The 57,671-nt window shown below is 60.9% G+C and carries 49 protein-coding genes (1 of these 49 running past the window's edge); 27 read left to right on the top strand and 22 right to left on the bottom strand.

Features of this window, described 5'->3' with window-relative positions; translation table 11 throughout:
• Positions 1–567 carry the 3' portion of a GlxA family transcriptional regulator gene (locus AD665_RS00500; RefSeq protein WP_024776561.1) on the top strand. It extends 375 nt beyond the left edge of the window, so the window shows 567 of its 942 coding nt (coding positions 376–942); its start codon lies off the left edge, out of view; its stop codon occupies positions 565–567.
• A 117-nt stretch (positions 568–684) separates the two neighbouring features.
• Here AD665_RS00500 and AD665_RS00495 read toward each other — a convergent pair whose 3' ends face one another.
• From AD665_RS00495 to AD665_RS00475, 6 genes are all read right to left on the bottom strand, one after another.
• Positions 685–1,101 (bottom strand): DUF3010 family protein, encoded by a 417-nt coding sequence (locus AD665_RS00495; protein WP_024776562.1) that lies wholly within the window; start codon positions 1,099–1,101, stop codon positions 685–687.
• Positions 1,102–1,179: 78 nt separating this feature from the next.
• On the bottom strand, positions 1,180–1,302 hold the full coding sequence (locus AD665_RS27980) for a hypothetical protein (RefSeq protein WP_275077654.1): 123 nt from the start codon (positions 1,300–1,302) through the stop codon (positions 1,180–1,182).
• A gap of 9 nt (positions 1,303–1,311) precedes the next feature.
• Entirely contained in the window at positions 1,312–1,533 is a 222-nt protein-coding gene (locus tag AD665_RS00490; RefSeq protein WP_147460424.1) for a hypothetical protein, read from the bottom strand.
• 362 nt (positions 1,534–1,895) lie between these two features.
• Positions 1,896–2,219, bottom strand: coding sequence for a helix-turn-helix domain-containing protein (locus AD665_RS00485; protein WP_053190528.1), 324 nt, complete (start codon positions 2,217–2,219; stop codon positions 1,896–1,898).
• Positions 2,203–2,415, bottom strand: a complete 213-nt coding sequence (locus tag AD665_RS00480) for a type II toxin-antitoxin system RelE family toxin (protein ID WP_122319480.1) — start codon at positions 2,413–2,415, stop codon at positions 2,203–2,205. The genes AD665_RS00485 and AD665_RS00480 overlap by 17 nt, the downstream gene beginning before the upstream one ends.
• Positions 2,416–2,550: 135 nt before the next feature.
• Positions 2,551–2,952, bottom strand: a complete 402-nt coding sequence (locus tag AD665_RS00475) for a lysozyme inhibitor LprI family protein (protein ID WP_024776565.1) — start codon at positions 2,950–2,952, stop codon at positions 2,551–2,553.
• 234 nt (positions 2,953–3,186) lie between these two features.
• Between AD665_RS00475 and AD665_RS00470 the strand changes: the two genes are divergently transcribed.
• The 10 genes from AD665_RS00470 (at position 3,187) to AD665_RS00425 (ending at position 19,518) form a co-directional block, all read left to right on the top strand.
• Positions 3,187–4,164 (top strand): dipeptidase, encoded by a 978-nt coding sequence (locus tag AD665_RS00470; protein WP_024776566.1) that lies wholly within the window; start codon positions 3,187–3,189, stop codon positions 4,162–4,164.
• A gap of 80 nt (positions 4,165–4,244) precedes the next feature.
• The gene (locus tag AD665_RS00465) at positions 4,245–4,775 is read left to right on the top strand and encodes a DUF5943 domain-containing protein (RefSeq protein ID WP_024776567.1); all 531 of its coding nucleotides are present in this window, start codon (positions 4,245–4,247) and stop codon (positions 4,773–4,775) included.
• Positions 4,776–4,790: 15 nt separating this feature from the next.
• On the top strand, positions 4,791–6,851 hold the full coding sequence (dgcA, locus tag AD665_RS00460; protein WP_024776568.1) for a dimethylglycine demethylation protein DgcA: 2,061 nt from the start codon (positions 4,791–4,793) through the stop codon (positions 6,849–6,851).
• A gap of 169 nt (positions 6,852–7,020) precedes the next feature.
• Positions 7,021–8,970 carry a dimethylglycine demethylation protein DgcB gene (gene dgcB / locus AD665_RS00455; RefSeq protein ID WP_024776569.1) on the top strand — a complete coding sequence of 650 codons (1,950 nt, stop codon included), beginning with the start codon at positions 7,021–7,023 and terminating at the stop codon, positions 8,968–8,970.
• The gene (gene etfA, locus AD665_RS00450; protein WP_024776570.1) at positions 8,970–10,190 is read left to right on the top strand and encodes an electron transfer flavoprotein subunit alpha; all 1,221 of its coding nucleotides are present in this window, start codon (positions 8,970–8,972) and stop codon (positions 10,188–10,190) included. The genes dgcB and etfA overlap by 1 nt, the downstream gene beginning before the upstream one ends.
• Before the next feature lie 15 nt (positions 10,191–10,205).
• Positions 10,206–10,976 carry an electron transfer flavoprotein subunit beta gene (etfB, locus tag AD665_RS00445; RefSeq protein WP_024776571.1) on the top strand — a complete coding sequence of 257 codons (771 nt, stop codon included), beginning with the start codon at positions 10,206–10,208 and terminating at the stop codon, positions 10,974–10,976.
• A 197-nt stretch (positions 10,977–11,173) separates the two neighbouring features.
• A complete protein-coding gene (locus AD665_RS00440; protein ID WP_024776572.1) occupies positions 11,174–11,740 on the top strand; it encodes a GNAT family N-acetyltransferase in 567 nt (188 codons plus the stop codon).
• A 1,045-nt stretch (positions 11,741–12,785) separates the two neighbouring features.
• Positions 12,786–16,238 (top strand): GMC oxidoreductase, encoded by a 3,453-nt coding sequence (locus tag AD665_RS00435; RefSeq protein WP_053190526.1) that lies wholly within the window; start codon positions 12,786–12,788, stop codon positions 16,236–16,238.
• A 133-nt stretch (positions 16,239–16,371) separates the two neighbouring features.
• Positions 16,372–18,240, top strand: coding sequence for a c-type cytochrome (locus tag AD665_RS00430; RefSeq protein WP_053191286.1), 1,869 nt, complete (start codon positions 16,372–16,374; stop codon positions 18,238–18,240).
• A gap of 27 nt (positions 18,241–18,267) precedes the next feature.
• Positions 18,268–19,518 carry a metallophosphoesterase family protein gene (locus AD665_RS00425; RefSeq protein WP_053190523.1) on the top strand — a complete coding sequence of 417 codons (1,251 nt, stop codon included), beginning with the start codon at positions 18,268–18,270 and terminating at the stop codon, positions 19,516–19,518.
• 233 nt (positions 19,519–19,751) lie between these two features.
• On the opposite strand, the gene gbcA is transcribed toward AD665_RS00425, so the two are convergent.
• Positions 19,752–21,047: a glycine-betaine demethylase subunit GbcA gene (gene gbcA, locus AD665_RS00420; protein ID WP_024779451.1), complete on the bottom strand. Its 1,296-nt coding sequence runs from the start codon at positions 21,045–21,047 to the stop codon at positions 19,752–19,754.
• Between the two features lie 283 nt (positions 21,048–21,330).
• On the opposite strand from gbcA, the gene gbcB reads away from it, so the two are divergent.
• A complete protein-coding gene (gbcB, locus tag AD665_RS00415) occupies positions 21,331–22,431 on the top strand; it encodes a glycine-betaine demethylase subunit GbcB (protein WP_024779450.1) in 1,101 nt (366 codons plus the stop codon).
• A 75-nt stretch (positions 22,432–22,506) separates the two neighbouring features.
• On the opposite strand, the gene AD665_RS00410 is transcribed toward gbcB, so the two are convergent.
• A complete protein-coding gene (locus AD665_RS00410; protein ID WP_024779449.1) occupies positions 22,507–23,547 on the bottom strand; it encodes a threonine aldolase family protein in 1,041 nt (346 codons plus the stop codon).
• A gap of 188 nt (positions 23,548–23,735) precedes the next feature.
• Here AD665_RS00410 and AD665_RS00405 point away from each other — a divergent pair, with 188 nt between their 5' ends.
• The 8 genes from AD665_RS00405 to fdhA all read left to right on the top strand — a co-directional run bounded on the left by AD665_RS00405 (position 23,736) and on the right by fdhA (position 33,786).
• The gene (locus AD665_RS00405) at positions 23,736–24,440 is read left to right on the top strand and encodes a TraX family protein (protein ID WP_080996544.1); all 705 of its coding nucleotides are present in this window, start codon (positions 23,736–23,738) and stop codon (positions 24,438–24,440) included.
• Between the two features lie 280 nt (positions 24,441–24,720).
• Positions 24,721–25,974 (top strand): serine hydroxymethyltransferase, encoded by a 1,254-nt coding sequence (glyA, locus tag AD665_RS00400; protein ID WP_024779447.1) that lies wholly within the window; start codon positions 24,721–24,723, stop codon positions 25,972–25,974.
• A gap of 21 nt (positions 25,975–25,995) precedes the next feature.
• Positions 25,996–27,246: a sarcosine oxidase subunit beta family protein gene (locus tag AD665_RS00395; RefSeq protein ID WP_024779446.1), complete on the top strand. Its 1,251-nt coding sequence runs from the start codon at positions 25,996–25,998 to the stop codon at positions 27,244–27,246.
• Positions 27,247–27,260: 14 nt separating this feature from the next.
• Positions 27,261–27,590 carry a sarcosine oxidase subunit delta gene (locus AD665_RS00390; RefSeq protein WP_024779445.1) on the top strand — a complete coding sequence of 110 codons (330 nt, stop codon included), beginning with the start codon at positions 27,261–27,263 and terminating at the stop codon, positions 27,588–27,590.
• Positions 27,587–30,604, top strand: coding sequence for a sarcosine oxidase subunit alpha (locus AD665_RS00385; protein ID WP_024779444.1), 3,018 nt, complete (start codon positions 27,587–27,589; stop codon positions 30,602–30,604). Before AD665_RS00390 ends, AD665_RS00385 begins: the two co-directional genes overlap by 4 nt.
• A gap of 159 nt (positions 30,605–30,763) precedes the next feature.
• On the top strand, positions 30,764–31,396 hold the full coding sequence (locus AD665_RS00380) for a sarcosine oxidase subunit gamma (RefSeq protein WP_024779443.1): 633 nt from the start codon (positions 30,764–30,766) through the stop codon (positions 31,394–31,396).
• A gap of 160 nt (positions 31,397–31,556) precedes the next feature.
• Positions 31,557–32,414: a formyltetrahydrofolate deformylase gene (gene purU / locus AD665_RS00375; protein ID WP_024779442.1), complete on the top strand. Its 858-nt coding sequence runs from the start codon at positions 31,557–31,559 to the stop codon at positions 32,412–32,414.
• Positions 32,415–32,586: 172 nt separating this feature from the next.
• On the top strand, positions 32,587–33,786 hold the full coding sequence (fdhA, locus tag AD665_RS00370) for a formaldehyde dehydrogenase, glutathione-independent (RefSeq protein WP_041022259.1): 1,200 nt from the start codon (positions 32,587–32,589) through the stop codon (positions 33,784–33,786).
• 471 nt (positions 33,787–34,257) lie between these two features.
• Here the strand turns inward: fdhA and AD665_RS00365 are convergent, their stop codons facing one another.
• Entirely contained in the window at positions 34,258–34,833 is a 576-nt protein-coding gene (locus AD665_RS00365; RefSeq protein WP_024779440.1) for a hypothetical protein, read from the bottom strand.
• A gap of 84 nt (positions 34,834–34,917) precedes the next feature.
• Complete coding sequence (locus tag AD665_RS00360) at positions 34,918–35,331, bottom strand: hypothetical protein (protein WP_024779439.1); 414 nt, start codon at positions 35,329–35,331, stop codon at positions 34,918–34,920.
• 286 nt (positions 35,332–35,617) lie between these two features.
• Here AD665_RS00360 and AD665_RS00355 point away from each other — a divergent pair, with 286 nt between their 5' ends.
• A complete protein-coding gene (locus tag AD665_RS00355) occupies positions 35,618–36,196 on the top strand; it encodes a DUF2780 domain-containing protein (protein ID WP_024779438.1) in 579 nt (192 codons plus the stop codon).
• Here AD665_RS00355 and AD665_RS00350 read toward each other — a convergent pair whose 3' ends face one another.
• A complete protein-coding gene (locus AD665_RS00350; RefSeq protein ID WP_053190519.1) occupies positions 36,197–37,084 on the bottom strand; it encodes an acyltransferase in 888 nt (295 codons plus the stop codon).
• A gap of 183 nt (positions 37,085–37,267) precedes the next feature.
• On the opposite strand from AD665_RS00350, the gene rloA2 reads away from it, so the two are divergent.
• From rloA2 to creD, 4 genes are all read left to right on the top strand, one after another.
• The gene (gene rloA2, locus AD665_RS00345; RefSeq protein ID WP_024779436.1) at positions 37,268–37,774 is read left to right on the top strand and encodes a retropepsin-like aspartic peptidase RloA2; all 507 of its coding nucleotides are present in this window, start codon (positions 37,268–37,270) and stop codon (positions 37,772–37,774) included.
• A gap of 69 nt (positions 37,775–37,843) precedes the next feature.
• Positions 37,844–38,530 carry a two-component system response regulator CreB gene (gene creB, locus AD665_RS00340; RefSeq protein WP_053190517.1) on the top strand — a complete coding sequence of 229 codons (687 nt, stop codon included), beginning with the start codon at positions 37,844–37,846 and terminating at the stop codon, positions 38,528–38,530.
• Positions 38,530–39,948, top strand: coding sequence for a two-component system sensor histidine kinase CreC (creC, locus tag AD665_RS00335; RefSeq protein WP_053190514.1), 1,419 nt, complete (start codon positions 38,530–38,532; stop codon positions 39,946–39,948). Before creB ends, creC begins: the two co-directional genes overlap by 1 nt.
• Positions 39,949–40,088: 140 nt before the next feature.
• Positions 40,089–41,462, top strand: coding sequence for a cell envelope integrity protein CreD (gene creD, locus AD665_RS00330; RefSeq protein ID WP_053190512.1), 1,374 nt, complete (start codon positions 40,089–40,091; stop codon positions 41,460–41,462).
• A 183-nt stretch (positions 41,463–41,645) separates the two neighbouring features.
• On the opposite strand, the gene AD665_RS00325 is transcribed toward creD, so the two are convergent.
• From AD665_RS00325 to AD665_RS00285, 9 genes are all read right to left on the bottom strand, one after another.
• The gene (locus tag AD665_RS00325; protein WP_053190510.1) at positions 41,646–42,275 is read right to left on the bottom strand and encodes a glutathione S-transferase; all 630 of its coding nucleotides are present in this window, start codon (positions 42,273–42,275) and stop codon (positions 41,646–41,648) included.
• A 100-nt stretch (positions 42,276–42,375) separates the two neighbouring features.
• Positions 42,376–43,677, bottom strand: a complete 1,302-nt coding sequence (locus tag AD665_RS00320) for an MFS transporter (protein ID WP_053190507.1) — start codon at positions 43,675–43,677, stop codon at positions 42,376–42,378.
• A 196-nt stretch (positions 43,678–43,873) separates the two neighbouring features.
• Positions 43,874–44,053 (bottom strand): hypothetical protein, encoded by a 180-nt coding sequence (locus AD665_RS00315; protein WP_053190505.1) that lies wholly within the window; start codon positions 44,051–44,053, stop codon positions 43,874–43,876.
• Positions 44,050–45,180, bottom strand: a complete 1,131-nt coding sequence (locus AD665_RS00310; protein WP_024779429.1) for a PepSY-associated TM helix domain-containing protein — start codon at positions 45,178–45,180, stop codon at positions 44,050–44,052. Before AD665_RS00310 ends, AD665_RS00315 begins: the two co-directional genes overlap by 4 nt.
• Positions 45,181–45,283: 103 nt before the next feature.
• Positions 45,284–47,722, bottom strand: coding sequence for a TonB-dependent siderophore receptor (locus AD665_RS00305; RefSeq protein ID WP_053190503.1), 2,439 nt, complete (start codon positions 47,720–47,722; stop codon positions 45,284–45,286).
• 234 nt (positions 47,723–47,956) lie between these two features.
• Positions 47,957–48,940, bottom strand: coding sequence for a FecR domain-containing protein (locus AD665_RS00300; RefSeq protein WP_024779427.1), 984 nt, complete (start codon positions 48,938–48,940; stop codon positions 47,957–47,959).
• Complete coding sequence (locus tag AD665_RS00295) at positions 48,937–49,455, bottom strand: RNA polymerase sigma factor (RefSeq protein ID WP_053190502.1); 519 nt, start codon at positions 49,453–49,455, stop codon at positions 48,937–48,939. The genes AD665_RS00300 and AD665_RS00295 overlap by 4 nt, the downstream gene beginning before the upstream one ends.
• A 241-nt stretch (positions 49,456–49,696) precedes the next feature.
• A complete protein-coding gene (locus tag AD665_RS00290; RefSeq protein WP_024779425.1) occupies positions 49,697–50,404 on the bottom strand; it encodes a 3'-5' exonuclease in 708 nt (235 codons plus the stop codon).
• Positions 50,401–52,341 (bottom strand): putative nucleotidyltransferase substrate binding domain-containing protein, encoded by a 1,941-nt coding sequence (locus AD665_RS00285; RefSeq protein ID WP_024779424.1) that lies wholly within the window; start codon positions 52,339–52,341, stop codon positions 50,401–50,403. The genes AD665_RS00290 and AD665_RS00285 overlap by 4 nt, the downstream gene beginning before the upstream one ends.
• 252 nt (positions 52,342–52,593) lie before the next feature.
• Between AD665_RS00285 and AD665_RS00280 the strand changes: the two genes are divergently transcribed.
• A complete protein-coding gene (locus AD665_RS00280) occupies positions 52,594–53,040 on the top strand; it encodes a response regulator (protein ID WP_024779423.1) in 447 nt (148 codons plus the stop codon).
• Between the two features lie 106 nt (positions 53,041–53,146).
• Here the strand turns inward: AD665_RS00280 and AD665_RS00275 are convergent, their stop codons facing one another.
• A complete protein-coding gene (locus AD665_RS00275; RefSeq protein WP_053190500.1) occupies positions 53,147–55,324 on the bottom strand; it encodes a malate synthase G in 2,178 nt (725 codons plus the stop codon).
• Positions 55,325–55,892: 568 nt separating this feature from the next.
• Here AD665_RS00275 and AD665_RS00270 point away from each other — a divergent pair.
• Positions 55,893–56,411: a glycine cleavage system transcriptional repressor gene (locus tag AD665_RS00270; RefSeq protein WP_024779421.1), complete on the top strand. Its 519-nt coding sequence runs from the start codon at positions 55,893–55,895 to the stop codon at positions 56,409–56,411.
• 217 nt (positions 56,412–56,628) lie between these two features.
• Here the strand turns inward: AD665_RS00270 and rarD are convergent, their stop codons facing one another.
• Positions 56,629–57,516: an EamA family transporter RarD gene (gene rarD, locus AD665_RS00265; protein ID WP_024779420.1), complete on the bottom strand. Its 888-nt coding sequence runs from the start codon at positions 57,514–57,516 to the stop codon at positions 56,629–56,631.
• Positions 57,517–57,671: the final 155 nt, after the last annotated feature.

Genomic DNA, 57,671 nt, shown 5'->3' with positions numbered 1-57,671 from the left:
TGGGAAGCCATCGAGGCGTTCAAGGAGTCTTATCCTCAGCTCAGCGTGACCCAGGAGCTCTTCGAAATAGACCGCCGCCGCATCACCTGTGCCGGCGGCACGGCCTCCATCGATCTCATGCTGGACCTGATCGGCCAGGCCCATGGCGCGGACCTGGCGATTCAGGTCAGCGAACAGTTCGTGCTTGGCCGCATCCGCCCGCGCAAGGATCACCAGCGCATGGAAATCGCCAGCCGCTACGGCATCCGCAACAAGAAGCTGGTGCATGTCATCGGTGAGATGGAAACCCACAGCGAGCCGCCCCTGAGTACCCTTGAGCTGGCCGAATCCATCGGGGTTACCCGTCGCCAGCTCGAACGTCTGTTCCGCTTGCACCTGAACGACACCCCCAGCAACTTCTACTTGCGCTTGCGCCTGGAAAAGGCCCGGCAACTGCTGCGCCAGACCGACATGAGCGTATTGGAAGTGAGCATCGCCTGCGGGTTCGAGTCACCGTCATATTTCACCCGCAGCTATCGGGCGAGGTTCGAACGCTGCCCTCGGGAGGATCGGCGCAAGGTGGTCTGAGGGCCGAACACAGGCCCTGTGGGAGCGAGCCTGCTCGCGATGACGGTGGCAAATCCAACATGGATACCTACTGATCCACCGCCTTCGCGAGCAGGCTCGCTCCCACAGAAAACCTGCTTATTGCTTCATCAACGCCGCACACGCCGTCTTGTAAGCCTCATGCTGATATTTGTTCAGCGTTGCCGGCAAGGCGAAATCATGTTTCTTGTGTTGCGCGTTGATTGTCTGCGGTGACAGCAGCGTCACGTCGCAACCTTCCAGCAGTTGGAAGACGCCTTCGATCTTGAACGTTGTCGGGCCGCCAGCAAACTCGCCTTTCTTGCTGCGTTTCTTGATGGCGATGCGTTCGATCGCGTTCTCGGCGACGAACGCCTGTATCCGGGCAGCGAAAGCCTTGACGTTGGCGGCTTCGTCATCATCGTCCAGGGCGATTTTCCGGGTGTTCAGCGCGACGTGGCTCAATGCCTGTTGATCCAGCGAAGCGACGGCGATGATCGCTTCGCTGCCTTTGATTTCGATGCCGCAGATAATCATTCGAGCCTTCGGAGTGGGGAGGTATGAGGTCCAAGTCTATCCATATCGGAGCCGGGGGACGTGGTGATTTTTATTGCCTCAGTCCAGGGACTTGCGCAAATCCAGCATGATTTTGTCGAAGTAGTCGACTCGGATAACGCCGAAGCGGGGGTACTCGAAGTCCAGGATCACATACCGGACGATGACCGGTGAGTCCCTCAAAGGGTGAAGTTATCCCGTCCCTGGATGGAGAAACTGCCCGTGGATAACGCTTCCGGCGGGTCCGAAAGTGAAACTACCGAGGTAGGTTTCTTCCTCGTGATTGAAAATCACCGAGACCGAGCCGTTGTCGGCGTTGTTGGTCAGGAAGCGTGTCTGGCCATTCTCCGCCGACATTGTCCAGTAAGTGACGTGCACCTTCCGCTCTCCGATCACCAGGGTCTCGTTGGTCACTTCTGGGCTGAACACCATTTTGACCCCGCGAATAACCCGTTCGGCGGCCGTGTCCGGCACCTGGACGGCGGAAGCGTCAGGCGTAGCTGTCGGTCCGTCGTGTAGTAGTCGTAGGCAAAATTGATCATGTTGGATTGGAAGGGGGCACCATCCTCCAACTGGGCGACAACACTGCCGGATGATGGGGTTGCCGGGCCTGAGGCAAAGTATGTTGAGTCAGCATGATCAGCTCCTGGCGATTAGGCCGAAGTAACGGGAACCCTGTCACGTGCTGATCCTAGGCTTCTCTGTTTGGCCCGCCTACTGTCAGAGTTGACAGTTGGCGGCTAGTGGACTGTGTAGCTGGTTCGGGGACTCGGCCACTAGAGTTCAAGTTGATCGGCATGGATACCAAAGGCCGCGGCGATTTTTTCGCGAGTGGCCCGGCGGGGTTTTGCAACGGACTCCTGCTGAGCAAAGGCCGGTTGCGAAATGCCCAGACGCTTGGCGACGTCGTCCTGGGTCAGATTCAGATGTTCGCGCCAGGCACGGATGGGGGTTGCGCCGTTGACGATGCGGCTGACCACCTCATGGGGGATTAGCTCTGGCTCCAGTTTTTGTGCAACGTATTGTGAGTACGGAATCACCACAAATGCCGGATTTCCCTCGGCATCGTTGATGATCTGAATATCAGTAGGTACGTTCATCGCGTTTCTTGACCTCTTGAATGCTGACGACTTTGATCGCCCCGTCCCAATCGAACATGACTCGATAGCTCCCAACTCGAAGGCGGTAAGCGTAGCCATGGCCGACAAGCGCTTTGACATTCACCACATCAGGCATTTCAACGAGAGCCGAGATGGCGTCCCGGACCTGAACCTGATGGGGAGAATGCAATTTCAGAAGCTGCTTAACGGCTTTTCGGGTCTAGTAGATTGTGTTCCTGAAAGAACATAAGTCTTTTATAAGGCTTGCGAATCCTGACTTATATTTTTTCCGACGCGAATGCATGAACGGTGTCTGGATATTGCCCCGTCATCACTCCTGCCCAATTGACTCCAAAAACTCCGACCTATCGTCGCTCACCTGCGCCATGCAGTCGTTTTCGGCGATCTTGTACGCTTCGCTGCCCGGTTTGGCCGGGAAGGCGGCGATGGCGCAGTCGGCGTCGCGCTGTTTTTGCCATAGTTGCTGGGCGGCCTTGATCTTGGCGGTGATGTCGTTGAGTTGGGCCTTGTCGCTGCCGTAGCGGGTCTGCAGACGTTCGTTGAGGCTCTGCAGGTTTTCGCTCAGCAGCTGTTCGGCGGCCGTCTTGCCATAGGCCGAGCAGGCCAGGGTCTGGACGTCGTTTTCGACGGCGTCGCAGGGGTTCTGTTCGGTGTCTTCGGTCGCGTGGGCGACGGTGCTGATCAGTGCCAAAGCCAGGAGGATTGATTTCATTGCGTTGCCGTTCGAGTCCAGTGAAAACCAGTGATGCAGCGGATTCTGGCGCAAGCGCCGGGCAAAGAACAGACGGCGAGGGAGGGCCTCGCGCAGCCCTTTGTCGCGGATTGACGCTTTCGGCAATTCCCCTGTCGTTTTTGCACCGGGTCGCCACGGCCCTCAGGCATATGCTGGCCCCAAAGCGCCGGCAGACGATTCGGCGCATGAAATCCGATAAAAGGGGACTGCCTGATGAGCCCAGCCGAATTGCACGCCGACAGCATCGTTATCGACGGGCTGATCATTGCCAAATGGAACCGCGACCTGTTCGAAGACATGCGTAAAGGCGGCCTGACCGCTGCCAACTGCACCGTGTCGGTATGGGAAGGCTTCCAGGCCACCATCAACAACATCGCCGCCAGCCAGAAACTGATCCGCGAAAACAGCGACCTGGTGATCCCGGTGAAAACCACCGCCGACATCCGCCTCGCCAAGGAGCAGGGCAAGACCGGCATCATCTTCGGCTTCCAGAACGCCCACGCTTTCGAAGACCAGCTCGGTTACGTCGAGATCTTCAAGCAGCTTGGCGTCGGTGTGGTGCAGATGTGCTACAACACCCAGAACCTGGTCGGCACCGGTTGCTACGAGCGCGACGGCGGCCTGTCGGGCTTCGGTCGTGAAATCGTCGCCGAGATGAACCGCGTCGGCATCATGTGCGACCTGTCCCACGTCGGTTCCAAGACTTCCGAAGAGGTCATCCTCGAATCGAAGAAGCCGGTCTGCTATTCCCACTGCCTGCCGTCCGGCCTGAAAGAGCACCCGCGCAATAAGTCCGATGAAGAGCTGAAGTTCATCGCCGATCACGGCGGCTTCGTCGGCGTGACCATGTTCGCGCCGTTCCTGGCCAAGGGTATCGATTCGACCATCGACGACTACGCCGAAGCCATCGAATACACCATGAACATCGTCGGTGAAGACGCCATCGGCATCGGTACCGACTTCACCCAGGGCCATGACCAGGCGTTCTTCGAGATGCTGACTCACGACAAGGGCTACGCCCGTCGTCTGACCAGCTTCGGGAAGATCATCAACCCCCTGGGCATCCGCACCGTGGGCGAGTTCCCGAACCTCACCGAGACGCTGCTCAAGCGCGGCCATTCCGAGCGGGTGGTACGCAAGATCATGGGTGAGAACTGGGTCAACGTTTTGAAAGACGTCTGGGGCGAATAAACGCCGCTGCTGCACTGAATCCTTTACCTGCGGCCATCCGCGCCGCGGGCAACATCACGAATTTCCGGAGTCAAGTTTCAATGGCCAAAATCGCCCCTCAACTGCCTATCGAAGTCGACAGCGAAACCGGTGTCTGGACCTCCGACGCCCTGCCGATGCTCTATGTACCGCGTCACTTCTTCGTCAACAACCACATGGGCATCGAGGAAGTGCTGGGCGCCGACGCCTACGCCGAGATCCTCTACAAGGCCGGCTATAAATCCGCCTGGCACTGGTGTGAAAAAGAAGCCGAATGCCACGGCCTGGAAGGCGTCGCGGTGTTCGAACACTACATGAAGCGCCTGTCGCAACGTGGTTGGGGCCTGTTCAAGATCCAGGACATCGACCTCGACAAAGGCACCTGCAGCGTCAAGCTCGAACACTCGGCATTCGTCTATGTGTACGGCAAGGTCGGGCGCAAGGTCGACTACATGTTCACCGGCTGGTTCGCCGGTGCCATGGACCAGATCCTCGCTGCTCGCGGCAGTTCGATCCGTACCGTGGCCGAACAGGTCTACGGTGGTTCCGAAGAAGGCCACGATGACGGCCTGTTCATCGTCAAGCCGTTGTAAGTCGAGGATTGCGCCATGGCTTTTGAAGCAATGTTCCAGCCGATCCAGATCGGCAAGCTGACCATCCGCAACCGCGTGCTCAGCACCGCGCATGCCGAGGTCTATGCCACTGACGGCGGGATGACCACCGACCGGTACGTGAAGTATTACGAAGAGAAGGCCAAGGGCGGCATCGGCCTGGCAATCTGTGGTGGCTCGTCGGTGGTTGCCATCGACAGCCCGCAGGAATGGTGGAGCTCGGTAAACCTGTCCACCGATCGCATCATCCCGCACTTCCAGAACCTGGCCGACGCCATGCACAAGCATGGCGCCAAGATCATGATCCAGATTACTCACATGGGTCGTCGTTCGCGCTGGGACGGCTTCAACTGGCCGACCCTGATGTCGCCGTCCGGTGTCCGTGAGCCGGTGCACCGCGCCACGTGCAAGACCATCGAACCGGAAGAAATCTGGCGGGTGATCGGCAACTACGCCCAGGCTGCGCGCCGGGCCAAGGCCGGTGGCCTGGACGGCGTTGAGCTGTCCGCCGTGCACCAGCACATGATCGACCAGTTCTGGAGTCCGCGGGTCAACAAGCGTACCGACGAATGGGGCGGCAGCTTCGAAGGCCGGATGAAGTTTGGCCTGGAAGTGCTCAAGGCCGTGCGCGCCGAAGTGGGCGACGACTTCTGCGTGGGCATGCGCATCTGCGGTGACGAGTTCCACCCGGACGGCCTGTCCCACGAGGACATGAAGCAGATCGCCAAGTACTACGACGACACCGGCATGCTGGACTTCATCGGTGTCGTGGGTTCGGGTTGCGACACTCACAACACCCTGGCCAACGTCATCCCGAACATGAGTTATCCACCGGAGCCGTTCCTGCACCTGGCCGCCGGCATCAAGGAAGTGGTCAAGGTTCCGGTGCTGCACGCGCAGAACATCAAGGACCCGAACCAGGCCACGCGGATCCTGGAGGGCGGTTATGTCGACATGGTCGGCATGACCCGTGCCCACATCGCCGACCCGCACCTGATCGCCAAGATCAAGATGGGCCAGGTCGACCAGATCAAGCAGTGCGTCGGCGCCAACTACTGCATCGATCGTCAGTACCAAGGCCTGGACGTACTGTGCATCCAGAACGCCGCGACCTCCCGTGAATACATGGGAGTGCCGCACATCATCGAGAAATCCACCGGGCCGAAACGCAAGGTGGTGGTGGTCGGTGCCGGCCCTGCCGGGATGGAAGCCGCTCGTGTGGCGGCTGAACGTGGCCACGACGTGACCCTGTTCGAGAAGAAGGAATTCATCGGTGGGCAGATCACCACCGCTTCGAAAGCCCCACAACGGGACCAGATCGCCGGTATCACCCGCTGGTTCCAACTGGAGCTCGCGCGACTGAAAGTCGATCTGCGCCTGGGCGTGGCGGCTGACGCGGCAACCATCATGGACTTGCGTCCGGACGTGGTAGTACTCGCTGTCGGCGGGCATCCGTTCCTGGAGCAGAACGAACACTGGGGTGCCGCCGAAGGGCTGGTGGTCAGCAGCTGGGACGTGCTCGACGGCAAGGTTGCGCCGGGCAAGAACGTGCTGGTCTACGACACCATTTGCGAGTTTACCGGCATGTCCGTGGCCGACTTCCTCGCCGACAAGGGCAGCCAGGTCGAGATCGTCACCGACGACATCAAACCGGGCGTGGCCATCGGCGGGACTTCGTTCCCAACCTACTACCGCAGCATGTACCCCAAAGAAGTGATCATGACCGGGGACATGATGCTGGAGAAGGTCTACCGCGAAGGCGACAAGCTGGTGGCGGTGCTGGAGAACGAATACACCGGTGCCAAGGAAGAACGCGTGGTGGACCAGGTGGTGGTGGAGAATGGCGTGCGGCCGGACGAGGAGATCTACTACGCCCTCAAGGAAGGCTCGCGCAACAAGGGTCAGATCGACGTCGAGGCCCTGTTCGCGATCAAGCCTCAACCATGCCTGGAGCAGAGCGGCGACGGCTACCTGCTGTTCCGCATCGGTGACTGTGTGGCGCAGCGTAATACCCACGCCGCCATCTATGACGCCCTGCGGCTGTGCAAGGATTTCTAACGGCTTGTGGATAACCCAGTGGGAGCAAGGCTTGCCCGCGATAGCAGCGATACGGAGCATCTGACTGACCGAGTCAATCCCATCGCAGGCAAGCCTTGCTCCCACAGGAATCGAGCAAGACATCCAGGTTTCTGTGCCTGCAAGACCTGAGGTCTTTGGGAGCTTCACCATGCTGAACACCCTTCTTCCCATCCTGCTGTTCGCCGCTTTGGGCCTCGCGGTCCTTGGCGCCTTGCGGCGGGTGAACATGTGGCGCCGGGGGCGACCGTCCAAGGTCAACCTGATCGGCGGCCTCTTTGCCATGCCCAAGCGCTACATGGTGGATTTGCACCACGTGGTGGCGCGGGACAAATACATTGCCAACACCCACGTTGCCACGGCCGGTGGTGCGGTGGCGTCGCTTGTGCTGGCAATCCTGGTGCACGGTTTCGGCCTGCATAACCGTATCCTTGGCTATGCACTGCTGTTGATGTCGGCGGTGATGTTCGTCGGTGCGATCTTTGTCTACCTGCGTCGGCGCAATCCGCCGGCGCGCCTGTCGAAAGGCCCGTGGATGCGCCTGCCGAAAAGCCTGTTGGCGTTCTCGGCATCGTTCTTCCTGGTGACCCTGCCGGTGGCCGGTATTCTCCCGGAAAACTTCGGTGGTTGGCTGTTGGCGGCGATCCTGGGCGTCGGCGTGCTGTGGGGTGTGTCGGAGCTGTTGTTCGGCATGACCTGGGGCGGGCCGATGAAGCACGCCTTTGCCGGTGCCCTGCACCTGGCCTGGCACCGTCGTGCCGAGCGCTTTGGCGGTGGTCGCTCCACTGGCCTGAAGCCATTGGACCTGAACGATCCCACTGCGCCGTTGGGCGTGGAGAAACCCAAGGATTTCACCTGGAACCAGTTGCTCGGTTTCGACGCCTGCGTGCAGTGCGGCAAGTGTGAAGCAGCCTGCCCGGCGTTCGCCGCCGGCCAGCCGCTGAACCCGAAGAAGCTCATCCAGGATATGGTCGTCGGCCTGGCTGGCGGCACCGATGCGAAGTTCGCCGGCAGCCCGTATCCGGGCAAACCGGTGGGCGAGCACGGCGGCAATCCGCACCAGCCGATCGTCAACGGCCTTGTGGACGCCGAGACGCTGTGGTCCTGCACCACCTGCCGTGCCTGCGTCGAGGAATGCCCGATGATGATCGAGCACGTCGACGCTATCGTCGACATGCGCCGGCACCTGACCCTGGAAAAAGGCGCCACGCCGAACAAGGGCGCCGAGGTGCTGGAGAATCTCATCGCCACTGATAACCCTGGGGGCTTCGCCCCGGGCGGGCGGATGAACTGGGCGGCGGACCTCAACCTGAACCTGCTCAGCGAGAAGAAATCCACCGACGTGTTGTTCTGGGTCGGTGACGGTGCCTTCGACATGCGTAACCAGCGCACCCTGCGCGCCTTCGTCAAAGTGCTGAAGGCCGCGGACATCGATTTCGCCGTGCTCGGTCTTGAGGAGCGCGACAGCGGCGACGTGGCCCGGCGTCTCGGTGACGAAGCGACGTTCCAGCTGTTGGCCAAGCGCAATATCCAGACCCTGGCCAAATACAATTTCAAGCGCATCGTGACTTGCGATCCTCACAGTTTCCACGTGCTGAAAAATGAATACGGCGCCTTCGATGGCAACTACCTGGTGCAGCACCACAGCACCTACCTGGCGGAAATCATCGACGCCGGTGCCCTCAGCCTCGGCCAGCACAAGGGTGACAGCGTGACGTATCACGACCCGTGCTACCTGGGTCGCTACAACGGCGAATACGAGGCGCCGCGCCAGGTGCTGCGTGCCCTGGGCATAGAGGTCAAGGAAATGCAGCGTTCCGGTTTCCGTTCGCGTTGCTGCGGCGGTGGCGGCGGTGCGCCGATCACCGACATCCCGGGCAAGCAGCGGATCCCTGACATGCGTATGGAAGACATCCGCGAAACCGGCGCCGAGCTGGTGGCCGTGGGTTGTCCACAATGCACTGCGATGCTCGAGGGTGTAGTCGAGCCTCGGCCGATGATCAAGGACATCGCCGAGCTGGTGGCTGATGCCCTGCTCGAAGATGCAGCGCCGAGCAAGCCTGCGGCCTCGGCCAAACGTGAACCTGCGGAGGTGCATTAATGAGCGACATCATCCGCCGCGACCCTCGCGCCGAGTGGATCGCCCGCAACCGCCTGCACCCGCTGCACGCGGCCATGCAACCGGTACAGCACAGCTGGATGGGGCCTAACGGCATCATTCGCAAGAATGTCCATGGCGTCGGCTTTATCGGCCCCAACGGTATCAAGCGTATCGATCGCAGTGGCGCCCAGCAGGGCGGCACGGCCAAGCGCAGCGCCGCGACCGAAGTGCAACTGCCGCTGCATCAAGTGCTGCAACCGGCGTTCCACATCTGTGTGGTGCCGGACATGGTGGGCGGACGCCTCAGCAGTCACGATCGCGATCTGCTGGGCCTGGCTCATCAGTTGGCCGGGACGGAGGGTGCCGTGCTGGCAGTGGTCTTTGGTGAGCATAAGGAAAGCGCGTTCGCCACAGCCGGCGTGGATCGTCTGTTGGTGCTGGACGGCGAGGAGTTCAGCGGTTACGCACCAGAACAACGTGTGCAGGGCCTGCGGGCTGTGGATAACCAGTTCAACCCGCGACATTGGTTGCTGCCCGACAGCCGCAGCGGTGGCGCTGAACTGGGCCGGCGCTTTGCCGCGGCCCTGGGCGAGCGTCCGGCTACCCGCGTCTGGCAGGTCAAGGGCGAGGAGTGCATCGGTCGCGCCGGTGCGGGCCTGCAAGACTTGGCCCGGCCTTTGGCCCGGTTGATCCTGGCCGCCGCCGAATGTGCCGAACCGGTCAGCGAAACCCGCCACGAGGCGTTGCCGGTGGAGTTATCCACAGGCGTGGCTCGTAGCCTGTCGCGCATCGAGGATCTGGGGGCGGTGGCGGTGGATCCGGGTGCGATCCCTATGGCCGAAGCCGAATTCATTTTCTCGGGCGGCAACGGGGTCAAGGACTGGGCGCTGTTCCATCAGACGGCTGCGGCCCTGGGTGCTACCGAAGGCGCTTCGCGGGTGGCGGTGGACGATGGTTTCATGGCCCGGGACCGTCAGGTCGGCGCCAGTGGCACCTGGGTCACCGCGCGGGTCTATGTGGCCGTGGGGATTTCCGGTGCGATCCAGCACCTGCAAGGCATCGGTGCCTGCGACAAGGTGGTGGCGATCAACCTCGATCCGGGCTGCGACATGATCAAGCGGGCAGACCTGTCGGTGATCGGCGACAGCGCGGCGATTCTTCAAGCCTTGATCGCGGCGGTAGAGGCTTACCGCAACGAGGCCAAGCGTGATGCGGCTTAAGTTAAGGATTCAACCATGACGACTCAAGTGATCAGCCTCGTCTCCATCGGCGCCCACCCTACCTCCGGTCGGCCAAGGCGTGCTGACCAGGACGCCCGGGCCGTGGAGCTGGGCTTGCAACTGGCCGGAAGCGACCTGCAAGTACTGCATGCCGGCGACGTGGCCGAACCAGCCCTGCGCGCTTACCTGGGGATGGGTCTGGACGAACTTCGCGTGCTGGAAAACCCGGCAGGGGCCGACGCGCTACCGGCCCTGACCGACTACCTGCGCGACGCGGGGCCCCAGGTGGTGCTCACCGGTAGCCAGGCGGAAACCGGCGAAGGTTCGGGAATGCTGCCGTTCCTGCTGGCAGAAAACCTGGGCTGGCCATTGGTGGTGGGGCTGGCCCAGGTGGAGTCCATCGATAATGGCGTGGCGCTGGTGTTGCAGGCATTGCCCCGTGGTCAACGACGCCGGCTGAAGGTGCGTCTGCCGTTTCTCGCTACTGTGGATAACGCGGCGCCAAAACCTCGTCAGAGTGCCTACGGTCCGGCCCGACGTGGCGTCTTGCATGCCGAAGAAGTCGAAGTGATCGACGACGACTTGCTCGCAGCGGCGACGCTGCAACCGGCCAAACCGCGGCCCAAACGCCTGAAAGTGATCAAGGCCAAGAGCGGCGCCGACCGCATGAAAGCCGCCACGGCCAAGGCCAGCGGCGGAGGTGGGCAAGTGCTTAAGGGCGTGAGCCCGGAGGCCGGTGCCGAGGCGATTCTCAAGCTGTTGGTGGAGGAAGGGGTAGTTCGTTAACCCCACATCCCCGCAAAACCCTATGTGCGAGCGAGCCTGCTCGCGATGGCTGGGTGTCAGGTGACAGGGTTGTCGCCTGATACGCCGCTATCGCGAGCAGGCTCGCTCACAAGGGATTCGGGTTTACCCACAATCTCCCCTGTGCGCCTCTGTGGATAACCCCGAAAGGCGTCTGATAGCTATTGGAACCCTCTTTCATGGACATCGTATTTCGTCCCGCTTCACCCGCGGATACGCCCGAGATCGCTCGCTTGTTCCAGATTTCCTCCGAAGGTGCTTCTGACTACATCTGGAGCCAGCTGGCGGAGCCTGGACAGGATCTGGTAGAAGTGGGCGCAGCTCGCTACGCTCGGGAGGATGTTGATTTCTCCTACCAGAACTGCGTCATTGCAGAGGCTGACGGTCGGGTTATCGGGATGATGCATTGCTACGTGATGCATCATGACCCGCTGGCGACGCCCGTCACGGATCCGGTCCTGGCGCCTTACGCCGATATGGAAATTCCCGATACGCTCTATATATCGAGCCTGGCCCTGCACGAAGGTTGGCGTAACAAGGGGCTGGGCGTGCGTTTTCTCGACCTGGCACAACAGCGGGCCGATCGATTGAAGCTCAAGGGGCTGAGCCTGATTGACTACGCAGCGAACACCGGTGCCCGGCGCTTCTATGAGCGCCATGGCTTTGGCATCGTTAAAACCTGTCAGATCGTCCCGCATCCAATGATTAAGGTAACGGGAGACGCGTATCTCATGCATCGGCCCTGAACTGTTGCATGACCAGATTCCGTGGAGGAGTGAGCAGGTACCTCCCGCGGAATAGTTGCTTACCCACAGTTACTGTATACCTACTTGTGGATAACCTGTTCGCTCCTTGCTATACCCCTTGCCAATCAAGCCATCCAAGGCTTCGTTCAAATAATGATCAGCCAACTCACGGTTTTTATTGGCTTTTTCTGATCGGCGAAGACAGAGTGTGATCCACAGTTGCCCCCAATACTTGTTGGCGCTTTTGTGGATAAGATGTTCGCTCTCCTCTACAAGCCAAGCGGTACGGGCGTTTGGCTTGATTGGTCATTAAATGATCAAATCACCTGAGCAATTGGAAAACATCCCATAGAACCTTGATTTACAGGGCCTGCCAGCGCTTTTCCACAGATTCGTCAAAATTACCCCCAAACGCTGTTGGCGCTTCTGTGGATAAGGTGTTCGCTCCCCGTCGCAGGCCATATGGATCAGGCATCTGCGGTCTTTGATCATAAAATGACCGATGTGCTGGAAAATCCCTCTATGGGGATAAATTCCGGTTCATTCTGGGGTTTTCCAAGAAATTGCTCATTCCTCGGTGGACTTGTCCCCATTAGCTGTGGGTTGTCATGTGGATAACTTGTTGGCGAAAGGCTGCGACGCCCGCCGGGTATAGTTCGAATCGCGATAGATCAAATTTCATACAGTTCTAAGGAACTGCCTTGACGCATACCTGTCGCGTGTCTTCACTCCAAACGACAAGGACACCAGCGTTTTTATCCACATCCGGTTCAGGGAGAGCACAGGATGGATAGCCGACCCCCTCACGCGTACCTCCCCTCCTCGGTGAATCGCGTTCCGACGCCTCCCACGTTGTTGCCCAGACGCATTCGTCGCCACGCCGCCAATCAGCGTGTGCGCCAATAGCCTTCATGCACGCCTGGTTTCACCCGCAATACCGTTGATTGCCGCGGGTACCCTTGCGGGGCCATGGCCAGGCGTTTTTGTACGCCTTCGATTTACAGGCAACCGAAGAGTTGCCCTTTCTGCCTGAGAGGACTTGGACATGACACGGATCTCGACCCCCATCAGTGATATCAAGGAACACTACGACGTTATCGTCATCGGCTCCGGTTACGGTGGTGGCATCGCCGCTTCAAGACTATCCCGGGCCGGACGCAAGGTGTGCCTGCTGGAGCGGGGCCGAGAGATGCAACCCGGCGAATACCCCAACACCATGCTGGCGGCCACCGAGGAGTTGCAGGTACATGACCCGGACGGCCACATCGGCTCGCGCACCGGCATGTTCGACTTGCACGTCAATGCCCAGCAGAACGTGGTGGTGGGCTGTGGCCTGGGCGGTACTTCGCTGATCAACGCCAATGTCTCCCTGGAACCGGAGTCCGGTGTATTCGAAGATCCACGCTGGCCGTTGGAAGTGCGTGAACACCGCGACACATTGCTCAAGGACGGTTACGCCCGGGCCAGGGAAATGCTCAAGCCCAATGCCTATCCGTCATCGGAGCCGAAGCTGCCCAAGCTCGAAGCCCACCGCAAGTCGGCCGACTACCTCAAGCAAACTGCGCATTTCTATCGGCCGCCGATCAACGTTACGTTCGACAAGTTGCCCAACAACCTCAACCACGTCGGCGTCGAACAGTTGCCGTGCAACGGCTGTGGCGACTGCGTCTCCGGTTGTAACAACAAGGCCAAGAACACCACGCTGATGAATTACCTGCCGGATGCCTGGAACCACGGCGCGGAAATTTTCTGCCAGGCCGAGGTCCGGCACCTGGAGCGCGACGGTGACGGCTGGATCGTACACTTCCAGTACCTGGACAGCGGCCGCGAACTGTTCTCGGCACCGACGCTGTTCGTGCGGGCCGACATCGTGGTGGTGTCCGCCGGAACTCTGGGTTCCACCGAGATCATGCTGCGTTCCCGGGACAAGGGGCTGTCGCTGTCCAGTCAACTGGGCGAGAACATGAGCGGCAACGGCGACATCCTCGGGTTCGGCCACAACTGCGACCAGACCATCAACGGCATCGGTTTCGGCGCCCATTCGGCCAAGGAACTGGAACCGGTGGGGCCGTGTATCACCTCGATCATCGACATGCGCACCGAGGGTGACTGGCGCAGCCGCATGGTCATCGAGGAAGGCTCGATCCCTGGCGCTCTTGGTCGGCCGATGGTGCCGAGCATGGCGGCGTTCGCCGAGATGATTGGCGTGCCCACCGATAAGGGGTTCGGTGCCAGCCTGAAATACAAGGGACGGGAAGCCGAAAGCTTCCTGCGCGGCCCGTATTACGGCGCGCTGCACAACATGCAGACTTATCTGATCATGAGCCACGACAACGGCAAGGGCCGTATGGTACTCGACAGCAAGGACCAGTTGCGCATCGACTGGCCCGGTGTCGGTGAGCAGGAAAACGTCACCCTCGGCAATGAACGCCTGCACCAGAGCACCAAGGCGCTGGGCGGGATCTGGGTCGAGAACCCGATCTGGACCAAGTTGCTCAAGCACAGCATCGTCTCGGTTCATCCGCTGGGCGGCTGCGTGATGGGTGAGGACGCGACGCAAGGCGTGGTCAACCACAAGGGCCAGGTGTTCAGCGGCACCAGCGGCACGGATGTCTACCCTGGCCTGTACGTGGCCGACGGTGCAGTGATTCCGACCTCACTGGCAGTCAACCCGCTGCTGACGATTTCGGCGGTGAGCGAACGCAACATGGGGCTGTTGGCGGCCGATCGTGGCTGGCATATCGACTATACGCTGCCTTCGGCCCCGAAAAAGTCGGTGGCGGCGCCAACCCTCGGCGTGCAGTTCACCGAAACCATGAAGGGCTATTTCTCTACCGCCTTCACCCAGGCCCAAGGCACGGATCTCACGCTTTACGAAGCGGCGGCGAAACGCGGAAGAACCGACAACTCGACCATCGAGTTCACCCTGACCATTACCGCCGACGACCTCAATCGGATGATCAAGGAGCCGGAGCACGCTGCGACACTGGTGGGCACTCTGGACGCCCCCTTGCTCTCGCCGCAGCCGCTGGTTGCCAGCAACGGCGTCTTCAATCTGTTCGAGCAATACCAGGAGCAGGTGGGCGTGCGGCACATGAACTACGACATGAAGCTGACCGCCGAGGACGGCAGCGACTATTACTTCAGTGCCTTCAAGACCGTGCCCGAGGACAATGGCGTGCTGAACATCTGGCATGACACCAGCACCCTCTATGTCACCCTCTATCGCGGGCCGGACAAGACCGGCGCGGTACTCGGCTCGGGGGTGATGCACATCCTGCCGGCGGACTTTGCCAAGCAGATGACCACCATGAAGGTGCTCAACGCCCGCAACGAACGCGAGCGGGTCGAAGCCCTGGCGCGGTTCGGCAAGTTCTTTGCCGGCATCCTGTGGGAGAGCTACGGCGGGGTGTTCGCCGGCGATATCTACTTCAACCCGGATGCGCCACCGCGGATCAAGCGGCCGCTGGACGCGCCGGCACCGACCGTGCATTTCTTCGAGACCGAAGACAACGTCCAGCTGCGCCTGACCCGTTATCAGGCGGGCAGCAAAGGTCCGGTGATGCTGGTTCACGGGCTGGGCGTGGGCTCGAACATCTTTTCCACCGATACCATTCACACCAACCTGCTGGAGTACCTGTGCAAGCACGAATACGACGTCTGGCTGCTGGACTTGCGAGTGAGCATCCTGCTGCCCGCCAGCAAGCATGAATGGAACGGCGACCAGGTGGCCCAGTACGACTTCAAGGCGGCCATCGAACAGATCCAGCAGGCGACCCTCGCCCGCGACGTGCAGTGTGTGGTGCATTGCTACGGTGCCACGACCTTCTTCATGTCGATGCTGGCGGGGCTGCAAGGGGTGCGCTCGGTAGTCTGCTCGCAGATTGCCGCCGATACGGTGGTCGCCACCGCCACCGGTCTGAAGGCCGGCCTGCACCTGCCGGGCATGCTCGACGCCATCGGCATCAAGTCCCTTACCGCCTACGCCGACACCAAGGAGAACTGGTTCAACAAGCTCTACGACAAAGCGCTCAATGGTTATGCCCGGATCGAGGCCCAGGGCTACTGCACCAACCCGGTCTGTCATCGCATCACCTTCATGTATGCGTCGCTGTACCGCCACGACACCCTCAACGAAACCCTGCACGACAACCTGCATGAACTGTTCGGCGAGTCGAACATGCACACCTTCGAGCACCTGGCGCTGATCGTGCGCAAGGGGCATCTGGTGGACTTCAAGGGCAACGACGTCTATATGCCGCATTTCGATCGGCTGAAATTGCCGATCTGCTTCATCAGCGGTGCCGACAACCAGTGCTACTTGCCGCAGAGCACCCTCAAGACCTATGAGCGACTGTGCGACATGCATGGCCCGCAACTGTTCAGCCGCCACGAAATACCGGGCTACGGCCATATCGACTGCATGTTCGGCAAGGATGCGGTGGTGGATGTGTATCCGATCATCCTCCAGCACCTGGAGAAGACTGCGCTGGGTTAGAACCGCGTCGACTTCTTCGCGAGCAGGCTCGCTCCCACAGGAGACCGCATGCCCATGTGGGAGCGAGCCTGCTCGCGAAATCGATCGGTAGGGCGCTGCACCTCGTGGATAGGCTTAAGGAAAAAGGATGCCCATGAACACTTACATCCGCTGGTACCAACGCATCATCTGGGTCGGGATTGTCATGAACATGTTCTTCGCGATTCCGGCGCTGTTCGCGCCGGCATTGCTGACGTCCATGCTTGGCCTGCCGCCCGTGCTGTCCGATCCCTGGCTGGAAAACACCGGCATGTTGCTGGTGGGGATCAGCCTGTTCTATATGCCGTCGGGGTTCAATGCGCCACGCTTCGTGGTGAATTCGTGGCTGTGCGTGCTCTCGCGGCTGGTGGCGGTGGTGTTCTGGATCTACCTGATCAACACCAACAACCAGGGCTCGTTGTTCGTGCCGATGCTGATGGGTGACCTGAGCATGTTCCTGATACTGGGCGTGCTGCTGTACCTGGGCAGCACGGTTGCCCATCGCCCGCTGGCCTTGCTCTGTACGGGGTGCCGGGAGTGGCGTGAAGGCTGGACACGGCACTGGCACAGTCCGCGCTTCAGGACCGGTGTGCTGGTCGTGGTGCTGGTACTGGGCTTCATCGGTTACCAGACCTGGTACCAGATGATCCGCGAGGTACCACAGCCGGACTTCGCTTCCGACGAAGACCATTACAAATACGCTGCCATCGGCCTTGGCATAGAAGCACGGATTCCTTACTACCTGTTCGCCGTGTTGCCGCAGATGTGCCCGGAAAAGATGCCCAAGCCGGGTGGCTACGAAGTATTCGGTTTCCTCTATGAAAACGGTAAGGACCTGCCCATCGGCATGGCCAAGCGACAACTGGGCTACCCCACCGTGGAGCCGAACTGCGCCCTGTGCCATACCGGCTCATACCGGGCCAACGCCACCGACGTAGCGGTTCCGGTCGCAACCGCGCCGGCCAATACCTTGCAACTGCAAGCCTTCCAGTGGTTTGCCTACGATTGTGCCAGCGACCCGAAATTCACCCCCGATGCGATCATGGCCGCGATCAACGGCAAGTTCCAACTGGGCTTTTTCGAGAAGCTGTACAACCGCTACCTGATCATCCCGATGGCCAAGAGCGCGCTGCTCAAGCAGAAGCAGGCCTACGCCTGGCAGAAACTGCGCCCGGCCCAGGGCCCCGGGCGGACCGACACCTTCAATCCGACCAAAATGGTGGTGTTCGGCTTCCCGGACGACTCGACCATCGGCACTGTGGACCTGCCGCAGGTCTGGAACCAGAAGCCTCGCGAGTCGATGTACCTGCACTGGGACGGCAATAACAACAACATTCACGAGCGCAACTACGCCGCCGCCATGGCTGTTGGCGCGACGCCGGAGTCGGTGCTGCCGCCCAGCTTCAACCGGGTGACCAACTGGTTGCTGGGGCACAAGGCGCCGGCCTGGCCGTTCGCCCTGGATCAGGCGAAGGTGGCCCAGGGCAAACCGATCTGGGAGAAAAACTGCGCCGGTTGCCACGACTTCGGCCGCACCGACACGGGCCAGGTCACTACCAACATCGACCAGTTGGGCACCGATCCCCATCGCCTGAATTCCTTCACCACCGGGTTGGTGACGGCGTTCCACGGCTTCAAGAAGCCGCCATTCGATTTCAACGCTTACCGCAAGACCCAAAGCTACAGCAACACCCCCACCGACGGCGTCTGGTTGCGTGCGCCGTATCTGCACAACGGCTCGGTGCCGACCTTGTGGGACCTGTTGCTGCCGCCGGAGCAGCGTCCGCAGGTGTTCTACACCGGCTCCGATATCTACGATCCGCAGAAGGTCGGCTTTATCACCAGCGGCGGGCAGATGAAGGCGTCGGCGGATTTCAAATACGACACCCGGCTGGAGGGCAACCACAACGGCGGTCACCTGTATGGCACGCAGCTGTCGGACACTGACAAGCGAGCCCTGATCGAGTTCATGAAGACCCTGTAGCCCAGGGCACTGCGAAGGAGCGTCCACATGTCATTACTGCATCATTGGGAACATGAGTTCGACAAGGTCAAGGTCCGCCTGCATGGGTTGGTCACGCGGCTGGAGATGTCCTGGAAAAAGCTCGTCAACGATCTGGAGCCCGAGGAGTTCCAGGCCATCGTCAAGCTGTTGCAACGGGGCCACGACCAGGCCCGGCACGTGATCGAACATGGCGACCTGCCGGACGACGAGCCGGCCGTGCCGTGGGAGCTGGCCCACGGCCTGTCGATCCTGAAGATCGGCAACGCCAAGCCCTTGCCGCAAAGCGAAGACGAATTGCCGACCCGGGTGCTCAAGGACGGCACTTTGCTGGGCTGTCGCAAATGGGAATTGCTGGACCTGTTGTGGAGCGAGGCGCTGCTCAAGTGGATCGAGAACCTGCGCCATCATGCGCCGTTCGCCACCAACCCCGCGTTGGTGAAAATGGACAGCGACGTGGTGCTGGCCATTGCTGGCGACTGGGGTACCGGACCGTTCGATAGCCACGCTCCAGCCGTGGCGGTGGCCAATCAGATGCAACTGGCCGAGGCCGATTTCACCATTCACCTGGGGGACGTCTACTACGCCGGCACGCATTCCCAGGAAGACGTCGACATGGTCGGCTGGCCCCAGGGCAAGCACGGTTCGTTCACCCTCAATTCCAATCATGAGATGTACAGCGGCGCCCATGGCTACTTCAAGGAGCTGGCCAAGCGCTTTCCGGTGCAGCAGGGCACCAGTTACTTTGCCTTGTACAACGACGACTGGCTGGTGGTCGGCCTCGACAGCGCCTACGCCTCGGATGCCATGAACCTGTACATGGACGGCACACTCAACGTTCAACAGATCGACTGGATGAAAAGCCTGCCCAAGCGCAAGAAACTGATGGTGCTCAGTCATCACCAGGGGTTCGACATTTCCGGGCACAACAAGACCGCGCTGTACCAGCCGGTGTGCGATGCGCTGGGGCGTGAACCGGATTACTGGTATTGGGGGCATTTGCACAACGGGATCTGCTACGCCACCCAAGGCGGGTTGCACGCACGCTGCGCCGGGCACGGTGCGATTCCCTATGGCACCACCAGCGAGCTGAACGGGCATCCGCGGGTGTTGTGGTCGGAGACGAAACTGGCGGGGGACGAGGTGTATCCGGAGCGGGTGCTGAACGGGTATGTGAAGGTGCGGCTGGTGGGCGAGAACATCGAAGAGACGTTCTACGGGGAGGATGGCTCGGTGCGGTGGTCTTCGGTGACGGGCTGATAGTCAGGCCGCTATCGCGAGCAGGCTCGCTCCCACAGTGAATTTGTGGTGTATACGATATTTATGCATGACGCGGGACCTGTGGGAGCCAGGCTTGCCCGCGAAGACGGTGGTACAAACAACATTGATGCGAGTTGATCCACCGCTATCGCGAGCAGGCTCGCTCCCACAGGGGATCTTTGGCGGACCGAAGATCGAATGTGGAAGCGAGCCTGCTCGCGATGCCGTTGCTCTTAGGCCTGGACCTTGATGCCCTTGAGGTACGGAGCAGGCTCGGCGCCCAGGTTGTTCAGCATGCGACCGCTGTACCAGTCCACGAAGTTCACCACGCCGAACTCATAGGTCTTGGAGTATGGGCCAGGCTGGTAGGCGGTGGAGTTGATGCCGCGCTGGTTTTCTTCGGCCAGGCGACGGTCCTGGTCGTTGGTAGCGTCCCAGACTTCGCGCATGCGCGCCACGTCGTAGTCCACGCCTTCGACCGCGTCCTTGTGCACGATCCACTTGGTGGTGACCATGGTTTCCTGGGCGCTGATCGGCCACACGGTGAACACGATGATGTGGTCGCCCATGCAGTGGTTCCATGAGTGCGGCAGGTGCAGGATACGCATCGAGCCCAGGTCCGGGTTCTTGATGCGACCCATCAACTTGGCGCAGCCCTGCTTGCCATCCATGGTCATCGACACAGTGCCTTTGAGCAGCGGCATGCGCACGATGCGGTTACGCAGGCCGAAGCTGGCGTGTGCGTAAGGGATCTTCTCCGCTTCCCAGGCAGCAGCGGAAGCGGCCACGTGGTCCTTGAACGCCTGGTCTGCGCGCGGGTCGGTGACGTCGTCCCATTCCAGCAGGGTCTTGAGCAATTCCGGGTGCGAGCCGCCGCAGTGGTAGCACTCGCGGTTGTTTTCCAGCACCAGTTTCCAGTTGGCCTTCTCCATCAAGGTGGTTTGCACCGCCACCTTGGTGTTTTCCATGTCGTAGGGTTCCATGTAATGGCTCAGGGTCGACAGGAAATCATCGATGGCCGGCGGGTTCTCTGCCAGGCTGATGAAGATGTAGCCACCGGCGGTCTTCACGTTCACCGGCTTGAGGCCATACTGATTCATGTCGAAGTCGGCGCCCATTTCGGTACCGGCGAACAGCAGGCGACCGTCGAGCTCGTAGGTCCACTGGTGGTAATGGCAGACCAGCTTGGCAACCTTGCCTTTGTCGCTGGTGCACAGGCGCGAACCACGGTGGCGGCAGACGTTGTGGAAAGCGTGGACCACACCGTCGGCGCCGCGGATCACGATGATCGGGTTCTTGCCGACTTGCAGGGTCAGGTAGTTGCCTTTGGTCGGGATCTCGCAGGTCATGCCGGCGATCAGCCATTCCTTCTGGAAGATCTCCTGCATGTCGATATCGAACAGGCGCTCGTCGCTATAGAATGGCTGCGGCAGCGAGTAGGTGCGCTCGCGTTCCTGCAGCATCTGCACGGTGGCCTTGCGTGCGGGTTCCAGTGGATCGCCCAGGCTCAGGGTTGTGGTCACGTCCATCGTTGTATCCTCATGGCCATCTGTGTGGCCGGCGAAATATGGCTAATCGGTTGTGCTACGCAAGGCAGAAAACGTTGTTTGTCTGTTGGGGCGAGTGTGGGGCCGCGCCGGGCTGGAACCTTATCCATGGGCGACATGGCCCAATCTGTTCCCGACGCGCCAGAGCCGGTAGTTAGGGGCTGGTCGCGATAAGTATGTGAATGTCGCAGATAGGTAAATGGCCGTTCTGGCGCCTGCGCACAATCGCCACCATGAAGGCCGGCAGTCGGCCGTGGAGATCAACATGTCCAATAATTTCCTGAACCCGGTCACCACCCAGACCTGGGCCAATGGCCGACATATCGTACGTTGCGTCAAAGTCATCCAGGAAACCTGGGATGTGCGCACGTTCTGCTTCATGGCTGACCAGCCGATCATGTTCTTTTTCAAGCCCGGGCAGTTCGTCACGCTGGAGCTGGAAATCGAAGGCCAGCCGATCATGCGCTCCTACACCATTTCCAGCTCGCCGTCGGTGCCCTACAGCTTTTCGGTGACCATCAAGCGTGTGCCAGGGGGCAAGGTCTCCAATTGGCTGCACGACACCCTGCACGAAGGCCAGGAGCTGGCGGTGCATGGGCCGGTGGGGCTGTTCAACGCCATCGACTTCTCCAGCCCGAAGGTGCTCTACCTCAGCGGCGGCGTCGGCATCACCCCGGTGATGTCCATGGCGCGCTGGTACTACGACACCAACGGCAACGTCGACATGGTGTTCATCCACAGCGCCCGTTCGCCCAAGGACATCATCTATCATCGCGAGCTGGAGCACATGGCGTCGCGGATCGACAACTTCAGCCTGCACCTGATCTGTGAAAAACATGGTCTGGGCGAGCCCTGGGCCGGCTATCGCGGCTACCTGAACCACAAGATGCTGGAGCTGATGGCGCCAGATTTCATGGAGCGCGAAGTGTTCTGCTGCGGCCCGACGCCGTACATGAACGCGGTCAAGCGGCTGTTGGAAACCGCCGGCTTCGACATGAAGCGTTACCACGAGGAATCCTTCGGCGCCACGCCGCCGGAAGCCCGCGCCGACGCGGTGGAACAGGCCGAGCAAGCCGCCGACGCCCCCGAGGTCGATGCAGCGGACCTGCATCTGGTGGAATTCACCTCATCCGGCAAGAGTATCCGCGTGGCACCGGGAGAAACCGTCCACGCCGCTGCCGCCAAGCTTGGCATGATGATCCCCAAGGCCTGCGGCATGGGCATCTGCGGCACCTGCAAGGTGTTGAAGCTGGGTGGGGAAGTGGAGATGGACCACAACGGCGGGATCACCGAGGACGACGAGGCCGAAGGCTACATCCTGTCGTGCTGCAGCGTGCCGAAGGGGGATGTGCGGATCGATTTCTGATCCGGCACATCCAGGTCTTCCTGCTGATCGTTCCCACGCTCTGCGTGGGAACGATCAGTAGCTCAGGCGCTGGCTTCAGGCGCTCATCACTTCCCGAATATCCGCCGCCAATTCCCGTACCCGCGCCTCTTCGGTATCCCACGAGCACATGAACCGTGCGCCGCCCTTGCCAATGAAGGTATAGAAGCGCCAGCCGCGGGCCGTGAGTGCGGCGATGGCCGGCTCCGAGAGTTGCAGGAACACGCCGTTGGCCTGGACCGGGAACATCAGTTCTACGCCAGGGATATCGCTGACCAGTTGCGCCAGCAGCTGGGCGCAGTGGTTGGCGTGGCGGGCATGCTTGAGCCAGGCGTCGTTTTGCAGCAGGCCGACCCAAGGGGCTGAGAGGAAACGCATTTTCGATGCCAGTTGCCCGGCCTGCTTGCAGCGATAGTCGAAGTCCACCGCCAGGTCGTGGTTGAAGAACAGGATGGCTTCACCCACCGCCATGCCGTTTTTCGTGCCGCCAAAGCACAACACGTCCACGCCCACTTTCCAGGTCAGGTCTGCCGGTGAGCAGCCGAGGAAGGCGCAGGCATTGGAAAACCGCGCGCCGTCCATGTGCAGGTTCAGTCCCAGTTCCTTGCAGGTGGTGCTGATGGCGCGGATTTCGTCCGGTGTATAGACGCTACCGACCTCTGTCGCCTGGGTCAGGGTCACGACCCGGGGCTTGGGGTAGTGGATATCCTGGCGCTTGAGGGCAACTTCGCGGATCGAGTCGGGCGTCAGCTTGCCGTTTTCAGTGCGCGCCACCAGCAGTTTGGAGCCGTTGGAAAAGAACTCCGGGGCGCCGCATTCATCGGTTTCGACGTGGGCGGTTTCCGAGCAGATCACGCTGTGGTAACTCTGGCACAACGAGGACAACGCCAGGGAGTTGGCCGCGGTGCCGTTGAACGCGAAGAACACTTCGCAGTCGGTTTCGAACAGGGCACGGAAATCATCGGCTGCCCGGTGGGTCCATTCGTCGTCGCCGTAGGCGCGTTGGTGGCCCTGGTTGGCTTCTTCCATGGCCGCCCAGGCTTCGGGGCAAATGCCGGAATAGTTGTCGCTGGCGAACTGTTGACTCTTGTCGGTCATGGCCTTGCTCCTGAGGTAGAGAGTCCTGGGTAAAGGGTTCCCTGGCGGAATTCCCGAGTGGGGAGTCCCTTGGTTCGGCGTGTTTGGTTCACGACGTCGATGTTGGTGCGCACTTTACCCAAGATTAGCGGGGGAACACACCGGATGTTTCTGTCAGGAAATCACAAAATCGCCGAGCTGCTGTGCACATGAACCGGCGCGACGGGGCCTTGGATCTGCTCAAGTGGCTGGCTTTGTTGGCGATGGTGCTCGATCATCTGCGATATGTCGGCTTTTCCGCTGATTGGCTCTATGTGCCTGGGCGTCTGGCTTTCCCTTGGTTCTGTCTGGCGATGGCGGCGAACCTGGCACGGGACGGGGCCGGTGACGTGCCGCGGCGTTATCTGGGCTGGCTGTTGCTGTTCGGCGCGGTCAGTGAAATGCCTTATCGATTGTTCATTCCCGATTCCTCTACCTTGAATGTGTTGCCGACACTGATCCTGGGGCTGCTGGTGGCACGCCTCTGGCAGGCCTCGACATGGGAGGCTCGGTGTATGGCGGCGGGGGCTTTGCTGCTGGCGGCGCTGTACTCTTCACACCTGATGTTCGGTTTCTTTGGCGTGCTGCTGCCCTTGGCGATGGTGCTGGTGTTCCACCGGCCCTGGTACTTCGCATGGTTGCCGGGGCTGGTGTGCCTGGCGGCCAATCAGTGGCGGGTGCTCTACGGCGCTGCATGGTTGGGGAATGAGGTGGCGGCGTGGGGCATGCTGGCTTGCCTGTTTGCGCCAGGGCTTGGACTGCTGCTTTTGCGGCGGGCGGGTCGTTTCCATCCGCCGGCGATGCGGCGCTGGGCATATGCCTTGTATCCCGGACACTTCCTGGTATTGCTCGCGGTTCGCCAGGTCATCCAGTAACGCCCGTGGAACAGTTGTGGGAGCAAGGCTTGCCCGCGACCAGGCGCCTTGTCAGCCGAGCGAGCGCGTTGTTTTCATCGCGGGCAAGCCTTGCTCCCACTGCTTTGTTCCATCCACACCTTCAACTCTGCAAGTGCATGTCGTAAACGCGCCTTTGCGTGGCGTCCATAGGCATTTGACCTGCCTGCGCCAGCCATACCATCGCATCCAAAGGGCACTGTCGAACGGGCGGTGCCTCACCAAGACAAAAAGGCGTACCGACGCCGCTGGGAGAGACGCGATGTTCAGCAAGCAAGACCAAATCCAGGGTTACGATGATGCACTGCTGGCGGCGATGAACGCCGAAGAGCAACGCCAGGAAGATCACATCGAACTGATCGCGTCAGAGAACTACACCAGCAAGCGTGTCATGCAGGCCCAGGGCAGCGGCCTGACCAACAAATACGCCGAAGGCTATCCAGGCAAGCGCTACTACGGTGGCTGCGAGCACGTCGACAAGGTCGAAGCCCTGGCCATCGAACGCGCCAAGCAATTGTTCGGCGCCGATTACGCCAACGTCCAGCCGCACTCCGGTTCTTCGGCCAACAGCGCCGTATACCTGGCCCTGCTGCAGGCTGGCGACACCATCCTGGGCATGAGCCTGGCCCACGGCGGTCACCTGACCCACGGTGCCAAGGTGTCGTCCTCGGGCAAGCTCTACAACGCCGTGCAGTACGGCATCGACACCACCACCGGCTTGATCGATTACGACGAAGTCGAGCGCCTGGCGGTCGAGCACAAGCCAAAAATGATTGTTGCCGGTTTCTCGGCCTACTCCAAGACGTTGGACTTCCCACGCTTCCGCCAGATCGCCGACAAGGTCGGTGCCCTGCTGTTCGTCGACATGGCCCACGTCGCTGGCCTGGTTGCCGCCGGTCTGTACCCGAACCCACTGCCTTACGCCGACGTGGTCACCACCACCACCCACAAGACCCTGCGTGGTCCGCGTGGCGGCCTGATCCTGGCCAAGTCCAACGAAGAGATCGAGAAGAAGCTCAACGCTGCGGTATTCCCGGGCGCCCAGGGCGGCCCGCTGATGCACGTGATCGCCGGTAAGGCGGTGTGCTTCAAGGAAGCGCTGGAGCCTGGCTTCAAGGCCTACCAGCAGCAAGTGATCGAAAACGCCCAGGCCATGGCTGGCGTGTTCATCAAGCGCGGCTACGATGTAGTGTCCGGCGGCACCGATAACCACCTGTTCCTGGTCAGCCTGATCCGTCAGGGCTTGACCGGCAAGGACGCCGATGCCGCCCTGGGTCGCGCTCACATCACCGTCAACAAGAACGCCGTGCCGAACGATCCGCAGTCGCCATTCGTGACTTCGGGCCTGCGCATCGGTACCCCGGCGGTGACCACGCGCGGCTTCAAGGTTTCCCAGTGCGTGACGCTGGCCGGCTGGATCTGCGACATCCTCGACAACCTCGGCGACGCCGATGTCGAGGCCAATGTCGCCCAGCAAGTGGCAGCCCTGTGCGCGGACTTCCCGGTTTATCGCTGAGTCGGTTTTGGAGTAATGACTATGCAACGCTATTCGGGCTTCGGCCTCTTCAAGCACTCTCTCAGCCATCACGAAAACTGGCAGCGGATGTGGCGTACGCCGACGCCGAAAAAGGTCTACGACGTGGTTATCGTCGGCGGTGGCGGGCATGGTCTGGCGACCGCCTACTACCTGGCCAAGGAGCACGGCATCACCAACGTGGCCGTGGTCGAGAAAGGCTGGCTGGGCGGCGGTAACACCGCGCGCAACACCACCATCGTGCGCTCCAACTACCTGTGGGACGAATCGGCCCACCTGTACGAACATGCGATGAAACTCTGGGAAGGTCTGTCCCAGGACTTGAACTACAACGTGATGTTCTCCCAGCGCGGTGTGTACAACCTGTGCCACACCCTGCAAGACATCCGTGACTCCGAGCGTCGGGTCAACGCCAACCGCCTGAACGGCGTGGATGGCGAGCTGCTCAACGCCAAGCAAGTGGCCGACGAGATTCCGTACCTGGATTGCTCGAAGAACACCCGCTACCCGGTACTGGGCGCCACCGTCCAGCGTCGCGGCGGCGTGGCCCGTCACGATGCCGTGGCCTGGGGCTTTGCCCGTGCCGCGGACGCCCTCGGCGTGGACCTGATCCAGCAGACCGAAGTGATCGGCTTCCGCAAGGAAAACGGCGTGTGCATCGGTGTTGAAACCAACAAGGGCTTCATCGGCGCCAAGCGCGTCGGCGTGGTGACCGCCGGTAACTCGGGGCACATGGCCAAGCTGGCCGGCTTCCGCCTGCCGGTCGAATCCCACCCGTTGCAAGCCTTGGTGTCCGAGCCGATCAAGCCGATCATCGACAGCGTGATCATGTCCAACGCCGTGCACGGCTACATCAGCCAGTCCGACAAGGGCGACCTGGTGATCGGTGCCGGTATCGACGGCTGGGTCGGCTACGGCCAGCGCGGTTCGTACCCAGTGATCGAGCACACCATCCAGGCCATCGTCGAGATGTTCCCGGTGCTCTCGCGGGTGCGCATGAACCGTCAGTGGGGCGGCATCGTCGACACCACGCCGGACGCCTGCCCGATCATCTCCAAGACGCCAGTGCCGAACATGTTCTTCAACTGCGGTTGGGGTACCGGTGGCTTCAAGGCTACCCCAGGCTCGGGCAACGTGTTTGCCGCCAGCCTGGCCAAGGGTGAAATGCACCCACTGGCCGCACCGTTTTCCATCGACCGTTTCCACAACGGTGCGCTCATCGACGAACACGGCGCTGCTGCCGTCGCCCACTAACAGGAGAAATCCCTATGTTGCACATCTTCTGTCCTCACTGCGGCGAACTGCGCTCCGAAGAGGAATTCCATTCGTCCGGCCAGGCGCACATCCCGCGTCCACTGGACCCGAACAGCTGCACCGACGAGGAGTGGGGCGACTACATGTTCTTCCGCGACAACCCTCGCGGTTTGCACCATGAGTTGTGGATCCACGCTGCCGGTTGCCGCCAGTACTTCAATGCGACCCGCGATACCGTGACCTACGAAATCCTGGAAACCTACAAGATCGGCCAAAAGCCGCAATTCACTGACAAGGCTGACAGTCCGAAAGCGGCCGCACAGGCTCTGGGAGAGAAGGTATGAGCCAGATCAATCGCCTGTCCAACGGCGGACGGATCGACCGCAACAAAGTGCTGAGCTTCACCTTCAACGGCCAGACCTATAAAGGCTTCGAAGGCGATTCCCTGGCCGCTGCACTGCTGGCCAACGGCGTCGATATCATCGGCCGCAGCTTCAAGTATTCCCGTCCACGGGGCATCTTTGCCGCCGGTGCGGAAGAGCCGAACGCGGTGCTGCAGATCGGCGCCACCGAAGCCACGCAGATTCCTAACGTACGTGCCACGCAACAGGCGCTGTACCAGGGCCTGGTCGCCACCAGCACCAACGGCTGGCCGAGCGTGAACAACGACATGATGGGCATTCTCGGCAAGGTCGGCGGCAAGCTGATGCCGCCGGGCTTCTACTACAAAACCTTCATGTACCCGCAATCGTTCTGGATGACTTACGAAAAGTACATCCGCAAGGCCGCCGGCCTGGGTCGCTCGCCGACCGAGAACGATCCGGATACCTACGACTACATGAACCGTCACTGCGACGTGCTGATCGTCGGTGCCGGCCCTGCCGGCCTGGCCGCCGCTCTGGCCGCCGGCCGCAGCGGTGCGCGGGTGATCGTGGCTGACGAGCAGGAAGAGTTCGGCGGCAGCCTGCTAGATTCCCGCGAGAGTCTGGACGGCAAGCCGGCGACTGAATGGGTCGCGGCGGTTGTGGCTGAGCTGCGCTCGATGCCGGAAGTATTACTGTTGCCTCGCGCCACGGTGAACGGTTACCACGACCACAACTTCCTGACCATCCACGAACGCCTCACCGATCACCTCGGTGACCGTGCGCCAATCGGCCAGGTGCGTCAGCGCATCAACCGTGTCCGCGCCAAGCGCGTAGTGCTGGCCACCGGTGCTTGCGAGCGTCCGCTGGTCTACGGCAACAACGATGTGCCGGGCAACATGCTGGCCGGTGCAGTCTCTACCTATGTGCGTCGCTACGGCGTGGCACCGGGCAAGAAACTGGTGTTGTCCACCAACAACGATCACGCCTATCGCGTTGCGCTGGACTGGTTCGACGCCGGCCTGCAAGTCGTTGCCGTCGCCGATGCCCGCAGCAATCCGCGAGGAGCGCTGGTGGAAGAAGCCCGGGCCAAAGGTATCCGCATCCTCACCGGCAGCGCCGTGATCGAGGCCCGTGGCAGCAAGCGCGTGACCGCTGCTCGCGTCGCCGCGATCGATGTTCGCGGACAGAAAGTTACCAGTCCCGGCGAATGGCTGGACTGCGATCTGGTCGCCAGTTCCGGCGGCTACAGCCCGGTGGTCCACCTGGCTTCGCACTTGGGCGGCAAGCCGATCTGGCGTGAAGACATCCTCGGTTTCGTACCGGGCGAAGCACCGCAGAAACGCGTGTGCGTCGGCGGCGTGAATGGCGTCTACAGCCTCGGCGATACGTTGGCCGATGGTTTCGAGGGCGGCGCGCGCGCAGCCAGCGAAGCGGGCTTCAAAACCGTGGAAGGGGTGTTGCCTAAAGCCCTGAGCCGTCATGAAGAGCCAACTCTGGCGCTGTTCCAGGTGCCGCACGAGAAAGCAACCGCACGGGCGCCGAAGCAGTTCGTCGACCTGCAGAACGACGTCACCGCCGCCGCCATCGAACTCGCTACCCGCGAAGGCTTCGAGTCGGTGGAACACGTCAAGCGCTACACCGCACTGGGCTTCGGTACCGACCAGGGCAAGCTGGGCAACGTCAACGGCCTGGCCATCGCGGCCCGTTCGCTGAACGTGAGCATTCCGCAGATGGGCACCACGATGTTCCGTCCGAACTACACGCCGGTGACATTCGGCGCGGTGGCCGGCCGGCACTGCGGGCACATCTTCGAACCGGTTCGCTTCACCGCGCTGCATGCCTGGCATGTGAAAAATGGCGCCGAGTTCGAAGACGTGGGTCAGTGGAAGCGCCCTTGGTACTTCCCGAGGAATGGCGAAGATTTGCATGCCGCGGTCAAGCGCGAATGCAAGGCTGTGCGCGACAGTGTCGGCCTGCTGGACGCATCGACCCTGGGCAAAATCGACATCCAAGGTCCGGATGCCCGTGAGTTCCTCAACCGCATCTACACCAACGCCTGGACCAAGCTCGACGTGGGCAAGGCCCGCTACGGCCTGATGTGCAAGGAAGACGGCATGGTGTTCGACGACGGCGTAACCGCCTGCGTCGCTGACAACCATTTCATCATGACCACCACCACCGGCGGTGCGGCTCGTGTGCTGCAATGGCTGGAGATCTACCAGCAGACCGAATGGCCGGACCTGAAGGTGTACTTCACCTCGGTCACCGACCACTGGGCAACCATGACCCTGTCGGGTCCCAACAGCCGCAAGCTGTTGAGCGAAGTCACCGACATCGACCTGGATCGTGACGGCTTCCCGTTCATGACCTGGAAAGAAGGCCTGGTGGGTGGCGTGCCGGCGCGGGTGTTCCGGATCTCGTTCACCGGCGAGCTGTCGTACGAAGTCAACGTGCAGGCCGACTACGCCATGGGCGTGCTCGAGAAGATCGTCGAGGCCGGCAAGAAGTACAACCTGACCCCGTACGGCACTGAAACCATGCACGTACTGCGGGCCGAGAAGGGCTTCATCATCGTCGGCCAGGACACCGACGGCTCGATGACCCCGGATGACCTGAACATGGGCTGGTGCGTGGGCCGTACCAAACCGTTCTCGTGGATCGGCTGGCGTGGCATGAACCGCGAAGATTGCGTGCGTGAGAACCGTAAGCAACTGGTGGGCCTCAAGCCAATCGACCCGAATGTATGGCTGCCGGAAGGCGCGCAGTTGGTCTTCAACCCCAAGCAGTCGATTCCGATGACCATGGTAGGTCACGTGACCTCCAGCTATGCGCACAACTCCCTGGGCTATTCGTTCGCCATGGGTGTGGTCAAGGGGGGCTTGAAGCGTATCGGTGAGAGGGTCTTCTCGCCGCAGGCTGATGGCAGCGTGATCGAGGCAGAGATCGTTTCTTCGGTGTTCTTCGATCCGAAGGGCGATCGGCAGAATATTTAACATTCAAGCCCCGTGGGTAGGGGGCGTGTGGGAGCAAAGCTTGCTCGCGATGCAGGCGACACGGTAGCCGTCAGACCGAATTATCGTTCATCGCGGGCAAGCCTTGCTCCCACAGCCCTACGCAACGGCAGGCCAAGCAAGACTCAAGACAGGTGCTATATGACAGCAGCCAATGTTTACCAACAACGCCCAACCACCGGGGCCAAAGCCGAGTCGTCGCTGCATCATGCCGACCTCGCCAGCCTGGTGGGCAAGGGCCGCAAGAACGCCGGTGTGACCGTGCGCGAGAAAAAGCTCCTGGGCCACCTGACCATTCGTGGCGACGGTCACGATGCGGCATTCGCCGCGGGCGTGCACAAGGCACTGGGTATCGAATTGCCGGGCGCATTGAGCGTTATCGTCAAGGGTGAGACCAGCCTGCAATGGATGGGGCCGGATGAATGGCTGCTGGTCGTGCCGACCGGTGAAGAGTTCGCCGCCGAGAAAAAGCTGCGGGAAGCCTTGGGCGACCTGCACATTCAGATCGTCAATGTCAGCGGCGGCCAGCAGATTCTTGAACTGTCCGGCCCAAACGTGCGCGACGTACTGATGAAATCCACCAGCTACGACGTACACCCAAGCAGCTTCCCGGTAGGTAAGGCCGTGGGCACGGTGTTCGCCAAGTCGCAATTGGTGATCCGCCACACCGCCGAAGACACCTGGGAGCTGCTGATCCGCCGCAGCTTCTCCGATTACTGGTGGCTGTGGTTGCAGGACGCTTCGGCTGAGTATGGTTTGAGCGTGCAGGCCTGATTTTTGGCCTTGGCGGTCAATCTGTGGGAGCAAAGCTTGCTCGCGATCGGGCTACCTCGGTTTCAACGAGACCGCATTGCTTCATCGCGAGCAAGCTTTGCTCCCACAGAGGCCTCCCTGCCATAGCAGCAGTTGTTCACAATCAACAGGAGTCACCGCAATGAGCCGTGCCCCAGACACATGGATTTTGACTGCCGACTGCCCCAGCGTGCTCGGCACGGTGGACGCGGTGACTCGCTTTCTGTTCGAGCAGGGTTGCTACGTCACCGAGCACCATTCCTTCGATGATCGGCTCTCCGGGCGTTTCTTCATTCGCGTGGAGTTTCGCCAGCCCGAGGGCTTTGACGAGCAGGCTTTCCGTGCCGGCCTGGCCGGGCGCGCCGAAGCCTTTGACATGGTCTTCGAACTGACGCCGCCAAACTACCGGCCGAAAGTGGTGATCATGGTCTCCAAGGCCGATCACTGCCTCAACGACTTGCTCTATCGCCAGCGCATCGGCCAGTTGTCCATGGACGTCGTTGCAGTGGTGTCCAATCACCCGGACCTCAAGCCGTTGGCCGACTGGCATCAGATTCCCTACTACCATTTCCCTCTGGATCCGAACGACAAGCCGGCCCAGGAGCGGCAGGTGTGGCAGGTGATCGAAGACACCGGCGCCGAACTGGTGATTCTAGCCCGCTACATGCAGGTGCTGTCGCCGGAACTGTGTCGCAAGCTCGACGGCAAGGCGATCAACATCCACCACTCCCTGCTGCCTGGCTTCAAAGGTGCCAAGCCGTATCACCAGGCCTACAACAAAGGCGTGAAGCTGGTCGGTGCCACGGCGCACTACATCAACAACGACCTGGACGAAGGTCCGATCATCGCCCAGGGCGTGGAAGTGGTGGACCACAGTCATTACCCCGAAGATCTGATCGCCAAGGGGCGGGATATCGAAGGGCTCACATTGGCCAGGGCCGTGGGCTATCACATTGAACGACGGGTCTTCCTGAACGCCAATCGTACGGTGGTGCTCTGACGGTGACGCCATCGCGAGCAGGAGATTGTGTAACCCCATTGTGGGAGCGAGCCTGCTCGCGGTGAGGCGCTCCCATACAGCACAGAAACAGAGACACAAGCACTACCCGAGCAATCAACGCGCTGCCTGCCTGGGCGACGCGGTTTCATAAAAACAACAGCGAGGTGAAAGCATGTCCGGTAATCGTGGTGTCGTGTATCTCGGCAACGGCAAGGTCGAAGTCCAGAAGATCGACTATCCAAAAATGCAGGACCCGCGTGGCAGGAAGATCGAGCACGGCGTCATCCTGCGCGTGGTATCCACCAACATCTGCGGCTCCGACCAGCACATGGTGCGCGGCCGTACCACCGCCCAGACCGGCCTGGTCCTGGGTCATGAGATCACCGGTGAAGTGATCGAGAAGGGCAGCGACGTCGAGAACCTGAAGATCGGTGACCTGGTGTCGGTACCGTTCAACGTCGCGTGCGGTCGTTGCCGTTCCTGCAAGGAACAGCACACCGGCGTCTGCTTGACCGTCAACCCGGCTCGTGCCGGTGGCGCCTACGGTTATGTCGACATGGGCGACTGGACCGGCGGCCAGGCCGAGTACGTGCTGGTGCCGTACGCTGACTTCAACCTGCTGAAACTGCCGGACCGCGACAAGGCCATGGAGAAGATCCGTGACCTGACCTGCCTGTCCGACATCCTGCCTACCGGTTACCACGGTGCAGTGACTGCCGGCGTTGGTCCTGGCAGCACCGTATACATTGCTGGCGCTGGCCCAGTCGGCCTGGCTGCTGCGGCTTCTGCTCGTCTGCTCGGTGCAGCGGTGGTGATCGTCGGTGACGTCAACTCCATCCGTCTGGCTCACGCCAAGGCGCAGGGTTTTGAAGTTGTCGACCTGTCCACCGACACACCATTGCACGAGCAAATCGCCGCGTTGTTGGGCGAACCTGAAGTCGATTGCGCCGTTGACTGCGTAGGCTTCGAAGCCCGTGGTCATGGTCATGACGGCGTCAAGCACGAAGCCCCGGCCACCGTGCTCAACTCGTTGATGCAAGTGACCCGTGTCGCCGGCAAGATCGGTATCCCTGGCCTGTACGTCACCGAAGATCCGGGCGCGGTCGATGCCGCCGCCAAGATCGGTGCCCTGAGCATCCGTTTCGGCCTCGGCTGGGCCAAGTCCCACAGCTTCCACACTGGCCAGACCCCAGTGATGAAGTACAACCGTGCGCTGATGCAGGCGATCATGTGGGACCGCATCAACATCGCGGAAATCGTCGGCGTACAGGTCATCAGCCTGGACGACGCGCCGAAAGGCTACGGCGAGTTCGACGCTGGCGTGCCGAAGAAATTCGTGATCGACCCGCACAAGCTGTTCAGCGCGGCGTAAGGTTGGAAGCAAGACGGAAAAAGGGCGACAGTGATGTCGCCCTTTTTATTGGGGCCCAGCGGCTAATGCCAGTCAGTTAAGCCACAAACCCGTGGGAGCAAAGCTTGCTCCGGGCGGCGATCCGACGATTGCGGTAAGTCAGTCAGCAACAATGTTGACGGGGCCATCGCTATCGCGAGCAAGCTTTACTCCCACAGGCGTTGCACTCTATGGTGTTCGGCTGAGGACATGATGCGATATTCGCAGCGTGGACAAGGCCAGGCAAAGCCACGAGCGAAAACATACCGGCGAACATTATTTTGCACATTCGATGTACTCCGTGACTTGATGACAGTCTGGATGTTCATCGACAGGCAGGTCCTCGACTACTGTCAGAGCTGACAGCACTCAAGGCCGATAAGAAATAGTCTCGCTTGTGTATATACCCAGAAGTTGTCCGTTCCATTCCCCGTCGGGCAAGGATAACCCCACTCAGGGCTGGGTTACCGTTGCTGTTTTGACCCGCTCGCAGAAGTCAGGGTAGAAACCCCAGACATTCGTGTCCCGACATTCATTCTGGGCCTGGGCCAGCGCATTCCTGTCGAATGTGAGGCTGCGGGGCAGGCTGGCGAAGGTGGTGTAGCCGTCCCTTTGGGTCTTGATCGCGTCGAACCCCCGCATGTCGTAGACCAGTTCAACGTCGTCGTCGGCAAGGAGCCGGGCCTTGACCGTTACCTGAGGGTACTGCGTCCCTCCTGGGGCGTTATTGAGCGCGGCGAGGCCATGGCCAACAACGCGTAGCAGGCGCGGCACCCAACCCTCGTCGGTCCCGTCGGCGTCCGGGCGATAGGTCACGGTGAGCGTTTGCTGGTCGCGGGTGACCGCGGTCAGAGACGGGTCGGAGCGCTTGATGCGGTGCTCGATGGTCAGCCAGGTCTTCTGCTCTTCGCTGACGCCATCGGCAACTTCCGGATTCAGCGGTCCTCGCTGGCATTCGTTGACACCCAGCGCAATCAGCATGCCCGCCAGGATGACCGCGAGGGTGGCGCCACCAATTTTTACGTCCATGGGCAAACTCTTCAGGAGGAGGCGCACTGTAAGGTATCTATTGACTCCGGGTCATCTGCCAGCGGCGGGTGAACGATAAATCAATCAGAAACTCAGGTTGAAGTCGTCAGCATTGATGAGATTGCACACCTGAAGGGCAAGATTTTCGCAGCGCCGGTTCGTCCACTCTGAAAAAGGCGGCTGTACTTGAAGATACTGGAGGGCCAGATTTACGGACGCATATGCGCAAGTGAGGGTTGCTCTTCCCGGTGTTTGTGGAACGTCAATGTCGTGGAGAGCAAACTCGGCACCGTTGAGTTTCATGGATGCGGGATCGACCATTTTAATAGCGCCCTGATCTGCCCACTCCCGATCATCCTGTACTTCTATGGACTTAACATCCGAGAGTTTCAGGTGTTCACGAACCTCCGCAATGGCAGGACAGGTTATTTCACCGGCCTTAACATGGTTGATAAACAATAGAAGTAACCACGTGCATCCCGTCAGAGTATTTTTCATGTCCAGGCTCCATTGGTTCACATTGAACATGGTCCCCATTGGAGCCGATCGAGCTACTGTCAATCCTGACAGTTTTTTATGCCTATGTAGAATTAGCTCGCAGCCTTCATAGCACTTTCGGTGATAGTCGTCCTCTATGCGGGGGACAATCGAGGGACGTTTGTAGCTTGGTCCGAAGACGGTCGGAATGTGGTCGGGGAACAATCCCTGCTGCCCTCAGTCCAACCCACGATTTTGTGCCGCCCTCATCTCGGGCGGTTTTTTTTGGCTCAAGAGGACGTTCGCAATGAAGGTTTCACGCGGTTTTGCACTGTCTTGCCTGCTCTCGCTGGCGGCCAGTCCAGCCTTCGCGCAGTTCAGCCTCAGTGATGCGGCCAATGCGGTGGCGGCCATGCAGGGCGGTCAGGGTGAGCAGGGGAAGGGCGCCGTGGCCGCCGCGCCCGAGGCCGCCGGGCTGCTCAACACGTTGGGTTCGCAGCTGAAGATCACGCCGGAACAGGCCGTCGGCGGTGCCGGTGCGATGTTGGGGCTGGCGAAGAACCGGCTCAGTGAGCCGCAGTTTTCCGAGTTGAGCCAAAGTGTGCCGGGCCTGGACCAGATTGCCGGCAACAGCGCCATCGGCGGACTAAATGGCCTGGGCGGCCTGCTCGGTGGCGGTTCGCAGAAGAATGCCTTGCTCGATGGCCTGCTGGGCAACGTCAAGGACACCAATGACTTGAACAACGCCTTCAGTGCGTTGGGCATGGACAGCGGCATGATCGGTCAGTTTGCTCCGGTGATCCTCCAGTACCTCGGCCAGCAAGGCGTGGCCAGCGCCTTGCTGCAGAACCTCGGCGGCATCTGGGGCACCGGCGCCGGTATGTGATCAGCGGCGCTCGTCAAGCAAGGCGACGACGCGCCGGTCCTTTTCGGTCCAGAGCTGGTTGACCCAGTTCTGGACGTACTGGCGAAACACCGGATCGTTTTCGTAATCGCCTTGCCACAGCGCAGGGTCCAGCGGGCGGGTCTGGATGTCGATGATAACCCTCGGCACGCGACCGCTGATCAAATCCCAGAACCCCGGAATCCGTTCCTGCGGATACACCACGGTGACATCCAGTATCGCGTCCAGTTGTTCGCCCATTGCCGCCAGCACGAACGCCACGCCGCCTGCCTTCGGTTTGAGCAGATGGGCAAAGGGTGATTGCTGCTGTTGGCTTTTGGCGGCGGTAAAGCGTGTCCCTTCGAGGTAGTTCACTACGGTGACCGGCTGGCGCTTGAACAACTCGCAGGCCGCCCGGGTGATTTCCAGGTCCTTGCCGGCCAGTTCCGGGTTCTTCGCCAGGAAGGCCTTGGTGTAGCGCTTCATGAACGGGTAATCCAGAGCCCACCAGGCCAATCCCAGGAACGGCACCCAGATCAGCTCTCTCTTGAGGAAAAACTTGAAGAATGGTGTTCGCCGGTTGAGGGTCTGGATGAGGGCGGGAATGTCCACCCAGGATTGGTGATTGCTGATGACCAGGTAAGAAGTATCGCTGCGCAAGCCTTCGCCGCCGCGAATGTCCCAGCAGGTGGGGATGCACAGGGCGAAGATCAGTTTGTCGATCTCGGCCCAGGTTTCAGCGATCCACATCACTGCCCACGAGGCATGGTCGCGAAGGCGTCCGGGCAGGATCAGCTTTAGCAGTGCGAACACCATCAACGGCCCGAACAGCACCAGGGTATTGAATAACAGCAACAGGGTGACGAAACAGCCGGTGAGCAGGCGGCGCATAGATAACTCTTGAAAACGGGTAGGCGGGCCATGATAAGCAGCTTCGCGCGGCAGGCCAAATTGTGCTGGACGAATGTTTCACCTTTTGACCGATATGCTGGGTGCCGCACATGGCGATCGAGAGCAACCGAACGAATCCACTGCTCACGGTCTAAAAAGCCACCCACACAGGAGCCCTATTGCATGAAATCCATTCTCGCCTTGTTTTCCCTGGTGGCCCTCCCCGTGCTGGCCGCCGAACCGACTCTTTATGGGCGCTACGAATACATCGCGCTGCCGGAAATCGGCGGTGAAGTGCTCAAGGCCAAGATGGACACCGGGGCCCTGACCGCCTCGCTGTCGGCCAAGGACATTGAAACCTTTACCCGCGACGGTGACGACTGGGTGCGGTTCCGCCTGGCAACCAAGGACGCGAGCAACAAGGTCTACGAGCACAAGATCGCGCGTATCAGCAAGATCAAGACCCGTTCCGAGGAGGATGAGGACGAGGACGAAAAGATTGCTCCCAGCAAACGCCCGGTCGTAGACCTGGAGCTGTGTCTGGGTAACGTCAAGCGTACCGTTGAGGTCAACCTGACCGACCGCAGCAGCTTCAATTATCCGCTGTTGATCGGCGCCAAGGCCCTGCGCGAATTCGGTGCAGCGGTGAACCCGGCCCGACGTTTCACGGCGGATAAGCCAGACTGCTGATTTCCCCGATTGACGTGCCCCGAGGCTTGGGGCACCGTTCCGGCAACTTTACTGTCGGGCTCGCAAGACATGCCTCATATTCTGATTGTCGAAGACGAAGCCGCCATCGCCGATACGCTGGTGTTCGCCCTGCAAGGGGAGGGCTTCCAGACCACTTGGCTGAGCCTTGGCGTCGCCGCGCTTGAACACCAGAAAAACACTCCCGCAGACCTGATCATCCTCGACGTGGGCCTGCCAGATATCAGTGGTTTTGAGACTTGCAAGAATCTCAGACGTTTCAGTGACGTTCCGGTCATTTTTCTTACAGCTCGGGATGGCGAGATCGATCGGGTCGTGGGCTTGGAAATCGGTGCCGACGATTACGTGGTCAAACCCTTCAGCCCCCGCGAGGTGGTGGCCAGGGTCCGGGCCATCCTCAAGCGGGTAGCGCCAGCGCCACGCCCGCCCGTGGAGCTGGGTACGGCGTTGTTCCAGGTGGACAGCGAGCGCGTGCAGATCAATTACCGCGGTAAGCCGTTGAATCTCACGCGCCACGAGTTCCGCCTGCTGAACTGTCTGTTGGAGCAACCCGAACGGGTATTCAGCCGCGAACAACTGCTCGACGCCTTGGGCGTGGCCAGCGATGCCGGCTACGAGCGCAGCATCGACAGTCACATCAAGAGCGTGCGCGCCAAGTTGCGCCTGGTCAGGGCCGAGGCCGAACCGATCCAGACCCATCGTGGCCTTGGCTACAGCTACAGCCCGGGGCACAGCTGATGCCGTTGGGGATCCGCATCTTTCTGGTCTATGTGCTGTTCATCGGCTTGACCGGGTATTTCGTGCTTGGCACGGTGATCGAGCAGATCCGTCCCGGCGTGCGCCAGTCCACCGAGGAAACTTTGGTGGATACGGCCAACCTGATGGCTGAGATTCTGCGGGACGATTTCAAGGCCGGGACCCTCAACCAGAATCGCTGGCCACAACTACTCAAGGCCTATGGCGAGCGGCAGCCGGCGGCGACGATCTGGGGCTTGCCGAAGAACCAGGTCAGCCATCGCATCTACGTCACGGATGCCAAGGGCATCGTAGTGCTCGACTCCAGCGGCGCGGCGGTGGGCCAGGACTATTCGCGCTGGAACGATGTCTACCTGACCTTGCGCGGCCAGTACGGAGCTCGCTCGAGTCGCAGCATCGCGGATGACCCAAACTCTTCGGTGATGCATGTCGGTGCGCCGATCCGCGATAACGGCCGGATCATCGGCGTGGTTACCGTGGCCAAGCCCAACAGTTCGCTGCAGCCTTATATCGACCGCACGGAACGACGGCTGCTGCTCTATGGTGTCGGGTTGATCGGCCTGGGCCTGCTGCTGGGGGCGCTGCTGTCGTGGTGGCTCAGCTCGGCGCTACGCCGCTTGACCGCCTATGCCCAGGCCGTCAGCCAGGGGCAGCGGGTGGAAGTGCCGCATTATCGCGGTGGTGAGTTCGAGCAACTGGCGCACGCCCTGGAGCACATGCGCACGCAGCTCGAAGGCAAGGCTTACGTCGAACGTTACGTGCATACCCTGACGCACGAACTCAAGAGCCCGCTGGCGGCGATTCGCGGCGCCGCCGAGCTGTTGCAAAGTGACATGCCCGCCGCGCAGCACCAGCGTTTTGTCAGCAACATCGACAGTGAAAGCGTGCGTATGCAACAGCTGATCGAACGTTTGCTCAACCTGGCCCAGATCGAACAGCGTCAGGGGCTGGAGGAACAGGTCGCGGTGCCGCTGGCGGCGTTGCTGGATGAGCTTATCGAGGCCCGTAGCGGCTGGATCGAGCGCCGGCAGTTACGGGTCGAGCGACACATCGCCGCCGACATGGCACTGACTGGCGAGGCGTTTCTGTTGCGCCAGGCGTTGGGCAACCTGCTGGACAATGCCCTGGATTTCACCCCCGTCAACGGGGTACTGCGCGTCAGTGCCGGGCGCAGCGGCAACCGTGTCGAGATCCGGTTGTTCAACCAGGCCGCCCCGATCCCCGACTACGCCCTGCCGCGCCTGAGCGAACGCTTCTATTCTCTGCCGCGGCCGGACAGCGGTCGCAAGAGCACCGGCCTGGGACTCAATTTCGTGGAGGAAGTGGTGCAGTTGCATGGGGGCGAGTTCGGTATCGGCAATGTCGAGGGCGGGGTGGAAGTGGTGCTGCGGCTGCCCTGAGATTCGGCGCATAGCCTTTGTGGGAGCGAGCCTGCTCGCTCCCACAGGTTCTCTAGTCTCCACACAATCTCCACATTGCCTACATAAACAGCCCACACAGCGCCGCCAGACTCTCCCCATTCGAACAGGGAGAGCCCCACATGAACCGCAGCCTCGCCATGAAACTGGGCATGATCGCCCTATTGATTCTCTTGCTGATGATTCCGCTGTTGATGATCAACGGCCTCATCGACGAACGCCAGTCCCTGCGCGACGGCGTGCTGCAGGAGATCGCCAGCAGCTCCAGCCACAGTCAGCAGCTCATCGGACCGATGATTGTGGTGCCGTTTCGCAAGGATGTGCGGGTCTGGAATACCAACGAGAAAACCGGTGTCCGCTTCCTGGAAACCGTCGAGCAGAGCGGTGAGTTATATTTCCTGCCGGAGCAATTCGAACTCGACGGCCAGGTCCGGACCGAAACCCGTGCCCGGGGGATCTACGAGGCGCGGTTGTTCCACGCCGACAACCGGATCGATGGACGCTTCAAGGTGCCTGAGCGCTATGGCCTGGCCGCCAAGGATATGGCCGATTACCGCTTCGACGAACCGTACCTGACCGTGGGCATCAGCGACATCCGTGGTATCGAGAATGCATTGACCCTGCAACTCAACCAGCAGACCGTCGACTTCCTGCCCGGCTCACGGGTCAGCTGGCTGGGGCAGGGGGTACATGTGCCGCTGCCGATGGTCAACGCCCAGAACAGCGCCGAGTTGACTTTCGGTTTCGACCTGAGCCTGCAAGGCACCGGCGAGTTGCAGATTCTGCCGGTGGGCAAGACCAGCAAAGTGCACTTGACCGCCGACTGGCCGCACCCGAGCTTCATCGGCAACTACTTGCCCGTCAGCCGCGACATCAACGAGAAGGGCTTCAGCGCCGACTGGCAGACCTCGTTCTTCTCGACCAACCTTGAAGAAGCGCTGCAGAACTGCGTGTCGGGCGAGAGCTGTGAAATGTTTCGCAGCCGTACCTTCGGCGTGAGCTTCATCGACCCGGTGGACCAGTACCTCAAGAGCGACCGGGCAATCAAATATGCATTGCTGTTCATCGCCCTGACCTTCGCCGGCTTCTTTCTTTTCGAAGTGCTCAAGAGCCTGGCGGTGCACCCGGTCCAATATGCCCTGGTGGGCGTGGCGCTGGCATTTTTCTACCTGTTGCTGTTGTCTCTGTCGGAACACATCGGCTTTGCCCCGGCGTACCTGGTGTCGGCCAGTGCCTGTGTACTGTTGATCGGGTTCTACGTCTGCCATGTGCTGCGCAGCGTGAACCATGGCCTGGGCTTCTCGGCGGGGTTGGCGGCGCTGTATGCCTTGCTTTACGGCCTGTTGAGCGCCGAGGACTACGCACTGTTGATGGGCTCGCTGTTGCTGTTCGGGCTGTTGGGTGTGTTCATGGTGCTGACCCGTAAACTGGATTGGTACGGGGTCGGATCGAAACCGGCGCCTGCCATGACCTTCGATCTGGGAGAGGTGAAATGAGCCGGTCGCTGGGGTTGCGCGAAGATCGGCGGGTGAGGGAAGTGCTCGTGGCGCTTGTATCTGAGTTGTTTCCGTTGGATCCGGTGGGCCTCTATCGCGAGCAGGCTCGCTCCCACAGGTCCGGGGCTGTCCTTTGTGGGAGCGAGCCTGCTCGCGATGAGGTCGTCACATTTGGAGAAAGATCTAGATCCTGGGCACGGTAGCGACCATTGAAGGCCGCAAGCTCACCTCGGCAAACCACGCCGCCAGCTGCGGATGGGTCTTGCGCCATTCCAGATCGGGATGGCGCAGGTCCAGGTAACCCAAGGCGCAGGCGACGCTGATGGACGCCACGTCAAAATGGCTGGCCAGTTCGGCAATCGCTTCGGCTTCGAGCATGCCCAAGGCGCGGCGAATCTTGTCCCGTTGGGCGTCGAGCCATTCGTCCCAGTGCTTTTCCGCCGGCCGCAGGGCGGTTTCATAGCGGACCATCACCGCCGCATCCATGATCCCGTCAGCCAGGGAGGCCAGGGTCAGGCGCCGCCAGCGGGCCGCGCCGTCACGGGGGATCAGTGGATTGCCGACGTGCTGGTGATCGAGGTAATCGAGGATGACGCGGCTGTCGTGGATCACACTGCCGTTGGCCAGGCGCAGGGCCGGGATCTTGCTCAACGGGTTGTCATCGATGAGTTTCTGGTCCGGTTTGACGGGCGTGAGCTGGCTGAGCTGTAACGCCACGCGGTCCTGCTGGCCGGTTTCGTGCAGCAGCACCAGGACCTTGCGAACGAAGGGCGAGGCGGGGTTGTGGAACAGCGTCATGCTGGGAACGGACATGGCAGCGTCTCGATCAGGGAAGGATGTCGCGCAGCATAGCGCGATCATCAATGCGCAAGGCAAGGGTGACCGAGCCCTTCGGCCCGGTCTGTGCCTCGGATCACACGGCCGGTTGAAGGGCCTGCGGCTCCAACGGGGCTGGCGTTGCCGGTTGTTGCTTGAGTTCCCGGGCGACGGTCCAGACGATGAACGCAGCAATCACGTCAAAAATCGCCAGCAGCACGAACAGCGGGCTATAGCCGATTTTTGTCACCATCACGCCAAACAACAGCGTGAAGGCCGCGGCACCCAGGTAACCGAACATGCCGCCCATGCCGGTGGCGGTGGCGACTTCATTCTTGCCGAACGAGTCGGAAGTGATGGCATACAACGCACCCGACAAGGTCTGGTGGGCAAAGCCGCCAATGCACAGCAGAGCGATTGCCGTATACGGACTGTCCACCAGGCCGATGCAGGCCGGACCAACCATGCAGGATGCGCCGAACAGCAAGACCATCTTGCGAGAGGTGAACAACGACACTTTGCAGTATTTGTGGAAGAACGGGCTCAGGTAACCGCCCAACACGCAGCCCAGGTCGGCGGCCAGGAACGGCAGCCAGGCGAACATCGCGATCTCCTTGATGTTCATGTGCCGCTCGGTCATCAGGTATAGCGGAATCCAGGCGTTGAAGGTCTGCCAGGCCGGCTCGGAGAGGATCCGGGCGCTGGCGATGGCGTAGAAATTGCGGCTGGCGATGATCTTTTTCCAGCTGCCTTTTTTCGGGTTCTGCTCCTGGAAGTGAGCTTCCTGGCCGCTGATGATGTAATCGCGTTCGGTGTCGCTCAGGCGCTTCTGGTCACGGGGGTGCTTATAGAGGACCAGCCAGAGAAAAGTCCAGGCGATGCCCAGGCCACCGACGATCAGGAACGCCAGTTCCCAGCCACTGTTCAAGATTGCCCAGACCACCAGCGGTGGCGCCAGGACGGCACCGACCGACGAGCCGATGTTGAACCAGCCGATGGCGACCGAGCGCTCCTTGGCGGGGAACCATTCGGTCGATGCCTTGACGGCGGCGGGCAGCCCGGCGGCTTCTGTCAGGCCAAGCAAGCCACGGAAAAATGCCAGGCCTTGCCAGCCCGAGGCCATTGCTGCGGCGGCGCAGGCGATAGACCAGGCGAAGGCGAAAATGGCGAAGCCCATCTTGGTGCCAATGGCATCGATGATGTAACCGGCCACCGGCTGCATCAGCGCATAGCAGATTTGCCAGGCGACGACGATATGGGAGTACTGCTCGGTGGAGATATTCATCTCGCTCATCAGGGTCGGAGCGGCCACCGAGAGGGTATTGCGCGCCAGGTAGTTGACCATCAGGCCGGCCGTGACCAGGCCGACCATCCACCAGCGGATGCCTTTGATCTTCATCACTTCACCATCGATTATTTTTGGAGTTGGTGTCGCTGTTGTAGGTTGTCGTACAACATTAGCCTTTATAGGAGTGCAAGGAATAATTTGTCAACAAATATGTCAGATATTGGGCGAGTTTCAGGGCGCCCGAGGATGGCGTCATCGTATGACTGGTCTGTGGAGGGGGCTCAATCGGTTAGAGCGCCCTGGTGACTCAGCGGCGCGGGACCAGTCCCCACACCGCCACGACAGAAGGGATACCCAGCCCCAGCCAGCTCACCGCATCCCACAGACCATCGCCGAGCAAGGCGCTGAATAGCCCAGCTGCGCAAAGGGCGCCAATGGTTGCGGGCATGCCGAACACTTTCCAGACACTTGACTGCCGGGGCTTCACGAGACGGCCTCCCTATCGGCAGCCACGCGCAGGTTCGTTCTACGCCGAACCACCCAGAGGTAAACGCCGCTGCCGAGGACGATGATCGTCAGCACGTCCAGGGCCGCCCAGAAGATCTGCATCGGCCTGCCGCCATAGTCGCCGAAGTGCAGCGGCAGGGACAGGCTCATCAGGTCCATGTACCACGGTCGTTCGGCCACGGCGGTGACGTCCAGAGTGCTGGCGTCGATGAGTACCGGTGTCAGTAGATGGGCGGTCAGGTGGGTACTGCCCTTCATGAACACGCCATAGTGGTGTGCACTGGAAAACAAGGTGCCGGGGAAAGCAATGAAGCTCGGCTCCATGCCGGGTGCGACGTTCCTGGCGATGTCCAGCAGGCGGGTGGCCGGCGCCAGTTGCTCCAGTGGCGCCGCGTTGCGGTAGGGCTCGACCATGGCACTGAGACTGTCGTTGCGCCACGCCGCGATGATCAGGTCGGCGCAGGCGGCGATTACGCCGGTGACTCCAACCGTCAATGCCCAGACCAACGTGACCACGCCGATCAGGTTATGCAGGTCGAGCCAGCGCAGACGCGGGGACTTGTCCTGGCGCACCGTGGCGAACTTCAGGCGCCGCATGAACGGCAAGTACAGGACCACGCCGGAAACGATGGCGACCACGAACAGCAGTCCCATCGATGCCAGCAATAATTTGCCAGGCAGTCCGGCATACATGTCCACGTGCAGGCGCCGCATGACCATCATGAAGCCGCCATTGGCCGCAGGTGTCTCCAGGGCCTCGCCGGTACGGGCGTCGAGCATGAAAGTATGGGAGGCATTGGGTTCGGTACCCGGTGTCGGGGCCATGATGGTGACGACGCCGTTGGGCTCGTCCTCGTCCCAGCCAAAATACTGCACCACTTCACCCGGGCGATGGGCCTTGGCCTTTTCCACCAGTTGCTGGAGGTCAAGCCGCGGCGTATCGGCGGGCATGTCCCGAAACTCCGGAGCGTCGCCCAGCAGGTGTTCGATCTCGTGATGGAAAATCAGCGGCAACCCGGTGACTGCCAGCATCAGCAGGAACACTGTGCAGATCAGGCTGGACCACGTATGGACGAAGGACCAGCGACGGATGGTTTTACTTTTCATGAGGGGGTCCGATTGCGAAAGCGCTTCACTCAAGAGCTGTGTGATTCATCGTGGCGAGGGAGCAAGCTTCCTCGCCACGGACTCTTCAAATGAAGGCGGCCAGTTACCACTTGTAATTCACACTGGCGACCACGTTGCGTTGATCGCCGTAGTAGCAATAGAAGCCGTCGCAGGTGGAGAGGTAGTCCTTGTTGAAGATGTTCTTTGCGTCCACCGCCACCGATACGCCTTTGAGGGAGCTGCTCACACGCCCCAGATCGTAATGGGCCGATGCGTCGTAGACGGTGTAGGAGCCGACATGACCCCAATCGGTGTTGGTGGTGTTGCCGTAGGTGTCGCCGACATAACGCACACCGGCACCGACACCGAAGCCATCGAGCAGGCCGTTGTGCCAGGTGTAGTCGGCCCACGCGGTGGCCTGGTTGCGTGGCACCTGGGCCATGCGCTTGCCCTTTTCAGCTGCGGTGCCCTTGGTGATTTCGCTGTCGTTATAGGTGTAGGAACCGATCAGTTTCAGATTGTCGGTGACGTCACCGGAGGCTTCCAGCTCCAGGCCGCGTACCTGCACCTCGCCGACTTGGCGGGTGATGTTGTTTTCGGTCACGGAGTTGTTCTTCTGGGTCAGGTCGAACACTGCGGCTGTCAGCAGGGTCTTGGTGCCTGGGGGCTGGTACTTGATGCCAGCCTCGTACTGTTCGCCCTCGGTCGGTTTGAACGCGTCGGTGCTGTTGACGGTCGAGCCGGCCGCCGCCTGGAACGACTGGGCGAAAGAAATATAAGGCGTCACGCCGTTATCAAAGACGTAGCTCAGTGCGGCGTTACCGCTGAATTTCTTATCGCGCTGAGTGTTCGTGGCGTTGTTCAGGTTGTGGAACTCGGTGCCGGTGTGAATCCAGTCCTCACGACCGCCTAGGGTCAGGCGCCAGTTGTCCAGGGCCATCTGGTCCTGGATATACAGACCGGTCTGCTGGGTCTTCTGGTTGTAGTCGTACATATCGAAGTACTGGACGTTGGAAAAATCCTGCCCATAGATCGGGTTGTTGATATTGGTGGTCGGGACGCCGGTGGATCCCCATTTCCAGCGCGAATTGCTGTTGGAACGCTGATGGTCCAGGCCAAGCAATAGCGTATGGCTCAGGGCACCGGTCTGGACGTCGGCCTGGAAATTGTTATCGACGGCGAACTGACTGATGTCTTCGTTAACGATACCGGCGCTGCGTTTGACCGTGCCGTCGGCGCTCACGGCTTGATCGGGGCCCGCCGGGAAGAACGACCCGCCGGCGGTGAGGCCCTGGAACTCCAGGTCGCTCTTGGTGTAGCGCAGGTTCTGGCGGAACTGCCAGGTGTCGTTGAAGCGATGTTCGAAGGCATAACCGAGGGCGTAGTAGGTGCGGTCGTAGAATTCCCAGTCCGGATCGCCCAGGTTCTTGTGGTGGGAAATCCTGCCGGCCGGCGAGGACAGCTTGGTGCCTTGCAAGGGCAGGAATTGCCCGGTGATGCCAGTGTCGTCGCGGGTGTACTGGGACAGGAAGGTCAGGCGAGTGTCGTCGTTGATGTTCCAGGTCAGGCTCGGCGCGATGTTGTAGCGCTTGTCCGGGATGTGATCGACCTGGGCATTGCTGTCGCGCAGGGTGCCGCTGAGCCGATAGAGGAATTGGCCTTCGTCATCGATCTGGCCGGTGCTGTCGAAGTTGATCTGCTTGTGTTCATAGCTGCCGGCCTGCAACTCGACTTCATGGCTGCTCTCGGCCTGCGGGCGACGGCTGACCATGTCGAGCATGCCGCCGGGCGGCGTCTGGCCATAGACCGACGATGCCGGGCCGCGTAGCACGGCAATGCGCTCCAGGTTCCAGGGCTCGATTTTTGGCGTGACGTAGTTGCCTTTGGGCAGCGGCAGGCCATCGAGGAACTGAGTCGGTATGAAGCCGCGCACCAGTAGCCAGTCGTTACGCGAGTCCGAGCCGTAGCCGCTGCTCTGCACCCCGGCGGTGTAGCGCAGGGCGTCATTGAGGTTGAGTACCGAGCGATCCTCCATCTGCTGGCGTGTCACCACCGAGACCGAGCGCGGCAGTTCGACGATCGGCGTATCGGTCTTGGTGCCGGCGGCGGTGCGAGTGGCTGCATAGCTCTCGCTCGGGCCCCAGGCGCTTTCGCTCAGGCCGGCGCCGATCACGCTGGTTTCCGGCAGGGCCATGACGCCTTCAGGCACGGCCACCAGGCTGTAGGTGCCGGTGCTGCTCTGTTGCAGTTGCAAGCCGGTGCCGCGCAAGGCTTCACGCAATGCGCCCGCGGCATCGAACTGGCCCTGGACCGGGGCCGAGGTTTTGCCTGCGGCCAATGTCGGGCTCAGGCTCAGAGCGAGACCGGCCTGACTGGCGATCTGGTTCAGGGTGCTGGCCAGTGACGCGGCGGGCAGGTTGTAAGTGCGCACGCTGGACGGCTGTTCGGCCGCCAGGAGTAGGCCGCTGGCCAACGGGACGGCAAGGACGATGGCAACGGCCAACAGGCTGGGGCGCAATAGGGTGTCTAGCGGGCGGGACATACGGCGGCTCCTGAATGGAAATATTTCTCAATTGCCTGGATGCCGAATGAAAATGCAAAAGTGATAGGGGTAGATGAAAATAATTTAGATTCAGGATTTAAATGGTGGGACCAGACCTGTTTTGTGCAGGGCTGACGGCCCCTTCGCGAGCAGGCTCGCTCCCACAGGGATGGATGCGCGCCAATGCATTGTGGAAGCGAGCCTGCTTGCGAAGGCGATCCCATGGATCACCTTTTATCGGGCCTTGGCCCCGGTGCTGGGTTGCACCACCACCCACCACCGCGTGTGATGTTCAATCTGCACCGGCAAGGTCGGCAGCAGCGCGCTCAGGGCCAGGTCGGTGTCATGCAGCGGGAAGCTGCCGGTGATGCGCAAATCCGCCACTTGTGGCTCGACGCCCAGGTAGCCACGTCGATAGCGCCCCAGTTCATGCACCAGATCCTCGAGGCGAGCGTTGTCTACCACCAGCATGCCCCGGGTCCAGGCATCGGCGTCGGGGCTCAGGGCCAGGGCGGGGCCAAGGCTGTCACGGCGCATCAGCATCTGCTGGCCTTCGCGCAGGATCTGTTCTTGCTCCATGGCCTGCGGATGGGCGGCCACGGCGGATTTCAATACGCTGAGGCGAGTGCCGTCGTCCTCGCGCTTGACCAGGAACCTTGTGCCTAAGGCACGCAGGCTGCCTTCGCGGGTTTCGACGATGAATGGACGTGGGTCGTTGTGGCCGGTCTCGACCTGGATCTCGCCTTCCTGGAGCACAATGCGCCGCTGTTTATCGTCGAAACGCACGTCGAGCGCACTGTGGGTGTTGAGGTTGATCAGCGTGCCGTCGGCCAGGCGCAGGGTGCGCTGTTCACCCGTCGCGGTGCGTTGGTCTGCCAGCCAATAGTCCAGCGGCAAGTAACGTTCACCGGCAAACAATGCCAGGCCGATGACTGCGACAATACTGGCCAGGCCGCCGCCCACCTTGCGTATCCGGCGACGGATACTCACTCGCGACTGCAGTAGCGCGGCCCGTGCCGGTCCATTGGCAACGCTGAAACGCTGCTCGAGCATGCCCAACTGCCGCCAAGCCCTGGCATGTTCTTCATCGGCGGCGTGCCAGTGGGCGAACGCTTCGCGCTCCTGGGCGCTGCCGCAGCCCGAATCCAGCGACAACTGCCAGGCAATAGCGGCATCCAATACGCCGGCCGAAACCGGTTTGGAATGGGCCGGGTTCATGTCGGCTCTCCATAGAGTGCGATGTAGCACTGTCGGATGCCCTGGGCCAGATACTGGCGTACCCGCGGCACCGAAACCCCCAGGCGCCTGGCGATTTCGGCGTGGCCGAGGCCGTCGAGCCGGTTATACAGGAACGCGGCGCGAGCCTTGCTTGACAGCTTGCCGAGCAGGTAATCGATCTGCCGGAGGTCCTCGAGGATCAATTGCTGTTCTTCCAGCGATGGCTGTTCACCTTCGGGAATCAACATCAGTTCGGTGAGGTAAGCCTGCTCCAGGGCCGCCCGACGGAAATAATCGAACAGCAGACCTTTGGCGATGGCTACCAGCAATGCTCGGGGTTCACGGGGTGTCGTCAGTTCATCGCGACCGAGCAGACGCACGAACGTGTCCTGGCTCAAGTCCTCGGCCCGCTGTGGACAGGCCACGTTGCGGCGCAACCATGCCAGTAGCCAGCCGCGATGATCACGGTACAACGCACCAACCAGATCATTGTGAGGACTAGGGACTGACGACACGGAGCTTCACCGATGTTTTAAGTAACGAGAATTGTTCGCGATTGTGGCAGAGGCGGGGGCGGGAATGCAATTGGAGCTGATCGGGATACTGTCTGTGGATTTAGCTGACTCTGTGGGAGCAAGGCTTGCCCGCGATAGCATCATCCGGGATTAACAGCCTGACCGAGTTGTCTGCATCGCGGGCAAGCCATGCTCCTACAGATCAGCCATGCTCCTACAGGTCAGCCATGCTGGGGCAGTGTTAGATGGAAGGCGCCTGCTGCCGGCGCTTCCACTGGCCCAGGCACTGTTGCAGGTTGAGCGGGCTGTGGATCTGTTGCTGGCGGGCACGACTGAACAGGATCAGCGCCAGCTCGGCCGTGGCCAGGGCGTCGGCGCTGGCGTTGTGGCGATCGACCACTTGCAGCTTGAAGGCATCGATCCAGTCGTCCAGGCTCGCCTTGCGTAGCGCTGCCTGGGGGCAGAGCATCGGCGCCAGGTCCGCTACGTCGAGGAACGTATGCTGCAAGCGATAGCCCAGGTGGTCTTTCAGTGCGCGTCCGAGCATGTGAGCGTCGAAGGGCGCATGGAAGGCAAGCAGCGGACTGTCGCCGACGAACTCCATGAACGCCAGCAGTGCTTCGGCCGGGTCGCTGCCGGCGGCGATTGCGCTGGGTGCCAGGCCATGGATCAACACGCTCGGCCCGAGCTTCTGCTTCTCGCATTGCAAGGTGCGCTCGAACTGTTGGCTGAAATCGATAGCGCCGTCTTCGATCACCACCGCGCCGATGGACAGCACCTGATCCTTGTTCAGGTTCAGGCCGGTGGTTTCCAGGTCCACCACTACCCAGCGCTGTTCCCGCAGGCTGCGCTCATCCAGGGGTGATGGCGGCGAGAGATTTGCCAGGCGTCGCTGCAACGCGTCCGGCAACATCGGCGGAGCCGGGCGCAACCAGGAAAACAGGTTCACAGTTGATACCTCAACGTCAGGCTGCTTTGCAGGCGTTGGGCCTGGCGCAATGATTCACGCAGGATCCGCCGATCCAGGTGATTGAGGCTGTCGGGGTCGACGCGGTTGGAGTAGGGCAGGTTCTCGCGGGTCTGCAACTGATGTTGCTGCATGCGGGTTTGCTGGATGAAGTGGTAGGCCTCTTCATAGGCTGCGCCATCCAGGGGGTCGATTACTTCCCGGGCGACCAGTTGCCGCAGGCGTTCCAGGGTGTTGTTGGCCTCTATGCCATTGGCCAGCGCCAGCAGGCGGGCACCGTCGACGAAGGGCGTCAGGCCCTGCACTTTCAAATCCAGGGTAGCCTTCTCACCGTTTTTGCGGCTCAGCACGAAATCCCTGAAACGCCCGACCGGTGGGCGATGACGCAAGGCGTTCTGGGCCATCATGCGCTGGAACAGCCGGTTGTCGCCCACCTGGTCGAGGATCTGTCGGCGTAACTGCGCGCAGCCTTGTTCGTCGCCCCAGACCACCCGCAGGTCGAAATAGATACTGGAGCCCAGCAGGTTTTCCGGCGTCGCTTCGCGAATGAAGGCGGCAAAGCGTCGGGACCATTCGGCGCGGGACAGACACAGTTCGGGATTGCCGGCCATGATGTTGCCTTTGCACAACGTGAAGCCGCACAGCGCCAGGCTCTGGTTGATCTGTTGGGCGATGGGCAGCAGCAGGCCGCGGATCTGCGCCGCATGGGCCGCGTCCCGGGCCTCGAACAGAATGCCGTTGTCCTGATCGGTATGCAGGGTTTGCTCGCGCCGTCCCTCACTGCCGAAGCACAGCCAACTGAACGGCACCCCCGGATCGCCTTTCTCCGCGAGAGTCAGTTCGATGACCCGGCTCACAGTGTGGTCGTTGAGCAAGGTGATGATGTGGGTGATCTGGGTCGACGACGCGCCGTGGGCCAGCATGCGTTCCACCAGTTGGCCGATCTCGCCCCGCAGGGCTACCAGGTTTTCCACCCGGGGGGCGCTGCGAATGGTCCGGGCCAGGTGCACCAGATCGACTCGCTGCAGGGAAAACAGATCCCGTTCCGACACCACGCCGCACAGGCGCTGTTCCTTGACCAGGCAGACATGGGCAATGTGGCGCTCGGTCATGGCGATGGCCGCATCGAAAGCGCTGTGATCCGGCGAGAGAAAAAACGGTGCCTGGGTCATGTGCGCCGCGATGGCCTGGGAGAAGTCCCCGGCGCCATCGGCCACGACCTGTCGCAGGTCGCGCAGGGTAAAGATCCCCACCGGCGCCTTGCGTTCATCCACCACCACGATGCTGCCGACCTGTTGTTCATGCATCAGCTTCACAGCTTCGCGCAGGGGGGTGTCCGGGCTGCAGCTCACCGGATGACGCATCGCCAGCTCACCCAGCCGTGTATTCAGGGAATATTGGGTGCCCAGGGTCTGCGCGGATTTTTGCTGGACCTGCTGGTTGACCTGGTCGAGCAGGCTGCTGACTCCGCGCAGGGCGAAATCTCGAAACGGGCTGGACAAAGCAAACAGTTTGATAAAGGCCTGCTTGTTCAGTTGCAGGCAAAACGTGTCCTCGCCGGCCCGGTGCTCGGTGCGCGTGGCCCGCTCCCCCAGCAGGGCGGCGAGGGGAAAGCATTCGCCGGTGGTGATTTCGAAAGTGGTCTCGGTGCCACCTTTGGCCGAATGCGGACGCTCCCCCACCACCCGGCCCTGCTTGACGATGTAGAAGTGCTCCACCGGACCGTCGGCCGGCTTGATGATGGTTTCACCCGATGCGTAGAAGCGCAGCAGGCATTGTTCCACCAAGTAGGCCAGGTGAGCATTTTCCATCTGGTTGAACGGGGGGAAGCGCTGCAGGAATTGCAACGTGCCCTGGATGTTCTGCAACACCGCGGTCTTTCCTGCCTGGATGAAGGCGTCCGCTTTTTTCATAACCATTGCGCAATCTTTTTTGAATTGTTGTGGTCGGATCTGTTCCCCATGGTCGACCTCTGCAGGGGGAGTGCCCATTGGACGTAAGTCTAGGTTCCTGCGACGCAGGCAGAACTACAGAAAAGTCCCGCACGAAGCCTCGAAAAATCTTCAGTGAATTCTCTTGGAAAAAAATCCGACGAAGTGCACATTGAAGTGCTGCCGAACGATGTCTGACCACTGTGCCAGGGGATCGATTCAAGGAATGTAGAGAGCATCATGTCCGACCACGATATTTTGAGTGACGCCGAGCGCGAAGCATTGAGCGCCGTCATGCTGGAACCTGATCTGCCACCGCAGCGGGTCTTGATCGCCGATGACGACAAGGACGCTCGCGAGCTGTTGTCGGAGATCCTGGCGCTGGACGGAATCCACTGCATGACCGCCGCCAGTGGCGAAACGGCACTCAAGATGCTGGAAACCAAGCCGTCGATCGGTCTGCTGATCACCGATCTGCGCATGGGCAATGTCGATGGCCTGGAACTGATCCGCCTGGTCCGCGAGTCGGAGCGGGCCGCGTTGCCGATCATCATCGTGTCCGGCGATGCCGACGTGAAGGACGCCATTGAGGCGATGCATTTGAGCGTAGTGGATTTTCTGCTCAAGCCCATCGATACGGAGAAATTGCTAGGGTTGGTCAAGCGAGAGCTGGGGATGGATCTCTAGCCTGCGGCATCCCCACGCAGAGCGTGGGGATGATCGGTCTGCACGGCAAACAAAAAAGGCCCTGATCGCAAGATCAGGGCCTTCCTCATTTATCGTTACCGCTTAATCACAGCCCGTTGGCCGCCTTGAACTCGCGGCGACGACGGTGCAGCACCGGCTCGGTGTAGCCGTTAGGCTGCCGGGTGCCTTCGATCACCAGCTCGACCGCCGCCTGGAAAGCGATGTTGCTGTCGAAGTCCGGTGCCAGCGGACGGTACAGCGGATCGCTGGCGTTCTGGCGGTCCACCACTGGCGCCATGCGCTTGAGGCTTTCCATCACCTGGTCCTGCGTGACGATGCCATGGCGCAGCCAGTTGGCGATGTGCTGGCTGGAAATGCGCAGCGTCGCTCGGTCTTCCATAAGGCCGATGTCGTTGATGTCCGGCACCTTGGAGCAGCCGACGCCCTGATCGATCCAACGCACCACGTAGCCGAGGATGCCCTGGGCATTGTTGTCCAACTCGTTTTTGATCTGCTCCGGCGTCCAGTTCGGGTTGACCGCCAGCGGGATGGTCAGGATATCGTCCACCGAGGCCCGAGTTCGCTTGGCCAGTTCTGCCTGGCGGGCGAACACGTCGACCTTGTGGTAATGCAGCGCATGCAGTGCGGCGGCGGTCGGCGATGGTACCCAGGCGGTGTTGGCGCCCGCCATCGGATGGGCGATTTTCTGTTCGAGCATCGCCGCCATCAGGTCCGGCATGGCCCACATGCCCTTGCCAATCTGTGCACGACCTTGCAGGCCGGTGCTCAGGCCGATGTCGACGTTCCAGTTTTCGTAGGCGGCAATCCATTTCTCGGCTTTCATGTCGGCCTTGCGCACCATCGGGCCGGCTTCCATCGAGGTATGGATTTCATCGCCGGTGCGGTCCAGGAAACCGGTGTTGATGAACACTACGCGTTCGCTGGCAGCCTTGATGCAGGCCTTGAGGTTGACCGTGGTACGGCGCTCCTCGTCCATGATCCCGACTTTGAGGGTGTTGCGCGGCAGGTTCAGCACGTCTTCGACGCGGCCGAACAGCTCGTTGGTGAACGCGGCTTCTTCCGGGCCGTGCATCTTCGGCTTGACGATGTACACCGAGCCGGTGCGGCTGTTGCGGCGCGAGGTGTTGCCGTTGAGGCTGTGGATCGCCGCCAGGCTTGTCACCAGGCCATCGAGAATGCCTTCAGGCACTTCGTTGCCGTGTTTGTCGAAGATCGCGTCGATAGTCATCAGGTGACCGACGTTGCGCACGAACAACAGCGACCGCCCGTGCAGCGTCAGACTCGAACCGTCGACGGCGGTGTACACGCGGTCGGGGTTCATGGTGCGGGTAAACGTCTGACCGCCCTTGGCGACCTCTTCCGACAGGTCGCCTTTCATCAGGCCAAGCCAGTTGCGGTAGATCACCACCTTGTCATCGGCATCGACCGCGGCGACCGAGTCTTCGCAATCCATGATGGTGGTCAGGGCTGCTTCCATCAGGATGTCTTTGACGCCAGCGGCGTCGGTCTGGCCGACTGGGGTGCTGGCATCGACCTGGATTTCGAAGTGCAGGCCGTTGTGCTTCAACAGCACTGCAGTGGGGGCCGAAGCGTCGCCCTGGAAGCCGATCAGTTGGGCATCGTCACGCAGGCCACTGTTGCTGCCACCCTTGAGAGCGACCACCAGTTTGCCGTCGACGATCTTGTAGGCGGTGGAGTCGACGTGGGAACCGGCCGCCAGGGGCGCCGCTTCGTCGAGGAAAGCGCGGGCGAAGGCAATGACCTTGTCGCCACGAACCTTGTTGTAGCCTTTGCCTTTTTCCGCGCCATCGGCTTCGCTGATGGCATCAGTGCCGTACAACGCGTCGTACAACGAACCCCAGCGGGCGTTCGAAGCGTTGAGGGCGAAACGGGCATTCATCACCGGCACCACCAGCTGCGGGCCGGCCATGCGGGCGATTTCGTCATCGACGTTTTGGGTCGTAGCCTGGAAATCCGCCACTTCTGGCAGCAGGTATCCAATGTCTTGCAGGAAGGCTTTGTAAGCCACGGCATCAAAGGCCTGGCCGGCCTTCGACTGGTGCCAGGCATCGATCCGAGCCTGGAAATCATCGCGTTTGGCGAGTAGGGCTTTGTTCTTCGGCGCCAGGTCGTGGATGACCTTGTCGGCACCGGCCCAGAATTGGTCGGCGGTCAGACCGGTACCGGGGATGGCTTCGTTGTTCACGAAGTCGAACAGGACTCTGGCGACCCGAAGGCCACCGACTTGAACGTGTTCAGTCATTGCTTGCCTCTCACTCTGCTCAGCTATTTCGCTTTTCAGCTCTTCGATTTTGACAATGAAGCCTCGGGACATTTAAACCACAAACCCCGAAACCAGTACATGCCATCGCTGGCGGCTGGGTGGGTCCTATCATGGGCATTAAGCCTTGCTGACGGGGCTTTCAGGGATGCGACTGTGCCTTAAGCAGACATCGGTCCAACATTATGTAGTGTGTGCTGCGGCATACTACATGAACAGTTGCGGTTGTGAAAATTAGACTAATTGCGTCGTTCCGCGACCGACTAAAGCAGTACAGTCACGACGAAGCATGGGATGTTCTCAAAAAACTTATTAATTGTTCCATAAAAATCTCGAAACTTGTACACGATTTACCGGTACGTTCAGAAATGGACAGAAGCAACCGCCAAGCGCAGGAGCCTGCGATCTTTGCTTTGATCTTTCGCTCTCGACTCAGTTGGCATGGGAAAGATCGCAGCCTCGTTGCACTCGGCAGATCCTGCATAACTCTTTCCGCAGGGTTTGTGTGCCCTGCCTATACTCCTTCTTCTCATCACAAGAGGGCTGCGCCATGGACCATCTCGTCATTACCGTTTTCGCCCCGGACAAACCTGGGCAGGTCGAGCGCATCGCCCAATGCATCGCCGAGCACGGCGGTAACTGGCTGGAAAGCCGCATGTCGCATCTGGCGGGGCAATTTGCCGGAATATTGCGCCTCAGCGCTCCTGCCGAATCCCAACAGGAACTGATCGAAGCCTTGCAGGGGTTGTCGAGCCACGGCATTCGCGTGCTCATCGCGGAGAGCACAATCGAGGAGTCCTGCAGTTGGAAACCCATTGCCATGGAACTGGTGGGTAACGACCGTCCCGGTATCGTGCGGGACATCACCCGTTTGTTGAGCGAGCAGGGCGTCAATGTCGAGCGGTTGGTGACCCATGTCGGGCCGGCACCGATGAGCAGCGAATTGTTGTTTCACGCCGAAGCGATCCTGGGCGTGCCGCTGACGCTGTCGTTGGACACCTTGCAGGAACGCCTGGAAACCTTGGCCGACGAATTAATGGTGGAGCTCAAATTGAGCGACGAAGCGTGAGCCCGGTTATCCAAGGAAAAACTGCACCTGCCTGTGGATAACCTGTAGAGATACGGTGCCAGCCCAAGCCTGGCGTGCCTTTGCCGGTGATGATCAAAAAATCGCCAATTTTCAAGGGCTTGTGCACAAACGGCGGGGATGATGCTGTGGATAACCTTGGGGTCGATCGGCGCAGGCCACGTCGAACGTGGCCTGCAGGGAGCTGTACGATTTTTGATCAGGTGCGACGGCGCATGCTGATCACGGCATCGAGGCTGTACACCGCGAGCCCGGCCCAGATGAACAGGAATGCCATCAAGGTGCTGGACGACAAATGCTCGCCGAACAGCAGCACCGCCAGCAGTAGCACCAATGTCGGGGCGATGTACTGGAGAAATCCCAACGTCGTGTAGGGCAAATGCCGGGCAGCGGCGTTGAAGCACACCAGCGGAACCAGCGTCACCGGGCCGGCCGCTACCAGCCACCAGGCTTCGGAGGTGGTCCAGAAGGTGGCTTGGGCACTGATGGCCGTTGGATTGAACAGCAACCAGGCCAGGGCAATCGGCACCAGCATCCAGGTTTCCACCACCAGCCCCGGCAAGGCCTGGACCGGAGCCTGTTTACGGATCAACCCGTAGAAGCCGAAGGTCAGCGCCAGGGCCAGCGACACCCATGGCAGGCTGCCGACCTGCCAGACCTGCTGCGCCACACCAACCGCTGCCAACCCCACCGCCAGCCACTGCATGCGCCGCAGCCGCTCCCCCAGGATCAGCATCCCCAGCAACACGTTTACCAGCGGGTTGATGTAATAACCCAGGCTGGCTTCGAGCATGCGACCGTTGTTCACCGCCCAGACGTAAGTCAGCCAGTTGGCCGCGATCAAGGTGCCGCTCAGGGCCAGGATCGCCAGGCGACGCGGGTTGTCGCGCAGTTCGCGCCACCAGCCCGGATGTTTCCAGACCAGCAGCAATGCCGAGCCGAACAGCGCCGACCACAGTACCCGATGGACGATGATTTCCACTGAAGGGACGGCAGCGATGGCTTTGAAATAGATGGGGAACAACCCCCAGATGACGTAGGCACTCAGGCCCAGGATATACCCGCGACGCGGGTTGGCGGCTTGCATGCAGAATCCTTGCTTAGGCAGCTAACAAAGGAGTGATTGTAAGTAGATTTGTCAGGTTTTGGGCGAACCTTTGAGCAACAACGCAAATACCTCCTGTGGGAGCGAGCCTGCTCGCGATCGCGGTGTATCAGCTTACGAATATGTTGTCTGACACA

Origin of the sequence: Pseudomonas corrugata (genome assembly GCF_001269905.1) — a bacterium.
Lineage (GTDB): Bacteria > Pseudomonadota > Gammaproteobacteria > Pseudomonadales > Pseudomonadaceae > Aquipseudomonas > Aquipseudomonas corrugata.
The sequence above is the reverse complement of the archived record's forward strand: the minus strand, read 5'-3'. Positions and strand labels throughout refer to the sequence as shown.

Coding starts and splice junctions, on each gene's coding strand:
- fdhA (WP_041022259.1), top strand. CDS start 32,587: ATGTCCGGTAATCGTGGTGTCGTGTATCTCGGCAACGGCAAGGTCGAA.
- AD665_RS00470 (WP_024776566.1), top strand. CDS start 3,187: ATGAGCCCAGCCGAATTGCACGCCGACAGCATCGTTATCGACGGGCTG.
- etfB (WP_024776571.1), top strand. CDS start 10,206: ATGACGACTCAAGTGATCAGCCTCGTCTCCATCGGCGCCCACCCTACC.
- AD665_RS00435 (WP_053190526.1), top strand. CDS start 12,786: ATGACACGGATCTCGACCCCCATCAGTGATATCAAGGAACACTACGAC.
- AD665_RS00320 (WP_053190507.1), bottom strand. CDS start 43,677: ATGAAGATCAAAGGCATCCGCTGGTGGATGGTCGGCCTGGTCACGGCC.
- AD665_RS00405 (WP_080996544.1), top strand. CDS start 23,736: ATGAACCGGCGCGACGGGGCCTTGGATCTGCTCAAGTGGCTGGCTTTG.
- etfA (WP_024776570.1), top strand. CDS start 8,970: ATGAGCGACATCATCCGCCGCGACCCTCGCGCCGAGTGGATCGCCCGC.
- creD (WP_053190512.1), top strand. CDS start 40,089: ATGAACCGCAGCCTCGCCATGAAACTGGGCATGATCGCCCTATTGATT.
- rarD (WP_024779420.1), bottom strand. CDS start 57,516: ATGCAAGCCGCCAACCCGCGTCGCGGGTATATCCTGGGCCTGAGTGCC.
- AD665_RS00440 (WP_024776572.1), top strand. CDS start 11,174: ATGGACATCGTATTTCGTCCCGCTTCACCCGCGGATACGCCCGAGATC.
- AD665_RS00280 (WP_024779423.1), top strand. CDS start 52,594: ATGTCCGACCACGATATTTTGAGTGACGCCGAGCGCGAAGCATTGAGC.
- AD665_RS00275 (WP_053190500.1), bottom strand. CDS start 55,324: ATGACTGAACACGTTCAAGTCGGTGGCCTTCGGGTCGCCAGAGTCCTG.
- AD665_RS00270 (WP_024779421.1), top strand. CDS start 55,893: ATGGACCATCTCGTCATTACCGTTTTCGCCCCGGACAAACCTGGGCAG.
- rloA2 (WP_024779436.1), top strand. CDS start 37,268: ATGAAATCCATTCTCGCCTTGTTTTCCCTGGTGGCCCTCCCCGTGCTG.
- AD665_RS00430 (WP_053191286.1), top strand. CDS start 16,372: ATGAACACTTACATCCGCTGGTACCAACGCATCATCTGGGTCGGGATT.
- purU (WP_024779442.1), top strand. CDS start 31,557: ATGAGCCGTGCCCCAGACACATGGATTTTGACTGCCGACTGCCCCAGC.
- AD665_RS00305 (WP_053190503.1), bottom strand. CDS start 47,722: ATGTCCCGCCCGCTAGACACCCTATTGCGCCCCAGCCTGTTGGCCGTT.
- AD665_RS00425 (WP_053190523.1), top strand. CDS start 18,268: ATGTCATTACTGCATCATTGGGAACATGAGTTCGACAAGGTCAAGGTC.
- AD665_RS00350 (WP_053190519.1), bottom strand. CDS start 37,084: ATGCGCCGCCTGCTCACCGGCTGTTTCGTCACCCTGTTGCTGTTATTC.
- AD665_RS00495 (WP_024776562.1), bottom strand. CDS start 1,101: ATGATTATCTGCGGCATCGAAATCAAAGGCAGCGAAGCGATCATCGCC.
- AD665_RS00395 (WP_024779446.1), top strand. CDS start 25,996: ATGCAACGCTATTCGGGCTTCGGCCTCTTCAAGCACTCTCTCAGCCAT.
- AD665_RS00310 (WP_024779429.1), bottom strand. CDS start 45,180: ATGAAAAGTAAAACCATCCGTCGCTGGTCCTTCGTCCATACGTGGTCC.
- AD665_RS00385 (WP_024779444.1), top strand. CDS start 27,587: ATGAGCCAGATCAATCGCCTGTCCAACGGCGGACGGATCGACCGCAAC.
- gbcA (WP_024779451.1), bottom strand. CDS start 21,047: ATGGACGTGACCACAACCCTGAGCCTGGGCGATCCACTGGAACCCGCA.
- AD665_RS00380 (WP_024779443.1), top strand. CDS start 30,764: ATGACAGCAGCCAATGTTTACCAACAACGCCCAACCACCGGGGCCAAA.
- AD665_RS00465 (WP_024776567.1), top strand. CDS start 4,245: ATGGCCAAAATCGCCCCTCAACTGCCTATCGAAGTCGACAGCGAAACC.
- glyA (WP_024779447.1), top strand. CDS start 24,721: ATGTTCAGCAAGCAAGACCAAATCCAGGGTTACGATGATGCACTGCTG.
- AD665_RS00390 (WP_024779445.1), top strand. CDS start 27,261: ATGTTGCACATCTTCTGTCCTCACTGCGGCGAACTGCGCTCCGAAGAG.
- AD665_RS00355 (WP_024779438.1), top strand. CDS start 35,618: ATGAAGGTTTCACGCGGTTTTGCACTGTCTTGCCTGCTCTCGCTGGCG.
- creC (WP_053190514.1), top strand. CDS start 38,530: ATGCCGTTGGGGATCCGCATCTTTCTGGTCTATGTGCTGTTCATCGGC.
- dgcA (WP_024776568.1), top strand. CDS start 4,791: ATGGCTTTTGAAGCAATGTTCCAGCCGATCCAGATCGGCAAGCTGACC.
- dgcB (WP_024776569.1), top strand. CDS start 7,021: ATGCTGAACACCCTTCTTCCCATCCTGCTGTTCGCCGCTTTGGGCCTC.
- AD665_RS00300 (WP_024779427.1), bottom strand. CDS start 48,940: ATGAACCCGGCCCATTCCAAACCGGTTTCGGCCGGCGTATTGGATGCC.
- AD665_RS00410 (WP_024779449.1), bottom strand. CDS start 23,547: ATGACCGACAAGAGTCAACAGTTCGCCAGCGACAACTATTCCGGCATT.
- AD665_RS00365 (WP_024779440.1), bottom strand. CDS start 34,833: ATGGACGTAAAAATTGGTGGCGCCACCCTCGCGGTCATCCTGGCGGGC.
- AD665_RS00475 (WP_024776565.1), bottom strand. CDS start 2,952: ATGAAATCAATCCTCCTGGCTTTGGCACTGATCAGCACCGTCGCCCAC.
- AD665_RS00325 (WP_053190510.1), bottom strand. CDS start 42,275: ATGTCCGTTCCCAGCATGACGCTGTTCCACAACCCCGCCTCGCCCTTC.
- creB (WP_053190517.1), top strand. CDS start 37,844: ATGCCTCATATTCTGATTGTCGAAGACGAAGCCGCCATCGCCGATACG.
- AD665_RS00360 (WP_024779439.1), bottom strand. CDS start 35,331: ATGAAAAATACTCTGACGGGATGCACGTGGTTACTTCTATTGTTTATC.
- AD665_RS00285 (WP_024779424.1), bottom strand. CDS start 52,341: ATGGTTATGAAAAAAGCGGACGCCTTCATCCAGGCAGGAAAGACCGCG.
- gbcB (WP_024779450.1), top strand. CDS start 21,331: ATGTCCAATAATTTCCTGAACCCGGTCACCACCCAGACCTGGGCCAAT.
- AD665_RS00485 (WP_053190528.1), bottom strand. CDS start 2,219: ATGAACGTACCTACTGATATTCAGATCATCAACGATGCCGAGGGAAAT.